The sequence below is a fragment of the Actinopolyspora lacussalsi genome (assembly GCA_030803735.1).
Lineage (GTDB): Bacteria > Actinomycetota > Actinomycetes > Mycobacteriales > Pseudonocardiaceae > Actinopolyspora > Actinopolyspora lacussalsi.
The window spans coordinates 613872-671262 of sequence record JAURUC010000001.1 but is presented as its reverse complement, the minus strand read 5'-3'; the positions used below and the strand labels follow the sequence as shown (position 1 = coordinate 671262).

Below are 57391 nucleotides of genomic sequence, written 5' to 3'. Positions count from 1 at the left end.
CGAGGAAGCCCCCATCGCGGAATGGGCGACTCGTCCACCGCCGCTGTTCGTACCCTGAGCCGCGTCCGGCGATCAAGTCGCAACCTGTCCGCAGCATACTCGTGGCACAACGAACTCGGCAGTCGTCGCATTCCGTTTTCCGGGAAACCCCGTTCCGTACGGCACGGGAGGAAGCGCGGTCGACGACGGAAACGAGAATCGACGTGACCGATTCGAATACCTCCCACGACAGTGAAAACCGCCACGACGGGCTCGGGCTACGTGGCGAGCACCCGCTCGGCGACGGTCGAGCGAGGTGGGCAGGGGTGGCGTACCTCCGGCGCGCCGACCGTGAGCACGGCATCACCACTGCGCATCCCACAACCAGCCCCACGGCAGCGGTTCCGCGTTCCGGCGGCACGTGTCCCGATCCGCACGTCGGATCCGTGAGCACGGCACGAACGGCTCGGCACGGTGCCGTCGTGCACCTCGAGCCCGCTCACGCGAGCGGATGCCGGCTCGGTGGCGGATACCCCGTTCCGTCCGTGCATTCGAAACAGCGGACGCCCATTCGGGACGACACCTGATCGGCGGCGCGATTTCCCACTACTCGACCGAAAAAAGAGATGTGATTTCCACCATATCGAATGGCGGGGCTTTTCCGCCGTCACCGGGCGGCAGCCACATCACCCGCGACCACGACGCTCGGGCGTCCCCACCGGTGCGGGGAAGCCGGTGTGTCCTCGCGCGGCACGGATCACGTGGTGGAGGCGAGACCCCGTGCTAGGTTCTCGCGATTCAATCTCGGCCGGATACCACCATGCCGTCGCGGAAGATACGGGTGTACTGCTCCGCGATCCCTTGAACGCTCATGCGGCCGCTGGGGTTGTACCAGCGCACGGCGGCGGAGACGGAGTCCCGGATGAACCGGTGCGCCAGCCGGGGACTGAGCTCGGCGCGAAACACCCCCGTCCGCTGGCCCTGCCGCAGCACACGTACCCAGATGCGCTCGAAGTCGCGGTTCGCGGTGTCGATGTAGCCGAACCTGTCGAACCCGGCGAGGTATCCGGCCTCGTTGTGCAGGACGGCCATCGCCCACCGATGGCGGTGCAACGCCGCGAACGCCTCGTGAATCAACTCGCCCACCGTGGTGTGCGGGTCGTGGCCGGCGTCGACCACTCGGCGGAATCGCTCCAGCTGCGCGTTCAGATACTCCCGCAGGATCTCGTCGACCATCGCCTCCTTCGAGTCGAAGTGGTGGTAGAGACTGCCGGACAGTATCCCCGCCTCGTCGGCGATCTCACGCATCGTAGTGGCCGCCACCCCGCGGGTCGCGAACATCCGGGCCGCCATGGACAGCAGCTCCGCCCTGCGCCCGGAACCACGCTCCTTGCCGCTCGTCCGATTTCCACCGGTCATCAACGACATTGTCCGGGCGCAGGCGGGAGTTCGCCCGAAAGCAGCGGTAGTGCCCGACGGGTGGAACTCCGCCGTGCTCGCGGTCCGGCCTTGTCCGGGAGCGACCGGACTCGGGCACTTGATCCCGCGCCGCCTGGGCGGGACCTAGGCTGATCGTGGTCGAGTTCGCTTGGAGGAGTTTCGGTGTCCGCGTCCCTGTCCACCGCCGAGCGGCGGAACCCGAACACGCGTGCGGCGATGGAGGCCACCTCGTTCGCACGCGTGCCGGTACTGCTGCTCGCGGGAACGATCACAGCCCTGTTGCTGGTGCTGAGCCCTCGTTACGGCTACCTCTCGGACGAGCTGTACTTCCTGGCCGCGGGCAAGTACTACCTGGACTGGGGATACATGGACCAGCAGCCGCTGGTCCCGTTGTTGGCGCGGTGGGCCGACGCGCTGGCTCCGGACTCACTGCTCGTGCTGCGGTTCGTCCCCGCCCTGGTGACCGCGGGCGGAATCGTGCTCACCGCCCTGATCGCCCGGGAGCTCGGTGGGGATCACCGGGCACAGACCCTGGCGGCCGCTGCCTACGCGATCTCACCGTGGCTGCTGCTCAGCGGCCACTGGCTGGCCGCCGCCACGCTCGCACCGCTGGAGTGGGGTCTGATCCTGTGGTTGCTGATCCGCTGGACCCGGTGGCACCGAGCCGGATTTCGCAGAGACAGGCTGCTGTGGGGCACGACGGCGGTCGCGATCGTGGGGGTGCAGACCAAGTTCCAGGTGGTCCTGTTGTGCGTGGCTGTCCTACTGGCGGTGCTCGCCGTCGGGCCGCGTCGGATGCTGCGCAGGCCGGCGGTGTGGTTCGGCGCCGGAGCGGTACTGGTCACGTCCGTGCCGACCCTGCTGTGGCAGCACCGGAACGGATGGCCCGCCCTGGACATGGGCGCGGTGGTGGCGGGTGAGACGCGGCGCCTGCTGTTCGTGCCGAACGCGCTGCTCTACTCCGGGGTCGTGGTGGGAGCGGTGCTGTGCTGCTACGGGCTGTGGCAACTGCTGCGAGCTCCCGAACTCGCCGAGTACCGTTTCCTGGGGTGGACGGTACTGGGACTGGTGCTGTTCTTCCTCGCGGCCAGTGGCAGACCGAACTATCCGGCGGGAACGTTCGGGCTGCTGTTCGCCGCGGGCGCGGTGGGACTGCGGCGCCGCCGCGAACTACGCGGACACAACAGGGCCCGTTGGGTCCCGTGGGTGGTCTATCCGCTGTCGGCGTTGCTGCCGATCGCGCTGCTGCCGATCTATCCCCTGCCGCTGTTGGCCGCCCACCCCGAGCTGCCCAGCTACAGCAGGATGTACGAGACGGGATGGCGAGCGCTGGCGCGAACCACCGCGAGGGCCTACCGCGAGCTGCCCGCGGAACTGCGCGAGGACACCGTGGTGGTCGCGGAGAGCTACCCGGCCGCGGCGGCACTGGACGTGCACGGGCGGGAACTCGGGATACCCCGGATCTACAGCCCGCACCGGGGGTACTGGTTCTTCGGAGCCCCGCCCGATTCGGCGCGCGCGATGCTCTACGTCGGCAGCGAGCACCCCTTGGCGCCCCACTTCGGGGACCGGCGGCAGCTGGACACCGTGCGAACCGAGCACAACGTGGTCAACATCGCGCGCGGTGTCGCCGTCACCCTCTACACCGAGCCCGAGCTGAGCTGGTCCGAGCTGTGGCCCCGGATCCGCGGGATGTGAGTGTCGCGGCCCGCCGACCGGAAGCCCAGCCCGGAATCTCAGCGACGCGCCACGGGCCTGCGGCAGACGTAGACGCGGGCGGGCGGCACGTTGCGCCAGACGGTGCGTGAGGTGATCACCTCGTCGAACGCCGCTCCCAGTCGATCCCGGAATCGCCGGGCACCCGACATCCCCAGCGCGTGCGCGTAGGCGATGGTGGTGAATCCGCCGCCGGGTGCCAGTACGGAACCGATCTCGCGCAGGATCCGCCGCTGCGACTCGGCGGCGAACAGCGACCAGGGCAGCCCGCTGACGACGGCGTCCGCCGACTCGATCCCGTGCTCGGCGAGCAGCTCGCCCAGCCGCATCGCGTCCCCCTGCAGGACCTCCAACCAGGGCGCGGCGGTGCGCAGGTGCTCGCACATGCCGGGGTCGACCTCGACGGCGACGTGGCGTCCCCCTTGGGGGACGCGTTCGGCGATGGCACCGCTGAGTGCGCCGGTTCCGGGGCCCAGCTCGACGACGACCGGCTGTTCGACGCTCGGCACGACGGCTGCCATCTCCCTGGCCAGCACGGGAGAGCTGGGCAGGACGGCACCGATGGTGGAGGGTTCGCGCACCGCCCGGTTCACGAAAGTGCGGTACTCGGACAGCAGCGAACCGCTGCGGGATGCCGGTCCGGCGGGGTCACCGGATCCGGTCTGCTGGGATCGTGTCAACGAATGGCCTTCTCGTTCGGTCCTGTCCACGCCGGGGTCACCGATCGTGGCGGTATTTCGACCGGAAACCCGGCACGATGTCTGACTCCGGGCGTCACGGGGTTCGGGACGGCCACGCCGGAGCGAACCACCCCTACTGGCAACCAGCCTAGCGCCCGGTGAAGCGGGAGCGCGGCTGTGGCCGCTGCTACGCCCGTCCGGGCATCACACGGCGGGCGTCGCGGCGCGCAACGCCTCGACCAGCGCCCGAGCCCCTTCGGTCGTCTCCTCCTCGGTGACGCTCAACGGCGGGGCGATGCGCAGCACGTTTCCCTCCAGTCCCCCTTTGCCGATCAGCACTCCGCGTTCCCGCGCCCGCTCGGTGACGGCGGCCGCCGTCTCGGGAGCGGGGGTTCCGTCCGCTCGCACCAGCTCGACACCGAGCATCAGCCCCTTGCCGCGGATCTCGGCAACCGGGTTCAGGGACTCGGCGGGCCGCAGTTCGTCGCGCAGCACCGCACCGACCCGGCGCGCGTTCTCCCGCAGGTCGTGGCGCTGGTGGTAGTCGAGGTTCGCCAGCGCGCCGGCGGCTGTCAGCGGACTGCCGCCGAAGGTGGAGATCGAGTTCGCGGCGACGCTGTCCATGACCTCACCCCGGGCGACCACACCGGCTATCGGAAGGCCGTTGCCGATCCCCTTGGCGAAGGTGACCACGTCCGGCGCGCCGTTGTCGGCGTGCGCCTGCCAGCCCCAGAAGTGCTCGCCGGTGCGCCCCCAACCGGTCTGCACCTCGTCGCTGATCCACAGGATGCCGTGCCGGTCCAGCACTTCCCTGAACCGCGCGAGCAGGCCGTCCGGGGGCGCGGCGAACCCACCGACGCCCTGGATCGGCTCGGCGATCAAGCACGCCACGTTGCCGTACAGCTGATCGAGGGTGTCCTCCAGATCGCGCACGCACGCCTCGGTGAACTCCTCGTCGCTCAGCCCCTCCAGCATGGTGCCGCGCCTTCGGGTGCCGTGGACGTAGCTGGTCTGCACCGGTGAGAGACTGCTCGGCGACCAGCTCCGGTTGCCGGTCACCGCCAGCGAGGCGAACGAACGGCCGTGGTAGCTGTTGCGCAGCGCCAGGATCTGGTTGGAGGCCCGGTAACCGGTGGCCAGCAGCAGAGCGGTGTCGTTGGCCTCGGTGCCGCTGGTGGTGAAGAAGACCCTGGGGTCGTCCAGGCCCGACAACTCGGCGATCCGTTCCGCCAGGTCCACCATCGGCCGGTTCAGGTACAACGTCGAGGAGTGCAGGATCCTGCCCGCCTGCTCGGCCACGGCCTCGGTCACCTCGGGCACGGCGTGGCCGGTCATGGTCGTGAGGATGCCGCCGAAGAAGTCGAGGTAGCGGTTTCCCTCGCCGTCCCACACGTGTCTGCCGGATCCGCTCTCGATGTCGATCGGCTCGGAGTACATGGTCGACAGCCAGGACGGCATCACCGCGGCACGCCGCCGCGCCAAGCGTGCGTGCTCTCCGTCCTGGTCGAAGCCCGCTTCGGCGTTCATCGTCACTCCTGTCAGCCACGCCGTTGATACCGCCGGACCGCTTTTCGGGCCAGCGTGGTCTCGAACCTATGGGCGAATCGTGGGCGGGGCAATACCGAAGCGCGCGAACGGAGCGGCTTCGGATGGGCTCTCCGGCCGGGGGTATCCGACCGGTCTGGTGGCCGGGTTCGTCCGGGTGGACTCATTCGGGTCGTCCGCGCCTGCGCGCGTCGTCCCGGGTCGCCCTGCGGACCTCGCGGTACATCGCGCGGGTCTCACGCCCGATCCCCGGTGGGTAGCCGTGTTTGATCACGCGGTGTTCACAGCTCTCGCCCATGGCGCTGATCGAGTAGAACAATCCCACCAGCAGGCCCAGGACGACCGAGGACAACCGGATGTAGAGCGGGCCCGGCAACAGCAGCACCACCACGCAGAACGGGGCGAGCTGCGTCAGGGCGCGGAGGAGATGGCGGAGCACCCAGGTACGGCAGGTCACGTCGTGCAGTACCCATTCGGCGAGGTGAGCGGGCAGCTTGCCGCCGAACGTGTACCAGACCCACTGCGGAGGGTTGGGCCGGTGCTTCCCCATCGTCTCGACGATAGCTCGCCTGCCGCGGCTCGCTCGCCACCGGCGGGTGAACATGACCGCCACCCCCGTGCTCCGGGCCGTGGGAGGTGGTGTAAGCTGATCACAGTTCAACAGAAGAGCGGGACGTGGCGCAGCTTGGTAGCGCACCTGACTGGGGGTCAGGGGGTCGTGGGTTCGAATCCCGCCGTCCCGACCAGAACTCAGCCCCGCTGATCCGGTACGATGTGCCGAGTCAGCGGGGCTCCTCATTGTCCCTTCCCTGTGTTGGTCTCGATTCGGTACGACGATACGAGCACGTCGCACGGCCGGGGTATCGTCGTGGTTTTCACCGAACCTAGAAAATCCTGGTCGCACCACTCATCGTGCCCGAACAATTCACCGCGATTTCGAACGCGACAGGATCGGAGTACCCGAAACGGAACGGCACAACCTCCGAATTACCGGGATTCACCGGTTTCGTCGGAAGGCGGTGCGGTCGTCTCCTGGATGTGCTGCACCTCCGCCCAGTAGCCCTGGGCCTGCTCAGAGGCTTGATTCAGCACCTGCCGCAGATTGCTGAGATGCTCGACCGCCCGATCGAGCGCCTCGTGCGGGTGATCCTGCAGTGCATGGCGGTAGAGCCGTTCGCGATCGTCCTCGTCGATCTGGGAAACCAACTCACCCGCGAACGCGGCCATCGCACCCAGCGTTCCCACCAGAGCCGAACCGTAAGCGGTCCAATCCATCTCGTCGAGACGGGTATGGCGCTGGCTCTGTGCGGCGTTTTCGAGTTCGGTCCGCGCGTTGTAGATCGATTCCAACGGGTGGTCCGGCGTACTCACGAATTCATTCTACCTCGGCACCCGAGGACATGCTCGCTGCTTGACGACCGAGGAAACGAGAGCGCGACGAGTACCCGCGGGGAGACGAGCGGTGAATCCGGCCCCCGGCGGTTAGCGTGGATGCCGTGGAGGCCAGAGCGTGGCGAGCGAGGGAACACGTGCTGTGGGAAGCCCTGTGGAATCAGGCAGCGGGCCCGATCGCGCTCGTCGACCTGTCGGGGCGCCATCTGGATGTCAACCCCGCCCTGTGCGATCTCCTCGGCTACGGCCGGGAGACGCTGCTGCGGCTGTCACCCGCGGAAGTCACATATCCGGGTGACTACGCGTTGGAACGAGAGACGATCGACAGCCTCGTACGGGAGGAGATCGACTGCTTCACCTCGGAGAAGCGGCTACTGCGTTCCGACGGCCGTGCCGTCCTCGTCCTCGTCAACAGCTCGCTGATCAGGACGTCGGACGGCTCCCCCGAGATGTTCGTATCCCAGTTTCACGACATCACCGCGCGCCGGGAGTCGGAGCGACTGTGGCAGCAGACGCTGCTCAACGCACCGGTCGGGGTGACATCGATGGATCTGGAGGGACGTCTCACCGAGGCCAACGGCAAGTTCTGCGAACTGGTCGGTCTGGGCAGGCAGGAACTAATCGGTCAACTGTGCACCGGTCTGATCTACGACGGGGACCAGGCACAGGTCGATGCCCTGAACGCCGAGTTCCGTAACGGAAGCACCGACTCGGGGACAGTCGAGATTCGCCTGCGACACCGGGACGGCCATGCCCGGTGGGTCCTGGGCAGGCTGGGTCTCGTTCGAGGACTCGACGACCAGCCGGTCTATGTCATCGGCCAGTACGAGCCGATCGGCGACGATACGCAGGTCAACGAGGAACGTCTGGCCGAGCTGACCCGCATGGCGCTGCACGATCCGCTGACGGACGTAGCCAACCGTTCCCTGCTCGGCGACCGATTCCAGCAGGAGCTCTGCGCGTTGTCGAAATCCGACGGCGTACTGGTCGTACTGCTGGTCGACCTCAACGGGTTCAAGGAGGTCAACGATCAGTACGGCCACGACGCGGGCGACGAGATCCTGCGAGCCGTGGCGCACGAGCTTTCGAACGCCGTACGCTCCGGCGATACCGTGGCCCGCATCGGAGGGGACGAGTTCGTCGTCCTCGCCTATCTGGACAACCAGGCGAAGGCTGTCGAGCTGCGTAACAGGGTCGAGCACCGACTCAATACCGCGACCGCCACAACGAGTGGACACATCCGAGTCACGGCCAGCGTCGGAATGTCCACCACCCGCGATCCGTCGACCTCCTACCGGGGTCTGAAGAACGAGGCCGATCAGGACATGTACGTTCGCAAGCACAATTACAGCTTGTAGCTCGACAACCCCGCGGTGACTCCGAATCTGAGCGCAAGAGATCACTTTCACAATTCTGCCGGGCGAGACACCGGGAATCGAGTCCGGTGAAGATTCGTATGACCGTGAACCAGCCCCACAGCGACTTCTCCGATGCGGTTGTACGGGGCGAGTGAGGCTTCGGAGAAGCACGACCGGTCGCCGTCAGTCCGGTTCACGAAGCCGTCACGGCGTCCGGAACCCGCGAAAGGTAACCGCTTTGCGGACCACGAAACCGAGCCGTTCGTAGAGCGCGCGAGCGCCGGTGTTGGCAGCGACCACGTGCAGGAACGGACGCTCACCCCGGAACTCGATACGTTCAATCGCTGACTCAGGTGGCGCGGCGTTGCAACATTAAATTTCGCCTACCGCGCCCACCTGTTAACAGGATAGGAGCGAACAGGTTCAGACAGGCATAAAAGTTATCCGAATCCGGCTAATGCAACCATGTCTTATTGCTGTAATCAGTATCTTCCAGATCCTCAACACTGGAGCAAGTCCCCCTCGAAGAATCCACTCCCAAATCCGCTAATTGCTGCTCGCCTGAAAGCGCGAGCTCTTCACGTTCTTCGTCACTCATTTCCGCCATTTCCGTTGAAGCTTTTTCTACTTGATAATCCAACACTCTGGAAAACGAGGCGGATTGACTCGCCTCCCGAAGACCCCGCTTTCCCGCGATTACATCATCTGCCAGTTTTCTGAATTCTTCGTCGTCAGTTTTATCGCGAATAATCCTTAATGAATTCCTCAGGTGTCGGGATAACCCGACATCACCGCGAGATACATCCATCATTGGCTCTCGATCTTGATCTGACATTCACACTCCAGGATGATCATAGCTGCTTTCAGGAAGGATGTGATGCTCGATACCCTCAAGAGAGGAGGCATAACCAGCGATAACGCCAACAGTGGCTTGAACGGAGTTCCATGCAACAGTATGTGCCTGGATCGCCTGGCCAGCTACTCCCATCGCCTTCGTTAAAGTCGCGGCAAATGCCGCTCCAGCAGCTACTGATCCGATCACATTCCAGCTGTTCAAAGCTGCGGCCGCGAGTTCAATCCCCATTGCTATCGCATAATCGAGAAGCATGTCCAGGAATCCTTTAATGGCCTTTGCTGTCTCGTACATCCCCGTAGCCATCTGATCGAACTGCTGACTTAGCCCATCAAGTGTTTCTTGCTGTTCACGTACTGCTCTGGATAAGCCAGCGAAATATGCACTGGCCTGATCCGCCGCGACTCCTTCCCAATCCTCAGATAAATTCTTCGTCGATTCGTCGATATACTGCGCAAACTGTGCATTGAATTTTTTCAAATTCCCAAGCGCTATTCCGGCTTGCTGCACGACTTGCCATTCACCTGAGAATTGCTCGGAAACCCACTCTCCAGGATTAAACCCGAGCGCCATGTCGAGAGCTCTGCCAGTCCAGTATGCGACACTGATATATTGACTGGCACCTATAACGTTTTCCGCAAGATCAGGAATTGGATCGGAAGACTCTGGTTCAGTTAATTCATCTGCCGGTTTCTGCGACATAATTTTCCTTAGTTAGATTCCTTGTAGGAGTTGTCCAGGCGCGCTGCCGCATCACGGTCCATCTGTTCGTACAAGTGAGCTGCCTTGTCAACTTCTGAAGACGAAGAACGCTGGACTTCGGCCAGCCGTTGATAGTTGGCGACTAAGGCATTCCTGGCGTTTTCTGCGGCCTCTACCGCAGTGAAGAACATACGGCCTTCAGAGTACCCGAATGAGAGCCACTTTTTAGCATAAGATTCAGCCGCTTGAGAATCACTTACCAGACCGTTCATTCTCTCGCCGAATTCCTGAATACTTTCGCGGTTTGCTCTAAAACCCATGATCCTCCATACATTGCTCATCAATCAAGATGTTACATTTTTGGCAACTTACCGCCCACCTGATACTATCCTAGAAAATATCACACCAAATTCGTACTGTCGGTTCGACATCCGTTGGAGAGCAGATGAATCAACGACAAGAAGTGGTCTTGCCTGCGAAGATGACGGGGACACCGGGTAACTTACCACCGCACTGCGTGCGACACGGACGACCTGCGACGCGCAGTCGGGATTTCGCGCTCCAGTCGCGTGCCCAGCCTCAGGGAAACCGCTTCATGAGTGCCAATCCCCTCGGTGTGGCTGGCCGTCTTGGCGAGAAGACACGCAAAGTCCAGATTGTGAGCGTCCGGGACTGGCCCCTCTGCGATCGATGCGCACGGACGCGGACAGCTTTGTTCGTACTTACGCAGCTCATGTTCTGGTCTGCTCTCTTGCTGGTATCCGGGGCGCTTGTCGCACGTCTGATTATCGGTCATCCGAGCAGCGTGCTCGGAGGTGCTCTGGGGCTCGGGTTCCTTCTACTGTTCGGTTCCCCGTTCGTCTTCTACGCGGCTTCGTTGACTCGGTTGGTTCAAGCTCGCGCATCCGAGGACGGCGAGTCAGTGATCGTGAACCAGCCCCACAGCAACTTCTCCGATGCGGTTGTACGGGGCGAGTGAGGCTTCGGAGAAGCACGACCGGTCGCCGTCAGTCCGGTTCACGAAGCCGTCACGGCGTCCGGAACCCGCGAAAGGTAACCGCTTTGCGGACCACGAAACCGAGCCGTTCGTAGAGCGCGCGAGCGCCGGTGTTGGCAGCCACCACGTGCAGGAACGGACGCTCGCCCCGGGACTCGATACGCTCGATCATCGCGAGCACCAGCCGAGCGGCGTGGCCTCGTCCGCGCGCTTCGGGAGCGGTGCAGACGGCACTGATCTCGGACCAGCCCGTGGGGCGGAGCCGCTCGCCCGCCATAGCGACCAGCGTGCCGCTCTCGCGGATGCCCAGGTAGGTGCCGAGTTCGTGCGTGCGGGGCCGGAACGGCCCCGGGGCGGTCCGCGCGGTGAGGTCGAGCATCTCCGGAACGTCGTCGGCTCCCAGCTCGACCACGGCCGGACCGTGCTCGCAGGTGTCGTGCTCGAGTGGGTCGTGACCGGGGTGACTGCCGGCGGGACGGATCAGCTGGAGACCTTCCAGGGAGAAGACCGGCTCCCAGTCCGACGGCGGGCTCGCCGGGCAGCTGAACATGTCGGCCAGCTCGCCACGACCAAGCAGCTCCGCCAGCTCCGACCACGAGTCCTGGTCCGGCTCGCCGGGCAACGCGCAGAAGGTGGCGACCTCCGGCGTGTAGGTGGCCGCCCGGCCGACCAGGCGAGCCAGGTGCGCGTGGTTCCCGCGCAACGACTCGCCGACGGGGTCGTCGAGTACCTCGGCGTCGCGATCGACCATCGTGGTGCCCCTCCTCCGCCTGGCAGGTGTTCGCGGTGAGCTCCGCCGTCCGGAGCATCCCACCGCCCGCTCCCCTCGCTACCGGGCGCCCGGGGCTCGGCCGCAGGACCAACCACACTGGACGAGTCGACCGTCCCGAGTCCAACAGGGCCGAGTTATGAGGATGGAGTCCCTCCGACTCACGCGGGCGCCCCCGGGAGAGTCTCTCCGGTGAGGCGCTGTGGGTCGGCACCGATGCCGGGAAAGCTCGGCTGCCGGTCTCGCGTTAACGGCGCGGTTCCCACTGGAAGAGGCGAGAGGCCAGCACAACGGCGACGGCGACCCACGCCAGGGTGGGGGCGAGCAGTAGCAGGGAGTCCGTCACAGCGGCGCCGCCGTTCCAGGCATTGACGACCAGCTCGGTGGCCGACCCGCCGGGTAGCAATCGCTTGAGCAGGGTGAACCGCTCGGTGCCGGTGATACCCACCCAGCTGGCCACGCCGATGACGCCGAGAGTGACGGGCAGCGTGGTCACTTGGGCGTGTTCGGGGGAATTGGTCAGTCCTGCCGTGGCCAGTCCCAGGCCGAGCATCATGATCACCGTCGTGAGGACGGCCGTAACCAGGAGAGCGATGTTGTCCGGCAGACCGGCGACCACGGCCAGCACGGTCAGGATGACCACCACCTGAGCCAGCGCGATGACGGAGAGCGGCAGCAGCAAGCCGACGAGGATTCCGGCGTCACCTGCTGCGGTGGAGCGCAGCCGCTTGAGGAACAGGTTCTGGCGGCGAGAGGCCAGGGTGGTCACAGCCGTGGTGTAGAACCCGAACGCCCCCACGGTGAACAGCACGATGGCAGCGATGTAGCCGAGGCTGGCCACGGACGCGAAGAGCTCGTGCTGCCGGATGAAGAACGCACTGACCGCCGCGGGCATCACGAAACCGGATACCAGCACCAGCCTGTTCCGAAAAATCTGGATCAGCTCACTGTGGGCGATGGAAAGCATGGCAGGTCCTTTTCCGAGAGGTTACGAACGTGGTTCAGTCGTCGCCGATGGCGCGGAAGACGTCGTCGAGCCTGGTCGGGCCGGCTTCGAGATCACACAACTCCACCGCGTGGTCCTGCGCCCACCCGAGCAGGGTGTACATGTCCCGCTGCAGGTGATGCGTCTCGATGAGGCAACTGCCGTCGTTCTCACGTGTTGCCCGCAGTGGCAGGGCCGGTGCGGTGTTCGTGAGGGTGAAGCGGATAACGGCGGGGAGGGTCCGCGTCAGTTCGGAAACGGTCCCTTCCCTGTGCAGGGTTCCCCGGTGCATGAGCCCGATGCGATCGGCGCGCTGCTGGGCCTCCTCCAGGTAGTGCGTGGTGAGCACGATGGTCGACCCCGCGGCACGCAGCTTGTCCACGGAACTCCACAGGGCGTCACGGGACTGGATGTCCAAGCCGGTGGTGGGTTCGTCCAGGAAGATCAGCTCCGGTGCCCCGTACACAGCGGTGGCGAAATCCAGTCGCCTTTTCTCGCCGCCGGAGAGCTGGGAGACCTTGGTACCCGCCTTGCTCGTGAGGTCGACAATGCCCAGGACGTGTTCGACCGTGTCCGTACGTCCGGTGAGCTTCCCGATCAGCCGGACCGATTCCCGCACTGTCAGATCCGGGGAGAACCCGCTCTCCTGCAGCATGATGCCCGTCCTGGGACGCACCGCACGCCGATCGCGCGGGTCCTGGCCGAAGACCCGTACGGTGCCCGAGGTGGCGGCGCGGTGGCCTTCGACGATCTCCAGGGTCGATGTCTTGCCGGCCCCGTTCGTACCGAGCAGGGCGTAGAGCTCTCCACTTCGTACCTGGAGGGACAAGTCCTTCACGGCGGGATGGTCACCGTAGGTGAGGTTCAACCGTGCCACGTCGATGACCGGAGTCGAGTTCATGGCTTCGATCCCAGCAACCACCGCACTCACCGACCAGTGGAATCACGTCACCTGTTCACCATGACATTTTTCGAGTGAACGTATGACACCGTGTCACTACCCGGCGCAGCGAGCCGGGAGGACACTCGGACGAACTCAGCCGTTCGATCCCGGAACATCGGAACGGCAACCGGAAGGCCGCGTGTTCCACCGGTACCGACACTATCGGCTTCCTTCCGGTCCGCGTGGCGTACCTTTTCGACCTGTTCGACGACGAGGAGCACATGACGAACGAGCGCATCGAGACCACTCGGGGACGGATGCGCAGACTGAACGTCGCGACGATGGTCGTGGCCATCGCTCCGGTCGGCGCACTGCTGGTGGTGCTCGACTCCCGCACGTGGTGGGAGGCCATCGTCCTGAGCATGGGGGTCGCCGCGGCACTGGTGGCCGTCGCGCGGTGGACGCCGACCGGCATCTCGCGGGTAGTGCTGCCCTGTCTGCTCGTCACCTCGGCGGTGTGGCTCGCCGGAGTCCTGGTGATGAACGGCGATACGGCGTTCTACGGTGTCACGATCGTAGGAGCCGTCTACGCTCCGAAGCTGCCCCGGTATCGTGGCGTGAGCGCCGTGGCGTTGACCGCCTTCGTCGCCTCGGCGGGTACGGCGCGGCTACTGGTGTCACAACAGAGCGTGCCCGACGTGCTGTTCGCCAACGTCCTCATCCCGGTGGGAACCACGGTGGTGGTGACCGCGGGCATGTTCGCGGGTCAGTGGTACTACGACGTTCTCGAGGAGTTGGCGGAGTCCCGCGAGCGGGAAGCGGAACTGGCCGTCGCCAGGGAACGCGTGCGGTTCGCCGGTGACCTGCACGACATTCAGGGGCACACCCTGCACGTGGTCAAGTTGAAGATCGCGCTGGCCCAGAAGCTGGTGCGCGCCGACGCCGACCGCGCCGAGGGGGAGCTCCGGGAAATCAGCGCCCTGATCACCGACACCATCACCAGGACCAGGGAGCTCGTGTACGCGCAGCGGCGACTCAACCTCGCCGCGGAGCTGGAGAACGCGAAGAACCTTCTGGAAGCCGCGGGCATCGGCGTGCTCGTCGACCGGGACGCCGAGCTCGAGGAACGGGACAACGAACTGCTCGGTCAGGTCCTCCGGGAGACGACGACCAACATCCTGCGGCACGCACAGGCGAAACAGGTTCGGATCACGCTCTCGGATTCCGGCATCACCATCGTCAACGACGGTGTCCAGGACACCTCGCTGCCCGAGCTCGGCGGGCTCGCCATCCTCCGGAAGCGAGTGGTCGACAACGGGGGCGAGCTGAGGGTGGAGCAACAGGACGGGCGTTTCGTCACGGCCGCGACATTCCCGAACTCACACACCGACACCGCACGAGGACGAGGAAAGGAAGAGCAATGACTACGGTGGTGCTCGCCGATGACGAGGCCCTGCTCCGCAAGGCACTGGCGTCGTTGCTTCCGCTCGAGGGCGAGATCACTGTGCTCGCCGAAGCGGAGGAGGGCGAGACGGCCGTCCGTACCACGCTGTATCACCGGCCCGATGTGCTCGTCATCGACCTGGAGATGCCGGGTGTGGACGGTCTCGGCGCCGTCTCGTCGATCCGTCACGAGCGACCGGACCAGGTGATTCTCATGCTGACCCGTCACGCCAGGCCCGGAGTGCTCCGCAAAGCGCTGAAGCTCGGGGTGCAGGGCTTCGTCAGCAAGTCCGCGGAACCGGCGCATATCGCCTCGGTCATCGCGACGCTGCACGAGGGCAAGCGCTGGATCGACCCGGAAGTGTCCGCGCTCGCCGTCGTCGACGACTGCCCGCTCAGCGACCGCGAACTGGACGTGTTGCGGGTGACCGGCGAGGGCTACTCCGTCGCCGACATCGCTACCCGGCTCCACCTGGCGGAGGGCACAGTACGTAACTACCTCTCCAGCGCGATGCAGAAGACCCAAAGCCGCACCAGACACGAGGCAGCGAGATACGCAAGGGAACACGACTGGTTGTAGACGCGCGGTCGATGTAGGCGCGTAACCCCGGTCGGCGTCGGCCGAACGGCGCCGGGAAATCCGATCGCTTCGAGCGTCGGCGCCTGGCAGGCTGCGTGGTCATGCGGGACACGGATGGGGAACCCGGGCTCGGTGACGCGTTCGGTGCTGCGCTTCGGCAGCACCACCAGGGCCGGAGGTCCTTCGAGATCGTCGAGCGCGACGACGGTCTGATCGGCGTGAACGACCTCGCTCCCTACTTCGCCGACCGGGCCGCCTGGCCCGCGATCGATCAGCGTGCCGCACCGGGGATCACCGGCAGGGTGCTCGACCTCGGCTGCGGGACGGGCAGGCACTCCGTTCCGCTGACCCGCGACGGCTTCGACGTGCTGGGGATCGACTCCTCGCCCGGCGCCGTGGCCGTGGCACGCGAGCGAGGTGGACCGCGAGGAGGCGGGTCACGGCTACCTCGCCACCATGGTCTCCGCCGCTGACCGAGTCGTCCGAGCGGGAGACGAGCACGCTTTCCGAGATTGACTTCCAGTTCGATCGAAGTCCTATTCTCGGTTCGATTCCGTTCGAAGGAGCAGCGCATGACCACGAAGGTACGGCCGAGGTTGAACGACCCGGCTTCCCAGGATGCCGCGAAGGAAGCGGTGGAGCGCTTCACCGCCCAGCTGCAGCGGGGCCTGGACACCTATGACGCCGAGCTCTACGACCACGACTTCGCGGCGGACGTGGTGTGGGGAAGTCCCTACGGGGAGACGCTGGACGACGTCGAGGAGCTGCTCGACACGCATCGCGTGCTCATGGCGGCGGAGGCGGCGCCACCCTCGCGGTTCGAGGTCGTGCGGGTCACCGCTCCGGCTCCCGGCGTGGCGATCGCGCACATTCGCCGCCGGGCGCTCGACGAGACCGGGTTCTCCGAGATGGCGCTGTACACCCTGGTCGAACGGGACGGGCGGTGGTGGCTGGCCGCCGCGCAGAACACGCCGATCGTCGAGCCGCACGACTGAGTACCAACCGCGCTCCGACCGAGGGAACGGACAACCGCGCGGCCAGGGCCACTGTGGACCGATCCGCGAGTTTCCCGAAGTGTTCCCGCCGACTGCCCCGTCCCAGGCGAATGCCGGTGAACGCGTCGTCGAGCACGAATCCGCGGCGACGACGCGTTCCTCCGGAAACGCCGCATCGACTCACGTTTCCGGCAACCAGACCAGCCGGAGCTCGCGAGCCATCCCCAACACCTCGCACGCGCTCTCGGCGGAGCCGAAACTTCCCCGCATCCGCCCCGCCGCACCGAACACTTCGGCATGTTCTGCCAAGGCGAGGCCCCACGCGAAGATCTCGGCGTCGGCCCGCTCGCCGACCTCCTCGACCAGCGCGAACACCCGTGGCGCCTGCTCGCGAACGAAGCTCTCCACCAGCGCCGCGAACTCGGCTTCGTCTCCCAGCGGCTCCGCCGGTGCGTGCTCCGCCGCGAGAATCTCGTTGTCACTCATAGCTACCTCCTGACCTGAAAGCTTCCGACGTGCACCAAAGCAGACAGCGATCACCACTTCGGTTATTGTTAACTATAATTTTTGAGTTAACATCACGCGATCACTCGATCGAGTACTACCGAGATCAGGCAAACTACGAAGCGGTGAAGCACATCGGAGGAGTCAGCGAGTGACGGAAACATCGAGTCCGACCGTGTGGCGACGGTGGCTGGCCTTCGAGCTGGTCCGACTCCGCAGAGAGAACGGCCTCGAACAGAAGGACGTGGCCAAGGCACTACGCTGCACCAAAGCGAAGGTTTCCTACATCGAGACCGCCGAACGCCCCGTCGTGCTCCGGGACCTGGAAGAGGTCCTGCTTCCGTTCTACGGAGTTCCGGAGGAACGCTGGCCGACCTACCTCGAAGCTGCCCGCAACTCCCGCCGGAAAGGTTGGTGGGAAAGCTATGGCTCGGAGACGTTGCCCGACTGGTTCTCCTTGTTCGTCGGGCTCGAACAGGGCGCTTCCCGGATACGAACCTACGAGGCCCAGCTCGTGCCCGGACTGATGCAAACCAGCGATTACGCGAATGCACTGCTACGCCGCAGTACGATGGAGCGCAGTGAACACGAGCTGGAAACCTCGGCCCGGTTTCGGATGTCTCGCCAGTCGATCTTCGACCGCAAGAGCCCGCCACGTCTGTGGGCAGTACTGGACGAAGCCGTCCTGCGACGCCTCGTAGGCAGCCGGGAGACCATGCGATTCCAGCTCGAACGCCTCGCGAACGCCACCCATGACCCCAAGATCACCATCCAGGTGGTTCCTTTCTCCACTGGAGCGCATCCAGGCATGACAGGCCCCTTCACCATGTTGGACTTCCCCTGGGAGCACGACCCCGGCATGGTTTTCCTGGAATACCGTTCGGGTGCGCTCTACCTCGAGGAAGCTCATGCGATCGAAAGTCACACCGTGGCTTTCGAACACCTCTGTGCCCTCGCTCTACCGCCGGACGAATCGGTCAGCATGATCCGAACCATCGCGAAGGAGTTCTCGGATGACGAGCACTGAATTATTCGACGTGGATTCATTGTATTGGCGTAAGTCGAGCCGCAGCTCGGACCAAGGCGGCAACTGCGTGGAAGTGGCAGCAGTGCCGGGAGAGCCAAGCTGGCTCAGGAGCAGCCACAGTGGGGATCAAGGGTCCTGCGTCGAGGTCGCCTACCCGGCCGGCGGGGTCGCCGCGCGGGACTCGAAGAACCCGCACGAGGGCGTGCTGGTCTTCGAACGCTCGCACTGGAACAGCTTCCTGACCGCCGTACGGCAGGGTGCATTGGAGCGCGCGTGAGAGCGGGAACCGGTTCTGGTTGGATCGGGGCGTGACGGCCGAGAACGAACCGGTGCTCGAATTCGCCTCCGGCGAGGACTGGCGGGAGTGGTTGGCGAACAATCACGACGACTCGTCGGGGGTGTGGCTGCGCATCGCGAAGAAGAACGCGGCGACGACCTCCGTCTCCTACGCGCAAGCCCTGGACGAGGCGCTGTGCTTCGGCTGGATCGACGCCGTGAAGCGCTCCTACGACGACAGCTCCTGGTTGCAGCGCTTCACCCCGCGCAAGGCCAGGAGCAAGTGGTCGCGGATCAACCGGGACAACGCGGAACGCCTCATCGAAGCGGGGCGGATGCGCGAGCCCGGACACCGCGAGATCGAGAAGGCCAAGCAGGACGGCAGGTGGCAGACCGCCTACGAGCCGCAGCGCACGGCCACGGTGCCCGACGACCTGCGGCGTGAGCTGGAGGCCAACCCGGCGGCCAAGGAGTTCTTCGACAACCTCGACAGCCAGAACCGGTACGCGATCCTGCACCGGGTGGCCGACGCCAAGCGCGCCGAGACCCGCGCTCGCCGGATCTCGCGGTTCGTCGCCATGCTGGCCGAGCACCGCAAGTTGCACTGAAGAACCGGCCGTCCCCACCGCCTTCCGCACGCAGCCGGAGAAACCGCCGATCAGGCCAGCGAGTCGTCGTAGGAGGCCGTCAGCGAACTGTCCGTCGCGTCACCGGTGTTGACCACTCCTCGCGGCTCCATGAGCACCGCGTGCACCTCCCCCTCGGCCACGGGACAGTGCTCCACCCCGCGAGGAACGACGTACAACTGCCCGGGGCGCAGCCGAACGTCGCCGTCCCGCAGCTGAATGGTCAGTTCGCCGTCGACGACCAGGAACAGTTCGTCGGTGTCCTCATGGGTGTGCCAGACGAACTCGCCCTGGACCTTGACCACCTTGATCTCGTAGTCGTTGAGCCGGGCCACCACTTTCGGCGCCCAGTGCTCGGAAACCCTGGAGAGCTTGTCGGCGATATCAACCGGACGATCAGTCATGGCCCGAGTCTAGTGCGAGTTCGTCGACTCGGCCTCCCCCGTTCCGACCGGCGGAATCCATCACGAATTCTCGTTCAGCACGCCCCGACGTCGAGCGGCTGGATCCGCACTGCCCTGGCACTACGGCTTACCGGCACTACGTCCTGTCCTGGCGCCGCGAGCCGTCGAACACCCCGAACCGCACGAACCGGTAAACTCCCGCTTCCGGGAAATCGCCGTACGCGTATTCATGCAATTGCAGATGCATATTCGTCCTACCCGCGCGAAAACCGCACGCAGCACAAAATATCTCCATTTTTCACGTGTCACTAATAAATGGCACAACGTGCTCACCCAAACGGGCTATTAAGCATCCCGGGAAACTGTCACTAGAGTGATTACTCATCAGTAGCACGAACTGCGGAGCAAGAACCGGAGTAGCGAACCGGTTCTCCTCGCCTCCGTTGCACGAGGGAGGGTTATGCCGAAACTGGCCAACAGTACCGAGTCCACCAGACTGTGGGCAGCGCTCCCCGACAACCTCGCGACCCTGTTGCGGCCCGAGATACCCAGTCTGGCGACCCAGATCCTCACCGAGATCCAACGGCAGATCCCCGAGTACGCCCGCCCGCTGGACCAGCACTACGTACACGCGATACGTCGCGGCATCGAGGAAGCCCTGACCAGGTTCGTCGACCGGATCGCCGACCCGACCACACCGCTGCGACGCTGCGCCGAGGTGCATCGCGCACTGGGCAAGGCCGAGATGCGGGAGGGCCGCAGCCTGGACAGCCTGCAGGCCGCCTACCGGATCGGCGCAAGGCTGGCCTGGCGACGGGTGGCGGGGATCGGCGAGCGGATACGGCTGGCGCCCCGCACCACGCTGTTGCTCGGCGAGGCGATCTTCGCCCACATCGACGAGCTGACCGCCCTGTCGGTGGAAGGCTACGCGGCCGCCCAGGCGCGTGCCGCGGGTACGCTGGCTCGCAGGCGCAGGAGGTTGCTGGAGCTGCTGGTGTCGGAACCACAACCGGCGCAGCGCACCATCGAGGAGTCGGCCGTTACCGCGCAGTGGCGGGTGCCGCACCAGGTGACCGTGGCGGCACTCGAGCAGTACGACGACACCCGCTCCCGAACCGGCACGCCGTTGTCCCGCTGGAACGCCCTGGTCGACCTGGAGTGCGTCGAACCGCACGTGCTGCTCCCCAGTGACCACGGCGAACCGGACGAGATCGACTGGGAGACCGAACTGGCCGGATGGCGGGTGGTGGTGGGTTCCCCGGTCGCGCTCGACCAGGCGGGCAAGTCGCTGCGCTGGTGCCGGAGGATGATGGGACTGATCCGCTCCGGCGTGTGGCCGGACCAGCACATCAACCGGTGCCATGAAGACCTGTCGAGCATCCTGTTACTGCAGGACGAACATCTGATCAGGGAACTCGCCAGGCAACGGCTGGCACCGCTGAACGGGCTGCGTCCGAAACAGCGGACGCGATTGGCCGCCACACTGCTGAGCTGGCTGCAGACCCGTGGCGGTGCCCCCGAGATCGCCCAGCGGTTGCGGGTACACCCGCAGACCGTCCGCTACCGGTTACGGCAGCTGGAGGAGTTGTTCGGGGAGGCACTGCACGATCCGGAGTCCCGTTTCGACATGGAGATAGTGTTGCGGGCCTCGAACATGCTCTCCGGTGACACAGCGGACTGGCTGGCGGACTGAGGGCCCCGCTCGGGATGACAGAATCCCCGATCGACGAAACCTTCCGTCCTCCCTCACTTCGGAAGACCCGACGGCGAATGGACGCCCACGCCGTCGGGTTTTCCCCGCGAGAGCACGGCCCCATCCGGAAGACGGTCCGACCCGGGCGTCGATTTCTCGCGAAATCGCCGGGACGGTGGGGCCTGTCGACAGGGATCACAGTGGCATAGTGCTGTGCTTCTTCGGTGGGGATTCCTCCCGCTTCGCCTCGAGCATCAGCAACGCGTCGGACACTCGGGCGCGTGTCATGGCGGGCCGGATCACCGAATCGACGTAGCCGCGTTCGGCCGCCACGTACGGGGTCGTCATGGTGGCCCGGTACTCGGCGATCAGCTTCGCGCGGACCGAGGCGCGGACGCCGTTGGCCTCGGCTTCGGCCAGCTCGGCGCGGTAGAGCAGTTCGACCGCGCCTTCTGCCCCCATGACCGCGATCTCCGCGGTGGGCCAGGCCAAATTGACGTCGGCACCGAGATGTTTGGACCCCATCACTGCGTAACCGCCGCCGTAGGCCTTCCTGGTCACCACGGTCACCTTGGGAACGGTGGCCTCCGAGTAGGCGTAGAGCAGCTTGGCACCGCGTCGGATTATCCCCCGCTGCTCCTGTTCCCTGCCGGGAAGATAACCGGGCACGTCGGCGAACGTGAGCAGGGCGATGTTGAACGCGTCGCAGAACCGCACGAAGCGTGCGGCCTTCTCGGATGCGTCGATGTCCATTATCCCCGACTGCCGCAGTGGCTGGCTGGCGACCACTCCGACGGTTCGTCCCTCCACTCGGCCGAAACCGCACAGCACGTTCGGGGCGAACGAGGCGTGCACCTCCAGCAGCTCGCCGTCGTCGAGCACCGCCGCCAGTACCCGCCGCATGTCGTAGGACCGGTTGGGCGAGTCGGGCACCACGGTGTCGAGCTCGGACGCGGCAGCGGCGGGCTCCAACACCGGATACTCCGGCGGCACGGCCATGTTGTTGGCCGGCAGGAACGCCAGCAGCGTCCGCACCCAGTCGAGCGCGTCGACCTCGTCCGAGGCGACGTAGTGGGCGTTGCCGGTCACGCTGCCGTTGACCTCGGCTCCCCCGAGTTCCTCGGCCGAGATGTTCTCCCCGGTCACCGAACGCACGACGTCGGGGCCGGTTACGAACATGCGCGAGGTCCGGTCGACCATCACGGTGAAGTCGGTCAGCGCGGGCGTGTAGACGGCGCCACCCGCACACGGCCCCATGACCACCGATATCTGGGGAACCACTCCCGATGCCTTCGAGTTGCGCCTGCTCAGCTCCGCGTAGTAGGCGAGCGAGACCACCCCTTCCTGGATTCGCGCCCCGCCGGAATCGTTGATGCCGACGACGGGGCACCCCGCCTTGGTGGCCATGTCCATGATCTTGAGAACCTTCTCGCCGAATGCCTCACCCATGCTTCCGCCGTAGGTGGTGAAGTCGTGCGAGAAGAGGCAGATCCGCCTGCCGTCCACCGTCGCGTAACCGGTCACCACCCCGTCGCCGTAACAGCGGTCGTCGCCCGTGTCCAACGAGGTGGGGCGCCGCAGCGTGAACTCACCGACCTCGACGAAGGAGTCCTCGTCGACCAGTAGCTCGATGCGTTCCCGTGCGGTGTACTTGCCCTTGGGGTGCTGTTTGGCCGCCGCTACCTCGTCTGCCCGGGAAACCGCTTCGACACGCCGTTGTTCGAGATCGTCGATGCGTTCGGACGTACCACTGGGTTCGTTGTCCGCCATGAGTCACTCCCTGACTTCACTGCTGTCACCGATGCCGAGTAGTCGCCGGAGGTGGTCGGTCATGACGTCGACGTGCGGGGGGTCGATCATCGAGAGGTGGTCACCGGGCACCCGCACGACTTCCAGGTCCGCGGCGTAGTCGTCCCAACCGAGCGAGTCGTCCGAACGCAGGTAGCGGGGATCGAGGGTGGTCGTGGTGCTTTCGGCCGCGGCGGCGCGGTACAGCACCACCGGCCCCTCGTAACGACCCGGTTCGTAGCGCTCCGCGATCCTGGCGTCCACATAGGATGTGTACTGGTGCCGCAGCACACCGGCGCCGATACCGAGTTCGTCGCCCGCGAGCGCCGACATGACCCGTTCCATCTGTTCCTGCTCGTCGAACTCGTCCAACTCGTCCACCGGAACCGGCAGCGAGACCCCGTAGGTGTGCTCGATGTGTTCGACGAATCGCCGGAAGCGGCGGGTTATCAGTTCCTCGTCCGAGAACTCCGGAGCGGGCAGCGGCAGGATGGAGTCGATGAGCAGCACCGTTTCCACCTCCTCGCCACGATCGGCCAGTTGACGCGCCGTCTCGAAGGCCAGACATCCGCCGAAGGACCAACCACCCAGGCGGTAGGGCCCCTCGGGTTGGATCTCGCGGAGCAGCTCGATGTAGCGGGTGGCTTTCTCGGGAACGGTCTCGTACTGGTCCAACCGTTCCATGCCGTAGCAGGGCTGCTCCCCGCCGAGCCGTTCGACCAGTGGCTGGTACACGCTGGTGGGACCACCGGCGGGATGGAACAGGAACAGTGGCGTGGCCCTTCCCTCGGCGCGGAGCGTCCGTACCGGTCCGTCCGCCAACTCGAAGGAGTCCCGGACGAGATCGGCCATCCGTTCGATCGTGGGCTGTCCGAACAGCTCCGGGACCTCGGTCCCCAACCGCTCCCGCACCGCCGCGGTGACCTTCTCCGCCAGGAGCTCGTCACCGCCGATCCGGTAGAAGTCCTGGTCGACTCCCACGCTGTCCAGCCCCAGGACTTCGCGCCACAGGTGCGCCAGCCAGCGTTCCGTGGCATCGCGCGCACCGATCGCACGAGAGGCTGCCGGTTCGGCGTTCACCCGCTGGGCACCGGGGGACTCGACGCCGAGGTCGACGAGCAACTGGTTCGCCAGTTCGGCGGTGCTGCACCCCCGCAGCAGCATGGCGGGGGCTATACCGACCCCGAACTCGCGTTCGACCGCGTTGCGAGCTCGCATGGCCATCAGCGAGTCGAGTCCGAGCCCGGTCAACGGTCGGTCGGGGTCCACATCGGCCGCGGCCGTGCCGATGATCTCGCCCAGCAGCCGCGTCAGCGTCGAAGTCACCGTGCGCAGCGCCTCTTCCGGGGCGACTGAGCGGAGCTGTTCGGGGTCGGTTCCGACAGCGGCACCCGGTTCCTCGCCGACCACGTGCCGGAAGAACGGGCGCGCGGACAGTTCCGGGAACATCCGGCCGGCCCGGCCCCCGTCGAGCCACGCCACTCCCGTGACCGGCTGTTCGGTCCCCAGCAGAATCTCGAACGCCTCGGTGCCGGCGGCAGTGGACAACGGCCGCAGCACACCGGTGAACGACTCGCTCGCGGCCCCTACCTCGCCCCACACTCCCCATTGCACGCTGGTGCCGACGAGCCCTTGTGCACGGCGCCACCGCACGAGGTCGTCGAGGGCCGCGTTGGCGGTGGCGTAAGCGGCCTGACCCGGTGAGCCGAGCAGTGCCGCCGCCGAGGAGAAGGTGACCCACCAGTCCGGTTCGGAATGGAGGGTGGCCTCGTGCAGTCGTAGGCCGCCCTCCACCTTGGCGTGCCAGACGCGTTCCAGCCCCTGCTCGGTCGACTCGGTGAACGGACCGTCGTCCAGGGCTCCGGCGGCGTGCAGCACCCCGCACAGCGCGAGCCCGCCATCGGTGGCGGCCTCGACCAACCGCTCGGCCGTGCCCGCTTCCCCGATGTCACCGGTGACCACGACGACCTCGGTTCCACCCGCACGGAGTCGTTCTATGTCGCGCTCGACGTCCGGAGCGGGATCGCGGCGGCCGTTGAGCACCACTCGAGCGGCACCCCGCTCGGCCAGCCACCGAGCGAAGGTGTGGCCGAGACCGCCCAGCCCACCGGTGATCAGATAGGACTGCGGCCGCACCGCTGGTGCGGCGACCGAGGACTCCGGCCGGACACCGTGCAGCCTGGCGACGTGCCGACGTCCCTGCTCGTGACGTACGTCGTCCTCGGCGGAGTCCGCGCACAGCTCGTCGGCCAACGACTCCGCGTCCGCCCCGGCCGCCTTGACGAGTGAAACGCGCACCCGGGGGTGTTCGAAGGTGAGCACCCGAACCAACGCCCGAAGCTCCGCGTTGGCCGAGCCGGTGCTGACCAGCCACAGCCGCGTGGGAGCACCGTCGTGGGTCTCCAGGACCCGCACCAGCCTCGCCAACCGGAGCAACCGCTCCCGCGCCGCCGAGAAGTGGGCTTCGAGGGTGTCCTCCTCCCCGATGAGAACGACCATTCCGGCGGGAGCGACAGCCTCGACCAGGAAACGCTCGGCCTCGTCGAAGCGCCGCGGCAGCCCCTCGTCCGGCCCCGGCGTAGCGCTGGTGACGCGTCGACCACGGTCCCGCAACCGCTGGGCCAGTTCCGGAGCCGCACCGAACAGCAGCCAGTCACCGCCGTCGGGGACTGGCTCCGGCAGGTAGGACTCCTCCCAGCACAGCCGCAATCCGGCTTCGGCTGGATCACGCGGTACGGGAGTGGCCCCCATGCGGCGCGCGCGAACCAGGCCGATCCGCAGCACCGCGCGCTCGTGCTCGTCGGTGACGAACACGGATCCGGTCACCTCCGGTTCTCCGGGACTCGTGACCAGCCTGGCGTGACAACGAACCCGGGAGGGCACGCGACGGAACAGCCGCACGTCGCGCAACTCGACCGGAACGAACAGCTCGACTTCCGCGGAGTCGTCGGTACCAATCGCGGCCGCGACGAGAGTCTGCAGACAGCCGTCGGTGATCACCGGATGCGCGAGGAACTCCTGGCGGCTTCCCGCCTCGTCGGGCAACGCCAGCTCGGCCACCGCGCTCGCGTCACCGGCGTGCGCCCGCTGCACGGGCCGGAAGGCCGGTCCGTACTCCTGGCCCGCCGCGCGCAGCGCGGGGTACAGCCGCACCTGTTCGCCGCCGTCCGCGGCCACGTTGGGATCCCAGTCGGTGGAGTCCCAGCCTGCGGAGTCACCACCGGCCGAGTCACGCTCGGCTCGCTCCTCGGGCGTAGTGCGTATCACCTCGGCGACGGCGTGTCGGTGCCAACCGCCGTTCGCGGAACGGCTGTGCACCTCGACGGTCACACCAGCGGTGCCGTACGGCTCGGGCTCGTGCGGGGTGACCACCGTGGTGACCGTCAGCTCCGGAGCGAGCACGAGCATGTCGTGCAGTTCGAGCCCGTCGAGCAACAGACGGTCCGGTGGGAGGTCCAGCACTCGGCCGGCAGCGGCCAGCGCCATCTCCAGATACCCGGTACCGGCCAGGACTTCGGTGTCGTGCACCCGGTGGTCGCCCAACCAGGGAAGGGAGCCGGTCCCGATCTCGCCCTGCCAGGCGTGTCGCCCGTCCGGCAGCTCCACGTGATGTCCGAGCAGCCGGTGCTCTCCTCCGACGGAACTCGCTCCGGCGACGGAGATCCAGTACCGCTCGTGCTCCCAGACGGGCAACGGCAGCTCGGCGATGTTGCCCGTGGGAAGGCCGGGCGGTTCGGGCAGTCGTCCGTTGACGTGCAGTCGGGCGAGGTTCTCGCGGAACGTCGCCGTCTCGTCGGTGTCCCGTCGTGAGGCGAACACCAGCAGCGGATCCCGCACGCCCGCGTCGACCGCCGTCTCCTCGACACCGGAGGTGACTATCGGATGCGGGGCGATCTCGACGAAGGTGTCGAACCCGCCGGTCACCGCCTCCCGCACGGCGCGATCCAGCAACACCGGGCGACGCAGGTTCCGAGCCCAGTAATCGGCGTCGAACGTCGGTGTGACCCCGGATTCGTGCTCGACGGTGCTGTAGACGGGAATCGCCGGGGTGGCCGGGGCGAGGTCGGCCAGTTCTTCCCGCAATCTGCCCAGCAGCGGATCGACGGCGGAGGTGTGTCCGGCTCCGGCCACGTCGAGCACCCGCACCACGCGGTCACGACGCCGGAAGTGCGCGGCCAGCAGCTCGATCTCGTCGGCAGGGCCCGCGACGGTGCAACGGCGGGAGGAGGTGTGCACCGCCACTACCGCCCCCGGAAACCAGTCAGCCAGCTCGGCGACCTCATCGGGCGATCCCTCCAGAACCGCCATGGCCCCACCGCCAGCGGCTTCCATCTCGGCCAGCAGTCGGGTGCGGGTGTCCATGACCCGCAGTCCCGTGCCGTAGTCCAGCGCACCGGCCGCCACGGCGGCGGCCACCTCCCCCATGGAGTGCCCGATGATCGCGCCCGGTCGTGCGCCGTGGGACTTCCACAGTTCCGCCAGCGCGAGCTGGGTACCGAACAGTCCGAGCTGGGTTCGGTACAACCCGTCGAGTTCGGATCCCGCCGCGAGCGCCTCGTACAGCGAGAACCCGGTCACGGCGCTGAACTCGGTGTCGTTCCGCCGCAACGACTCCGCGAGGGCCGGCTCGTCCCGCAGCAGTTCACGGCACATGCCGGGCCACTGTGAACCGTATCCGGAGAACACCCACACCGGTTCGCCCGCCGATCCGGCGCGCCCGCGCACCACTCCGGCCGCGGTGTCCTCGGTGGCGAGGGCATCCAACCCCTCCGCGAGCCGAGCGCGGTCCTGACCGACGACCGCGCCGCGCCGCACGTGCTGCCTGCGGTGCCGCAGCAGGGTGTGGGCGATGTCGGTGACCGGAGTGTCGGTGTGTTCGGGGTCTCGCAGCCGTTCGGCCAACCGCGCCGCCGTCCGCCGCAGGTGGGAACCGGTGCTTCCGGACAGGAACAGCGTGTGCGGTCCGGCGACTTCCCGCTCGCTCTCGGGCGGGCCCGGCCAGGACTCCAGCAGCACGTGCGCGTTGGTGCCACCGAATCCGAAACCGGAGACACCGGCCCGTGCGACGCCGGAGTACTCCGGCCAGGGGCGGTGTTGCCCCACGACTTCCAGGCGTGCGCGTTCGAAGGGAATGTGGGGGTTGGGAGTCCGGTAGTGCGGTGTGGCAGGTAACCGGCCGTGCCGCATGGCCAGCACCACCTTGATGATCCCGGCGATGCCCGCGGCCGCCTCCAGATGCCCGAGGTTCGCCTTGACCGAACCGAGCAGTAGCGGCCGATCCCCCGTGCGATCGGCACCGAAGACCGCCCCCAGCGCCGTCGCCTCGATCGGATCTCCCAGCAGAGTTCCCGTGCCGTGGGCCTCCACGTAGTCCAGCACGCCGGGATCGAGATCGGCGGTGGCACAGGCCGAACGCAGTAGTCTTTCCTGGGCAGAGGGGTTGGGGGCCATGAGTCCGTTGGAACGGCCGTCGGAGTTCACCGCGGAGCCGCGGATCACGGCGTGCACCCGGTCACCGTCCCGATTGGCCTCGGACAGCAGTTTGAGCACGACGACACCGCAACCCTCGCCACGGACGATGCCGTCGGCGGCGGCGTCGAAGGGTTTGCACCGCCCGTCGGCGGCCAGCGCACCGGCACTGTGGAAATTGGCGGTTATCGCCGGGGACAACAGCAGGTTCACCCCGCCGGTCAGGGCGGTGCGGCTCTCCCCCGTGCGCAGGCTGGCGCACGCCTGGTGCAGTGCCACCAACGAGGACGAGCAAGCGGTGTCGACGGCGAGGCTGGGGCCGCGCAGATCCAGCAGGTAGGACAGGCGGTTGGCGATCACGCTCATAGCGCCGCCGGTGCCGGTCCACGCGTCGATCGCCCCGAGATCCCGGGTGGTCAGCTGGCCGTACTCAGTGGCAGCGGCCCCCACGAACACGCCGGTGTTCGACCCCCGCAGGCGTTCGGGAACCACACCCGCGTTCTCCAGCGCCTCCCAGCTCACTTCGAGCAATAACCGCTGCTGCGGATCCATGACCTCGGCTTCACGCGGGGAAACCTCGAAAAACCCCGCGTCGAACGCGGCGACGTCGTCCAGATATCCGCCGGCGGTGGGAAGATCGTCCAGCACGCTCCGCTGCCCGGGGGCGAAGTCCTGCCAACGTCGGTCGGGAACGGTTCCGACGGCATCGGTTCCCGAACGCAGCAGCTCCCAGAACCGTTCCGGGCCGTCGGCTCCCGGGAAACGGCACCCGAGACCGATCACCGCGACCGGTTCGGCCGGTTCGGTTCCGGCAACGGTCGAACCGGCCGAACCGGAACCGGCCAGCGCTTCGGCCAGCCGTTCGATCGTGGGGAACTCCCAGAGCAGCGTGGCGGGTAGTGACCTGCCCAGCAGGGTTTCCAGATCACCCGACAGCGCCACGACGTCCCGGGAAGAGAGTCCGAACTCGTCGAAGGGCCGGTCGGTTTCGATCCGTGCGGGGCGTATCCCGGTGCGCTCGGCGATACGGTGCACGAGCCACTCGCCGAGTTCCGAGCGATCAGTCATGGGCTTTCTCCGAGCTCAGTTCGCCATCGAGGTAACGCCGCCTGCACTCGCGGCGCGCAACCTTGCCGCTGGACGTGTGGGGGACGGTGTCCGGTTCGAGCAGCAGCAGCTCGTGCACGCTCACGCCGTGCGCGTTGGCGATGTCCTTGCGCAGGGCCGTTTCGATCTCCGAGGGGAACCGTCCTTCGGGCGGAAGCGAGCGGGAGTACTCGGCGGCTATCACCACTCGTTCGGTGTCGTCGACGCTGACGGAGAACGCCGCGGTGTGGTGCTTGCGCACCTCGGAGCGCTGTTCCACGGTCTGCTCCAGATCCTGCGGATAGTGGTTCCGACCGTCCAGAATGATCAGATCCTTGATCCTGCCCGTCACGAACAGCTCACCGTCGTAACGAACCCCGAGATCACCGGTGCGCAGCCAGCCGGTTTCCGGTAGCTCACCGGCTTCGTGCAATCGAGCTCGGAAAACCTCGTCGGAGGCGGCACCGTCCCACTTCCAGTAGCCCTGTCCGATGTTGGGGCCGTTCACCCAGATCTCCCCCACTGCCGCTTCCGGGAGCGGGCGGTGGGACTCGGGACCGACGATGGCCACCCGCTGCCCGAGCGGGCTGCCGCAGGAGACCAGCGTGCTCGACGGGGCATCGTCGTTCGCCGTTACCGCTGCTCCCCTACCGAGGGAATCGCGGTCGAACCGAACACTTCGGGGAGCGGTCCCGGCCGGGCTGGTGGCGACGAACACGGTCGCCTCCGCCAGTCCGAACGAGCAACGGTGGGTCTCCGGGCGCAGACCGCAGAACTCGAACGCTCGGTTGAACCGCTCCACGGTCGACGGCAGCACGGGCTCGCTGCCGTTGATCATCGCGACCACCCGGTCCAGTCTCGTCCACGCCTTCTCCCGGTCGGTCACCCTGGCCGCGGTGTAGTCGAAGGCGAAGTTGGGAGCGGCGGTGATGCAGCGCGGGTTCGCCGCGAGCTGGCGTAACCAGCGTCCCGGCTGCCGCAGGAACGCCGCGGGGTCCAGCAACACGGACTTTATGCCACCCACCACGGGGGCAGCCACGGACAGCACCAGCCCCATGTCGTGGAACAGCGGTAGCCAGCTGACGGTGGCCCCGCCCTCGATACGCTCGCCGAAGTAGGCCGACAGGGCCTGTCGCGCGTTGGCGACCACATTGGCGTGCGTGATCCGCACGCCTGCGGGCACCCGCGTCGAACCGGAGGTGTACTGCAGGTAGGCGACATCATCCGGTGCGGCGGTCGGCGGAAGCGACTCGGACGACCAATCCTCCTGGAGGGTGTCTACGGCCAGGCACTCACGCGGCGCACGGGCACCGCGCTGCCGGATCACCTCTCGAACCCGGTCGAACGTGTCCTTCGTGGTCAGCACGCACGCCGGTTCGCAGTCGTCGAGTACGGCATCGAGCCTGCCCTCCTGGCCGGGCATGTCCGGCTGGAACAGCGGAACCGCGATGGCACCGGCCCGGATGGCTCCCAGGAAGCCGATGACGTACTCGATTCCCTGCGGAGCGAGGATCGCCACCCGTTCTCCCTGCTCACAGCGGTGTGCCGTCCAGGCCGCCACCGCGTGAACACGACGATGCAACTCGGAGATCGTCAACGAAGTGGTGAGACCGTCCCTGCTCGCCTCGTAGTCGACGAAGGTGATCGCGGTGGCATCCGGTCGCTCCACCGCGGAGCGGTCCAGGTACCCGGTCAGAGTCGTCGTCCCGTCGTGCGGCGCGAACTCCGCGGCCGTAGATTCCATAACACCTTCCCACGCTGAGGACAAAACACGAATACCGACAACGAACGAAACGAAAAGCACGAAGCATCGGATCCCGCAACGGAGCGAATTTTTCACGCGGGAGAGGCGGTGTCAAGACGAACGAACGCTCGAAACACCGGGAAAGAAACAACACGCATTCCGGTGCGCATGACGGACGATCTTCTTGTCACGTGCCTGATAATTAAGAGCGAACGCCAAAACGGCGACTGAATCGCCGTGCTTTCGTCGCCGAACCGGCGGAACCGGACCGGCGTCGCACTCGCCCAACAGCAGCCTGTCGTGGCGAGCACTGGGTTAGGGAACCCCGGTCTTACGGTGGGAACCGCGGCACCCGTGCCGGAAGCGGCCGTGCAGCGGCACCACGCGACACCGAATCTCCCGATGTCGTCGCGAGCCGAAAAACGAAAACCCGATTCGAGAGCGAAAGACTGAGCGGCGAACGATTCCACCGGTGGAGGGCAACATCCGCGCCGGAAGACAAAACATTTCCGCTCCGGAACGTACTACAACCGAATTTCCACTTTCGAGCGGAAGCCAGACCGAATTCTCCACCACTACCGAGAACAGCCCGGCGGGAGCGGACGAAAACACGTGAATCGGCCGTGGGAGCACCGAACGCGGCCGTTGTCACTACCGCGGGGGGACCGGGCCGTTGAAGTCGGCCCGCCGGACGCGAAACACCTGCAACAGCAGGCCGTAGTACTTGGTGGTCTCACCGACCCACTCCATGCCGAGCTTTCGCGCGGTGGCGACCGCACGTGCGTTGGAGGAACGCGCGACCGCGAAGACCTCGTCGACGTCCTGGGTGAACGCCCACCCGAGCAGCGCCCGCGCACCTTCCGTGGCATAGCCCTTCCCCCACTCGTGCTGACTGACCTGCCACCGGATCTCGATGTCCTCCTCGTAGGGCGGGAGCAGGCGCAGCGCGAGCCCACCGATCAGCACGTTGTCCGAGCGGCGCACCATCGCCCAGCGCCCGGTCGGCGGTGCCAGATTGGGGGCGGACTCCACCCACGCCTCCAGCACCGAGCGCATAGCACTCGGATCGGTGACGCGCTGCATCATGGGGGCCAGCCACATCGCGACTTCGGGATTGCCGTAGATGCGGAAAGCCGCATCGGCGTCCTCGACCCTCCAGCCGCGTATCAACAACCGCTCGGTGGTCAGCGAGAGTGACGCCATACGGCCACGCTACCCGTTTCCGCCTTACTCGGCCGATCGACGACGTGGGGATGCGAACCACCAGCCCGCGCGGGGCCGAGGTGGGGAGGTGGGAAAGGGTCTGGCCGGGGAGTTCCATCACCGGCTGTCCTGCCGCCCCGGCACACGAGAGCGCACGGAGGTCCCGCCGAGCGGGAACAGCGGAACTCCGCCGGGACGGCCTACTAGAATCACGTTCGACAGCCAGTCCGCAGTCCAGCGACACGAGAAGGAACCAGGGTGGCCGCAGCCTCGCCGACAGACGCCACAGCCGACGCACCGCGGCACCGAATGCCACCGCGGTTGCTCGAAGCAGCCCGTTCCGCGACCGGATTCATGCCGGATTCCGAGGGCACGGCGTTGTTCGAAACAGCGATGGCGTACCTCGCCGACGGGGTCGCCGTGGAGATCGGTACCTACTGCGGCAAATCGGCGATCTACCTGGGAGCCGCTGCCGCCGCGACCGGTGGCCTGGTGGTGACGGTCGACCACCACCGGGGTTCCGAGGAGCACCAACCGGGCTGGGAGTACCACGACCCCGAACTGGTGGATCCCGCGGACGAACGGCTGGACACGCTGGGACGGTTCCGCCGGACCATCTCCGATGCCGGACTCGAGGACCGGGTCATGGCGGTCGTGGGCGGCTCGACCGCACTCGCCGCGATCTGGCGCACCCCGATCTCGATGCTGTTCGTCGACGGCGGGCACACCGACGAGGCGGCGAGCGCCGACTTCGAGGGCTGGTCCCCCTGGATACGCCGTGGGGGAGCACTGGTGCTGCACGACGTGTTCCCCGATCCCGCCGACGGCGGCCGAGCACCGTACCGGATCTACCGAAGAGCCCTGAACAGCGGTGAGTTCCGCGAGGTCTCGGTCACCGGCTCGCTACGGGTGCTGCAGCGCGTCGGTGGCGGGGTCTGCCTCGGTTAGGCAACCGCACTCGGACTCGTTCTCGCCGAGCAGCCCGTCCGGCAGTCCTCTCGCACGGAAAACACCGTTCCCCGGTGTGGTCCGGGAAAGCGCGTCAGCAGCCAGGACCACGGCGGCCGCAGTCCAGGTGGTGTGCTCCACGGGCCAGTTCTTGGCGTCGCTGTAGACGAAGCCGGTCCAGTAGGAACCGTCGGTCTCACGCAGGTGCTGCATATCGCGGAACAGTCGAACGGCGTCGGAGTGCCAGCCGAGCGCGTCCAGGCTCAACACGAGTTCGCAGGTCTCAGCACCGGTTACCCAGGGGTGGTCGGACACGCAACGGGCACCGAGACCGGCGACCACGAAGTCGGACCAGCGGCCACGCAACCGCTCGCGACCCTGCTCACCGCGGACCGCACCGCCGAGGACGGGGTAGTACCAGTCCATCGAGTAGCGGTCCTTGCTCGTGAACGCCTCCGGGTGGGCACGCAGCACGTGGCCCAACCGCCCCAACGCGATCTCCCAGCTCGGCTGGGGGCTGCCCATCGACTCGGCCAGCGCCAACGCGCAGCGCAGGCTGTGGTGAATACTGGAACACCCGGTGAGCAGCGACTCCGGTAGCGTGCTCCCGTCGACGCCGACCGCCCAGCGAATCTCGCCGCGGGGCAGTTGGGCCGAGAGCACGAGATCGATCCCGGCTCGTACGGTGGGCCACAACCGCGCCGCGAACTCACGATCACCGGTGATAAGGAAGTGGTGCCAGACGCCGACCGCGAGATAGGCGCAGAAGTTGGTGTCCGCGCCGTGGTCCTCGATCCCGCCGTTCCGGAACCGCATGGGCCAGGACCCGTCGGCACGCTGGTTGCGGGCCGACCACTCGTAGGCCCGCTCGGCGGCGGCGAAGTGCCCACCCGCGGACAGCGCCATGGCCGATTCGACGTGATCCCACGGATCGAGGTGTCCACCCGGGTACCAGGGGATCGCCCCGGAGGGTTCCTGGACGGCTCGGACGGATTCGACGGTGGTGGCCACCTCGGTCGCCGACAGCACTCCGTCGACCGCCGGAACCTCAGGCAATTGTCACCCCGGGCTTGTAGAGGTAGGTGACGATGCTCTTGCCCAGCACCGGGTTGAGGGCGCGCTCCAGGCTCCTGGTCAACCACGGTGCCCGGAGCATGTCCCACACCAGCAGTCGGTGGTACAACCGCGTGAACGGGTGATCACGATCGACCCCCACCGCGCACTTCAGCCACCAGTACGGCGAGTGCAGCGCGTGGGCGTAGTGGTGGTGAACCGGCCGCAGTCCGGCCGAGCGCAGCCTGCCGAACAACTGCTGTCGCTGGTAGATACGAACGTGGCCACCCTCGACGCGGTGGTACTCCTCGGACAGTGCCCAGCAGACCCGTTCCGGGAACCGGTTGGGAACGGTGACGGACACGCGCCCACCCGGTTTGAGGACCCGTACCAGCTCGTGCATCGCCTTGTCGTCCTCGGGAATGTGCTCGAGGATCTCCGAGGCGATGACGTGATCGAAGGACTCGTCCGGAAACGGCAGGTCGAGCGCGTCGCCCTGCACGGTGGTGGCAGCCCCCGTGGCGGGAACCTCGCCCGCCTGCTCCATGGCGCCGAACATCGCGGCCACGTCGGCCAGATCGGATTCGTCGTGGTCGAAGGCAACCACGTCCAGCCCGCGCCGATAGAGTTCGAACGCGTGCCGACCGGCACCACACCCCAGATCCAGCACTCGCTGGCCCGGTCGTACTCCGAGCGTGTCGAAATCCACCGTCAGCAACGCTTCACCGCCCTTTTCTGCTTGCTTCGATCGCCTCGGCGTAGCAGTCGACCGTGGCGGCTGCCACCGACGACCAGCTGTAGCGGGTGAGAACCCGCTGTCTGCCCGCTTCGCCCAGCGCGGCCCTGCGGCTGGGATCGGCCAGCAGCGTGCCCAACCTCGCGGCGAGTGCTTCCGCGTCGCCGGGCGGCACGAGTTCGGCGGTGGTTCCGTCGGGCCCCACCACTTCGGGAATCGCACCAGCCCGGCTCGCGACCAGCGGGGTACCGCAGGCCATGGCCTCCACCGTCGGCAGCGAGAAGCCCTCGTACAGCGACGGAACACAGGCGATCTCGGCGGAGCCGAACAGCTCGGCGAGCCGCTCGTCGGTGAGTCCGCTGACCGTTCGGACCACGTCACCGATGGCCAGTTCCTCGATCAACCGCTCGGTGGGCCCACCCTTGGTGGGTTTGGCGACCAGCACCAGTTCCACGGCGCGCTCGGTGCGCAGTTTCGCCACTGACTCCAGTAGCGTACCGATGCCCTTCATCGGGGTGTCCGCGCTGGCCATGGCCACGATTCGCCCCGGAACCCTGGGGCGATGGGGTGGGCGGAAAACCTCGGGGTCCACCCCGAGCGGCACGACCCGCAGGTTCGCCCGGTCCACGGCGAAGTCGCGCACGATGTCCTCGGCCGAGGACTCCGAGACGGTCAGCACTCGGGGGACGCGGCGGGCCACTCGGCGCTGCATCCGCAGGAAGCCGTACCAGCGTCGAACCCCGAGCTTGCGCCACCCCTGGGCGGCCGCCAGTTCGACACGCCGGTCGTGGGTGATGGGATGGTGCACGGTGGCCACCAGCGGAATCCCGGAGCGGCGCAGGTTGAGCAGGCCGTAACCGAGGGACTGGTTGTCGTGCACGACGTCGAACTCGCCCGCCCTGGAGCGCAGTATCCGTGCGGCACGCAGGCTGAACGTCAACGGTTCGGGAAAGCCCGCCGACCACATGATCCCCAGTTCGGCCAGGTCGAGCGGGCCGCGCAGCTCACGGGGGTGCGGGGTTCGGAACGGGTCGGACTCCCGGTAAAGATCGAGGCTGGGAACCCGGGTCAGCCGCACTCCCTCGTCCAGTTCCGGATACGGCTGTCCCGACAGGACCTCGACCTCGTGTCCGAGTTCGGCGAGTCCGCTGCTGAGGTGACGAACATAGATACCCTGCCCGCCGCTGTGCGGCTTGCTTCGATAGGAAAGCAGCGCAATTCGCACGATTCACCTCACGCATCCGGAACATCGCGGAACGAGCAGGCTGAAACATGTTTCGGTTCCGGCTCCGCGTAAGCTTACCCGGTAGTAACTCGAGCCGGGCACCCTCCTGGCCGCAGTAGGCGAAGTACATCGGAACAGCTGCGCACGGCGGAGCGCACCACCGGACTACGGGAGACCGAGTGGTGCCGACCGGTCTCGCCCCAACCGAACACGAAACAGGGGCGCCCACCCGGGTGGACGCCCCTGCTGTCGCTACCGCGCTGTTGACACGATCGTTCTGTTTTCGACCGCACCGTGTCGCTCAGCGGACGGTCGTACTCACCGGGCGAGTTCGAGCAGGTCGGAACCGCTGCCCTGGAACAAGTTCCTGTCCACCGGGCCGGTGATACCGGGGACGCTGCCCTTGTTGGTGTACTGCCAGAACGAGTAGGCGTCCCAACCACCGAACAGGCTCGGCTGCGGGACCCCGTAGGAGGCCAACCACAGCGGGTTTTCCGAGAATTCCTGCGAGCCCGCCATGCAGCTGCTCCAGAACGACGGGCTGGCGTAGACGATGGCGTCCTCGCCGGTCTTGGACTTCACCCTGTCGAGGAAGCTCTGGGTCCAGGAGTGCAGCTGGCCGGACGTCTTGCCGTAGCAGCCGCCTCCGTTGGGCGAGACCTCCAGGTCCAGCACCGGCGGAAGGGTCTTTCCGTCGTCGGTCGATCCCATCGTGTTCAGCAACCGGTCGGCCTGTCCGACAGCGGAGCCGGTGGGCCTGCCGAAGTGGTAGGCACCGGCGAGCATTCCGGCGTTCTTGGCGCCGTTGAACTGCTGGTCGAACATCGGATTGGTGAAGTTTCCGCCATCGGTCGCCAGCACGAAGGCGTAGTGCTCACCGGAGGCGGCCACCTCGTTCCACTGGATGGGGCCGTTGTGGTTGGAAACGTCGATGCCGTGCGCGTTCGGCGGAATGTCGACGGCGGGCTTCGCGGGGGAGCTCTTGGCCACGGGGGCGCTGTCCGAGTCGGGATTCTCGGCCCGCTCCTGGTCCGAAGCGGAGTCCTGCTCCGAGGAGGAGTCCTGTTGGGTTCCACCCTGGTCGGACTGCGCCTGGTCGGGGGAACGCAGCTCGACCGTGTGGGCCGCCGCGGTGGTCCGCTCGCCGGTGTCGGGTCCCGCGGTGCCGACGAGGATCGCCAGCACGCCGAAGGCCGCCGCAGCCGCGGTCAGCTGCACCGAACGGCTGCGCAACTGCGCCCGGTGGCGACCGGAGCTCTCCGGCAACCTCGCGCGCAGCTTGGCGACGCGGGGACGCAGCTCGTCGCGTATCCGGTGTGCGGTGGGGGCCAGCCGCTGCCGGACCGGTTCGATCACCGGCGAAAGCCGCTGCCGCACGCGCCGCGCGACTGGATCGATTCGGCGTTGCACCCCCTCGATGGCGGGGATCAGCCATGCGTGCGCGCGACGCGCGTAAGGAGCGGCCCAGCGCACCACACGTTGGGTCAGCGTCGCCAGTGCGGCCAGCACTTGCCGCAACCACCGGATGATCCGATCCGTGGTTCGACGCGCGACGGGGCGCAGCCGGTAGGCGGTGTCACGCGCGAACTGCTCGGCGCCGCGCGCGCTACGCTGCCAACCGTTGGAAGCACCCGGTGCGTTCGAGGGTCGCTCCGGGTTCGCTCGACGCTCGCTGGCGTCTGCCGACTCGGAAGAGCCGACCGGTTCACGGGGTTCTTCTTCGGGGTTGTGTTGGCCGGGGGTATTCACGAGTCCCCAGACTCCCAGCACTGAGCGTGCACGTAACCACCGGAAAACACGTACACGACTACCTAGATTGCTCTCGTAGGTAGTACTCAGAGGGCCAATAAGTGACTCAGCGTGTCGATATCGTCCCGAAACGTCGGAATCGACCCCCGCGAAGTACGGCAACAGAGGTCCGAACCAAACCACATCGACCCTATACCTTCCACCGCGGCCGTCGAAGCGGGCGGTGATCCGTGTCGCAGTGGCTGCCATGCTGGGGGTATGAGCAACGAGCGCAATGTCCTCGGCGAGCCTCTCGAAGAGTGCGGCACCGATCCGCTTACCGGTTTCCACCGCGACGGCTGCTGCGCGTCCGGCCCGGAGGACACCGGAAACCACTCGGTGTGCGCGGTGGTCACCAACGAATTCCTGGAGCAGCAGCGCGAGTCGGGCAACGATCTCACGGCCGCGCTGCCCCAGTTCGGTTTTCCCGGTCTGCAGGCCGGGGACCGCTGGTGCGTCTGCGCCTCTCGCTGGCTCGAGGCCTACCACGCGGGAGTGGCCCCTCCCGTGGTGCTGGCAGCCACGCACGAGCGTGCCGTCGAGGTCGTCTCCCTGGACGTACTACGCGAACACGGGGTGGATGTCCCGGCCGACCCGAGCGCGTTGAGCTGAGGCCCACCGGTATACGTCTCCCGAGGGCCTTGGCCGGTCGAGCACTCGAGCGGGTTCTGCCACGGGCCTTTCGACCGCGGAAGGAGTACGGCGATGCGGGACCGACAACGCCGACTCGTCACAGTCCGGCACGCCAAGTCGGACCGCACCGCCGAGGTGGCCGACCACGATCGGCCACTCGCCGCTCGGGGCCGACGCGAAGCCCCGTCGGCGGGCCGATGGCTGCGCGAGCACGAAGGTCCTGTCGACCTCGTCCGCTGTTCCACCGCCGTCCGGGCTCGAGAGACCGGGGAGCTACTGCTTCCCGAACTCGCCACGGCCGCGCGGGTCGAGCACGAGCCGAGACTGTACGGGGCGGACACCGGCGAGCTGCTCGCCCTGGTCCGCGAGCTCTCCGACGAGGACCGCACCGTGCTGCTGATCGCGCACAATCCGGGACTGGAGGAGCTGGTCACACTGTTGACCGGCACGAGCGTGGAGCTGAAGACCTCGGGAATCGCGGTGCTGAGCGCCTCCGGAGGGTGGAGCGATGCCGACGCCGGGTGGGCCTCGCTGGAGTCGCACGTCACACCGCGCCCGTCGGAAACGTCCTGAACGACCGATACGACTAGGAGGGCTCGTGCCGCTCGTGGAGCGCGGTGGCCTCGAATCCCCGCGCTCGGTTCCCGAACGAGGCGCTACGAGAAGTAGCGGCGCGGATTGTCCACCAGCATGGTGTCGAGCTGTTCCCGCGTAACGCCTCTCTCCCGCAGCGCGGGCAGCACCTCCTGATCGATGTGCCGGTAGTGCCAGTTGGGCGCGGCACGGGCCAGCTCGTCTTCGTCGAACCAGTCGATGAAGCAGGAGGCGTCGTGCGAGAGCACGACGCTTTCCGCGTAACCGCGCCGCACCAGCTCCGCCACCGTGGCGACACGGCTCCCAGAGTCCAGCAGGGCGTCCAGCCCGAAGCGGTCCATCCCGAGCAGGCAGCCCGCGTCGGCGATCTCGGTCAGGTAGTCCAGGTCCGTGGTGTCGCCGCTGTGCCCGATCACGACCTTGCCCAGGTCGACCCGCTCCTCGGACAGCACCCGCAGGGCGGTCCGGCCCGAACCGTTGTGCGGGTTGGTGTGCACGGTTATCGGTGCCCCGGTACGACGGTGTGCCGCCCCCACCGCGCGCATCACGCGTTCCACTCCCGGTGTGAGGCCCGGACTGTCGATGGCGCACTTGAGAAACGCCGCCCTGACTCCCGTGTCTGCTATTCCCTCGGTCAGCTCGCGAACGAAGAGCTCGGTCATCGGGTCGGGCCCGTCGAACATGAGCCCGGGGCCGCGGAACCAGAACTGCGGAGGCACCTCGTTGTAGGTGTAGACACCCGTCGCGGGAACGATGTTGATGTCGACGTGCTCGTTGACGCGGAGCAGGCGGGGCAGGTCCCGGCCGAGGCCGAGAACGGTCGGATCAACGATGGTGTCGATCCCGGCGGAGCGCAGTCCGCGCAACTTGTTGACGGCGTCCTCGACTCGTGCGCCTTCGTCCCAGTAGTGCGGCACGTTCGCGAGGAACTCGGTACCGAGTACGAACACGTGTTCGTGCATCAGGACCGTGCCCAGCTCGGCGGGTGAAACGGCGCCGCGGAGCGTCGACACCATCGTCTCCTCCGGAGAACGGATCCTCGTAGTACGTAGTACTTGGCCGGTTCGGATGTTTCCACCGGGCGTGTTGCCACGCCGGCATTTTTCGGCGCTACCCGCGCCGAAACGACCGCTCCCGCGGGTCGGTGGCCCGCCGGAGCTCCCACGTGTCCTCTCGGAGGCGTGGCGCGGCACCCGCCCGATGTCGAGCCCGGCCGCGGCGAGGACCCGCGCGAGATTCCGCCGAGCGGACCGCCGGGGAAACGAGCCGACAAGCCCTGCTCGGAGAGACTCTCCGGCCCCCTGCCGCTGAGTCGGGTGAGGGGACGGGACGGGCTCAGCCGCTTCTCGCGAGCCGAGTCGGACGCACGGCGGGGCGGCGGGACACGTGGCGCAGGACGCTGCCGGATGTTTCCCGCAACACTGCCGAGACGCCGACCCGACCACCGGTTCGGTGGCACTCGACCGGACTTCCGGAGGGACTCCCGGGACCAGCGGAAGCGCCGCGCGGATACCTCGGCGGGTTACGCGTGCCCGGTGCCCGTTCCCGGCGAACACCGAAAGCGGACACCGCGCACCGTGCGCTCCGAGCCACCACGGTACGGCTCTCGCGAACGCTGCTCCACGCCCGGAGGCCTCTTCGCCCGTGGCGAGCGGAACGCTCAGCTCTTCTCGGCCTGCCCGCCGGAGGCACCCGACAACACGGTCGTGTCCTCGTCCTCGGACGCGTCTGCCTGCTCGACCGCCCGTTGCCTGGGCAGTTCGACCGGTTCGTCCCGCATCTCGTCCGAGTCCTCACCACGGGTCGTTTCCCGCACGTAGTCATCGGCCTGCTCGGACTCGGTCCCGGTCACCGAGGCGGCCAGGAACGGCTCCGCCTCGCTGAGCAGATGCTGACCCGCCCTGACCTGCTCGGCCATGTTGCGACGCAGTGCCCGCATCGCCTCGACCTGCTCGTTGGCGCGCTTGGTGCGCCGTTCCGCCTCGGCCGCCGCCTCGCTGATCCGCCGCTCGGCCTCCTGCCTGCTGGCGAGGTCACGTTCGGCCAGTTCGCGCATGGCCTCCTGACGGCGTGCCGCCATCGATATCTCGAAGTCGCGCTCGATCTCGTTGCGTCGCTGCTCGGCGTCGCGGTCCAGCCTGCGGCGGTGCTGCTCGGCCTCCTCGGCCATTCGCTCGATCTCACGACTGGTCTGCTCCAGCGCCTGCTGCCGCTGGTCCTGCGCCTGCTGCCGCCATTCGTCCGCCTCGGCGACCAACCGCTCGTACCTGGCACGGAGTTCGGAGGCGGCCTGCTCCGAACGCGACCACTCGTGCTCGGCCGTCGCCCGGGCCGAGGAAATGATCTCGGCAGCCTCGTCGTTGGCCAGCTGGACCATACGACGCAACCGATCCGACAGCGCCTTCTCCTCGACAGGAGTGCGGCAGACATCGTCCAGCTGCCTGCGTAACGAATCGATCTCGGCACGTGCCTGTTCGAGCTGGGTGTTGAGGTCGGATACCTGGCTTAGAGCGGAATCGCGATCCTCGGTCAGCATCCGAACCTCGGCCTCGGTCTGCTGAATGTAGAACTGCACCTGCGAACGCCGGAATCCGCGCCACACGACGTCGAAATCCGACTCGAGCGGCACTAGCTCACGGCTGTCATTGTGCCCCACGGTCTCACCCCATCCCTGATCACTCAGTGGTTGCATGTGGTTGGAGCGAGCCACGCCCCCGACGCGGCAATTTCCGTTTTACACCCGAAATGCGTCCGGCGATGTCCGCCACTCGACTGAACTACGTACGGTTCACATCGCACTGTGCACACGGGCTGGAAACGGATCGCTGCCACACATTGTCCACACCAACCGGTGCGGCGATCAACGGCAGGGACGAAAAAGCGGGTAACCGTCCGGTGTCGGACCGGACAATACGAGAAAACCGGCTCAGCCGTGGGCGGTATCGCCGACCGCACGCCGAAAGATCGTCTCGATCTCGTCGCGATCGGGCAACGGTTCACGAACGATCCCCTGCCACAGCAGGCCGCAGAACACCGCCGCGAGCATTTTGCCCGAGACCTCGTCGGTGTAAGCGGTGAAAAGGTCCCGCAACGCCCCGTCCCACTCGGTGCTGGCAGCCCGCAGGGCGGGACGGTGCAGCGCGGCCACGTAGAGTTCGTGTTCCACAACGGTACGTTCCCGCTCGGGGCCGAGGTAGCGCAGCACCAGATCGGTCAACACGGCGGGCAGATCGACGCCGGAGTCCATTCCGTCCGCCCACTCCCGCAGTTCGGCGACGTTGTCCTGGGCCGCCTGTCGCAGCGCGACGGCGAGCAGGTCGTCCAGCGTGGCGAAGTGATAGGTCGTGGAACCGAGCGGAACACCGGCCGCCGCGGCCACCGCACGGTGGGTGATCTTCTCGATGCCACGCTCGGCGACGACGCTGATCGCGGCCCGGGCGATTCGTTCCCGCCGCCCGGGATCCTTGCGCGAACCGCCGTTCCGACCTCGTCGCTCATCGACCGTCGCGTGCAGCGACTCGGAGTCCGTCGTGGTCATCGTCTGTCGTGCGCCCTCCGCCGATTCACCTACACCTCGTACTCGCCGGAACACCTTCGGTGATTCCGACCCGCAGAACGAACAACACCCTGCCACGAAACCACCGGACGGCGATGCGACCCACCTCACGACAACCGCTTCTTGGCCGGTCAAAGACTCGACAATGATCGAACAGGATCCCTTATGAGCAACTATGTGTACATCTGTACATAAAAACTGCTAGAGTTCGCCCCCGGCAGCCGCTGGTACGTGCCGTACGGGCTCGCCCCAGGTACACACCGTCCCGGTACACGACGACGGAACCAGTGGCCGCGCCGGACAACCACCCGGTGACGGGACCTCGCCGCCCGGACCGGACGCCCCCGGGGAGCGCTCACCCGCGCCGCGGTGATCCACCGAGTGTTGCCGGGCACGGCCGAACGGCCGGGTGGCGTGCCACTCGGAAAGCAAGCAAGCAGCCTCGACGGGAAACTCACTATGTCGCAGACCCACGCCCCGCCGAACGAGTCGATCGCCACGCGAACCGGGGATCCGACCGCTTCCGGCACCCTGTTCATCGATGGTGTGTGGCAGGCGGCCTCGGCCGGGAAAACCCGGGAGATCCGCTGCCCCGCCGACGGTTCTCCGGTGATCACGGTCTCCGAGGGCGACCGCACGGACGCCGAAAACGCCATAGCGGCGGCCCGGGCCGCGTTCGACGAGGGAACGTGGCCGGCCACCTCGCCCTGGGAACGCGGCGACCTGCTGCTACGGGTGAGTGAGATCCTGGTCCGCGACCGTGCGGAATTCGCACGCGCGGAGTCGCTGGACACCGGTAAGCGGCTGGTCGAGAGCGGCTACGACATGGACGACATCGCCGCGTGCTTCCGCTACTACGGCAAGATCGCCGGAACCGACGCGGGCCACGTCGTCAACACCGGTTCCACCGATGCCATCAGCAGGGTCGACTACGAACCGGTCGGCGTGTGCGGCCTGATCACACCGTGGAACTTCCCGCTGCTGCAGGTGGCCTGGAAGGTCGCTCCCGCTCTCGCCGCGGGCAACACCTTCGTGCTCAAGCCGAGTGAGCTGACTCCGAGTACCGCGATGCTGCTGATGCGCGCACTCCGTGAGGCGGGCATGCCCGCGGGCGTGGGAAACCTGGTTCTCGGCAACGGCGCCGAGACCGGAGCCCCGCTCGCGGAACACCCCGACGTCGACCTGGTCTCGTTCACGGGTGGACTGCACACCGGTCGGAACATCGCCGCCTCGGCCGCCGCGACCGTGAAACGGGTCGCCCTCGAGCTGGGCGGGAAGAACCCGAACGTCGTGTTCGCCGACGCGGACTTCGAAACCGCCGTGGACTACGCGTTGACCGCGATCTTCCTGCACTCCGGCCAGGTCTGCTCGGCGGGCGCCCGACTGATCGTGCAGGACGAGATCCACGACGCACTGGTCGACGAGATCGTGCGGCGTGCCGAGCGCATCGGACTAGGCGGCCCCTTCGACGAGACCGCCGAGTCCGGGCCGCTGATCTCGGCAGAACACCGTGCCAAGGTCGAGGACTACGTGGCTCGCTCGATCGAGGAGGGAGCGGTGCTGCGTACCGGCGGGAGCCGCCCGGAGGACGCCGAGCTGCGGGCTGGCTACTTCTACCTGCCCACCGTGCTCGACGAGGTACGGCAGGGCTCTGTCGCCGTGTCCGAGGAATCCTTCGGACCGGTGTTGACCGTGGAACGCTTCCACGACGAGGACGAGGCCGTGCGCATCGCCAACGACACGCACTACGGCCTGGCCGGTGCGGTGTTCACCTCCGATGTGAGCAAGGCGCAGCGGGTGGCCGGGCGGCTGCGGCACGGCACCGTGTGGATCAACGACTTCCACCCCTACCTGCCCCAGGCCGAGTGGGGCGGCTTCAAGCAGTCCGGTATCGGACGTGAGCTGGGCGGCGGCGGCCTCCGGGAATACCAGGAGGTCAAGCACGTCTACCAGAACCTCCGTCCAGGACCGCAGTACTGGTTCGCGGGACAGCGGCCGAACGCGTGAGCTTCCCCGACCTCGGGGCGTCGGTGGTCGACGCGACCACCGAGGTGATCGATCCGTTCCGTCGAGTGGACTCCGAATCCCCCCGAACCACCGACGTCCCGGAACCAACCACGCCGGACTCCGCCCGCGGCGATCCGTTCGACGGCCGCGGGGCGAACCGGTGAGCTCCCGATCGTCCCCGGCTTCGACGGGCCCAGGACGTATCGCGGTGTCGCGCACAGAACAGGAGAGCAACGATGAGTGATGAGGCGACCGCTTTCGACTACGTCGTCGTGGGAGGCGGCAGCGGAGGAGCCGCGCTCGCCGCACGACTGTCGGAGGACCCGGACATCACGGTGTGCCTGCTGGAGGCCGGCCCCACCGACCAGGACAAACGCGAGGTCCTGGAACTGAAGCAGTGGATGTCGCTGTTGGAGTCGGGCTTCGACTGGGACTACCCGATCGAGCCGCAGGAAAGCGGAAACTCCTTCATGCGGCACGCGCGTGCGAAGGTGCTCGGCGGCTGCTCCTCGCACAATTCCTGCATCGCCTTCTGGGCTCCGGCGGAGGACCTCGACGAGTGGGAGTCGATGGGGGCCACGGGCTGGGGCGCCTCGGACGTCTTCCCGCTCTACCGCAGGCTGGAGAACAACGAGTCGCCCTCGGAACACCACGGTCACCAGGGCCCGGTCCGCTTGCGCAACGTTCCACCGAACGACCCCTGCGGCAGTGCGCTGCTGCGTGCCTGTGAAGAGACCGGTATCCCGATCACGGAGTTCAATTCCGGCCGGACGGTCACCCACGGTGCCAACTGGTTCCAGATCAACGCCCACGAGGACGGCACCAGGGCTTCCTCCTCGGTGTCGTACCTGCACCCGATCATGGGCAACCGTCCGAACCTGCACGTACGCACCGACGCCAGGGTCAAGCGGGTGGTCTTCGACGGGAACCGGGCCACGGGAGTGGAGTGCCTGGCGGCCGACGGCATCCGGACCGAACGGGTGACGGCGCGGCGGGAGGTGGTGCTCAGCTCAGGCGCCATCGACACCCCGAAGCTGCTGATGCTGTCCGGTATCGGTCCCGCCGAGCACCTCCGTTCGGTCGGGGTGGACGTGCTGGTCGATTCCCCCGGCGTGGGGTCGAACCTGCAGGACCACCCGGAAGGGGTGATCGGCTGGGACGCGGCCAAACCGATGGTGCAGGACTCCACCCAGTGGTGGGAGATCGGCATCTTCACGACCACCGAGGCCGGTCTCGACCGCCCCGATCTGATGTTCCACTTCGGTTCGGTGCCGTTCGACATGCACACCGTGCGGCAGGGATATCCGAGCACGGAGAACGGGTTCTGCCTGACCCCGAACGTCACGCGGAGCCGTTCGGTGGGGACGGTACGTCTGCGCAGCAGGGATTTCCGGGACAAACCCGCGGTGGATCCACGCTACTTCACCGACCCGCACGACATCAGGGTGATGACCCACGGCATCAAACTGGCACGTGAGATCGTGAGCCGGCCAGCGATGCGCGAGTGGGCCGGGGCCGAACTGCATCCCGGACCGGATGTGGTCTCCGACGACGAGATCGCCGATTATCTGCGTGCCACGCACAACACGGTGTACCACCCGGCTGCCTCGGTTCCGATGGGCAACGGCGAGAACGCGCCGCTGGACGCCAGGCTGCGTGTGAAGGGAGTGCACGGTTTACGGGTGGCCGACGCCTCGGCGATGCCGTTCCTCGTGGCAGTGAATCCGAATATCACCACGATGGCGATCGGTGAAAAATGTTCCGACATGCTGAAGGAGGACGCCGCCTGACATCGGCGTGAGACCGACGGAACAAAAACTGGAGGGCTTTCCGCGGAAAGCCCTCCAGTTTTTTGGTTCAGCTGACGCTGGTGGTGGTCAGCACGGGATTGGGCGAGGGATAGCAACTCGTCGGAACATCGATACTTCCGAGAATTGAGGAAACCTGCGCGTTGAACGTCAGACCCGGATCGTCGTAGGCGGTGCCGTAGAGGTGGGTCTCGATCGGACCGGAGCTACCCGCCTGCAGCGTGGCGGTCACGGTGGGCAGCTCGAACTCGGCCCCGCCGGCGATCGGACCGGACACGTGCAGCGTGGCGATTCCGTTGCTCACGTCGATCGTGGGCGCCGGAGTGCCGAGGTTGGAGCCACCGGTCTGCGAGGTCGAGACGTGGGTGGTGTTCTCGGGCACCGGCAGCTTGAGATCCAAGCCGTCGATCTGCTCCACGCCGAAACCGTTCACCTCGGAGGGCACGGTGTTGACGGACGGGTCGATGACGATGTCGAACTGCTCACCGGGTGCGACGCTCGCCGGGGCGGTCACCTCCGAGTCCTGCTGGTAGCTGAACTGCTGCTCCCCGAGCGGAGAATCCCCCGAGCACTCGAAGTTGTGCGAGAAACTCTCCGCGGCTGCGGGCTGGGCAAGAGCGATCACGGGGGCGACGGCGAAAGCGGCCGCCGCCAATAAGCGCGTCCCGCCCGAACGAATGGAAGATGCCATTGGTCTCACCTCTGAAACGATTGTCCGAAACGTGGATTCCACATGGAATGCCGCGCGGCAACCAAAATATCTACCGACCAGTAGGGCTTTTCGTCAATAACGGCGAACAACCCCCGGGAAAACGAGACGAAAAAATAGATACGAGTCGTAATTCAATTGACTGGAGAATTTCACTGGAACACAGCAGTAACCGGCCGAGCGGAGTCACACCTTTGGCGCAGTATCGCTACGCGCGGTTCACGTGATCCGCCAAACGAGGGATCTTCGTTTTTCGCCCGTTCGCGTGTGATCCAGATTACTGAAAAGACTGATAATGTAACGCTCCGCGGTCAGCGCCGGACCACCGCGCGAAACGAGCGGAACTCGGACCCTGGTCAGCATACCGGCTAGTCGGTATGCTCCGCACCATGCGGACCGAACCCGCCATAACCACCGTGGTGTTCGACTACGGGGGCGTACTCACCACACCGGGCCGAACGGCCGTCGAGTCCTGGGCACGTGCCGAGGGTATCCGATCCGAGAGTTTCTCCGCAGTCCTTCGGGAATGGGTCGGCCGCGACGCACCGGACGACACCCCGATCCACCTCCTCGAGACCGGCGAGCTCTCCCTCGCGGAGTTCGACGGGATGCTCGCCGAACGACTGCTTCGCGTGGACGGGCGACGGGTCGTGGCCGAAGGACTGCTCGCCAGGCTGTTCTCGTTCATGGAACCGGACGAGGAGATGATGCGACTGGTCACGGCACTTCGTGATTCGGGAACCCGGACGGGGTTGCTGTCCAACAGCTGGGGCAACAGCTATCCGTGGCAACGGTTGGGACCGCTGTTCGACCAAGCGATCGTCTCCGGCGAGGTCGGCCTGCGCAAACCGGACCCCCGGATCTATCACCTGGCGCTACGGCGACTGGACACGCCACCGGAACGCACGCTGTTCGTCGACGACGTGCGAGCCAACATCGCCGCCGCCGAGGAAATCGGCATGCACACGATCCTGCACCAGGACGCGAAGCGCACCCGGACCCGTCTCACCGAACTCATCCCAGACCTCGACGCACCCGACCCGCAGGAGTAACCATGTCCGACGAGACCGCGACGTCCCAGCCTCCGGGACTGGACCTCGGCGCGCTCCGTTCCTACCTGGAGCGCGATCATCCCGGCTTGATCGACGGCGAGCTGCACGGCGAGTTGATCCAGGGTGGAAGATCCAACCTCACCTACGCGATCGGTGACGGGAAGAACAGTTGGGTACTACGGCGTCCCCCGCTCGGTCACGTACTGGCCACCGCGCACGACATGAGCCGCGAATACCGGGTAATGAGCGCACTGGCCGGAACCGACGTGCCGGTCCCGGGCACGTATCTGCTCTGCGAGGACGAACAGGTCATCGGTGCGCCGTTCTTCATCATGGACCTGGTGTCGGGCCAGGCGTGTCGCAGCGAGGAGCAGACCCGGGCACTGAGTTCCGAGCAGCGCCGTGACCTGGCGATGCACCTGGTCGAGGTACTGGCACGGCTGCACGCCGTGGACCCGGAGTCGGTCGGACTCGGCGACTTCGGCAAACCCGAGGGGTTCCTGCGGCGTCAGGTTCGCCGCTGGAGCAAACAGCTGGATGCCTCGCAACAGCGGGAGCTGCGCGGGGTCACCGAGCTCCGGGACCGGCTGGCCGCACGCGTACCCACGGGTGGGCCAACGGCGATCGTGCACGGTGACTACCGGCTGGACAACGTGCTGATCGACGAGGACTGCGCCATTCGGGCGGTGCTCGACTGGGAGATGGCCACGCTCGGTGATCCACTCACCGACCTCGGGCTGCTGGTCGTGTACTGGGAGGGCTTCAACGGCATCGCGGACAACCCCATCGCCAAGGGCGTGGGTCCGGAGTTCGGTTTTCCCTCCGCGCGCGAGATGCTGCGGCACTACGCCGAACTCAGCAGCGTCGATACTTCCGAGCTGGACTGGTACGTGGCTTTCGGCTTTTTCAAGATCGCGGTGATCCTGGAGGGAATCCACTACCGCTTCACACAGCGTCAGACCGTCGGTGAGGGATTCGAGCACGTCGGCGCGCTGGTCGAACCGTTGATCGAGCAAGGATTGACCAACATTCCGGAGAAATGAATGGATTTCACTTTTGACGAGCGCACCGAGAACCTGCGCTCGGAGATCAATTCCTTCATGGAAACCCACGTCCATCCCGCCGAGGAGGAATTCGAGCGGCAGGTGAGCGACGCGGCCGATCCCTGGTCGGTCCCCCAGGTGGTCGAGGATCTCAAGCAGGAGGCACGTCGGCGTGGACTGTGGAACCTGTTCCTGCCCGGCGATCACGGCGCGGGACTGACGAATCTGCAGTACGCGCCGCTCGCCGAGATCACCGGACGCAGTCCGCACCTGGCACCGCCCGCGATGAACTGCGCGGCCCCCGACACGGGCAACATGGAAGTACTTGACATGTTCGGTGACCAGCGACAGCAAGAGCGGTGGTTGGGGCCGCTGCTGCGTGGCGAGATCCGCTCGGCGTTCTGCATGACCGAGCCGGACGTCGCCTCCTCGGACGCGAACAACATCGCCACCCGGATTCGCCGGGAAGGCGACGAGTACGTCATCACGGGACGCAAGTGGTGGTCCTCCGGAGCGATGAACCCGAACTGTCGGGTGCTGATCGTCATGGGCAAGACCGACCCGACCGCCGAGCGACACCGGCAGCAGAGCATGATCCTGGTTCCGGTGGACACACCCGGTGTCACGATCCGGCGGGGTATGCACGTGTTCGGTTACACCGACGGTGATCACGGGGGACACGCCGAGATCGACTTCGACGAGGTCCGGGTTCCCGCCACGAACATCATCTCCGGCGAGGGCGAGGGATTCGCCATCGCGCAGGCCCGGTTGGGTCCCGGCCGTATCCACCACTGCATGCGTGCGATCGGTATGGCCGAACGCGCGCTGGAACTGATGTGCCGTCGGGTCACGCACCGGGAGGCGTTCGGACGCCCGCTGGGTGATCAGGGCGTGGTGCAGCACTGGATCGCCGAGGCACGGGTACGGATCGAATCGGTTCGCCTGCTGGTGCTGAAAACGGCCTGGCTGATGGACACGGTCGGCAACCGCGGCGCGCACACCGAGATCCAGGCGATCAAGGTGGCGGTACCGGAGATGGCCACCACCGTGATCGATCGTGCCATTCAGGCGCACGGCGGTGCGGGAGTCAGCCAGGACACCCCACTGGCCAATCTGTACGCGCACGCCAGAACGCTGCACCTGGTCGACGGCCCCGACGAGGTGCACCGCCGTTCGCTGGCGCGCCGGGAACTCAAGCAGTACCGGTGACGCCGTCCCCCCGTCCCACACCGGGTGAGGTTCAGCGCGACGAGGTTCGGCAGGAGGAGGGCTCGACCGCTGGATCACGAGAAGAAGCGCCGTACCGGACCCGACGAGAACGACAACGCAGAACGATCAGGAGGCAGCACCATGACCGTGTTCAGCAGCGCCGATGAACTGCACGCCGCCAGCGGCACCGATCTGGGCAGCAGCAGTTGGTGGACGGTCACCCAGGACATGATCGACCGGTTCGCGGAGGCCACCGGCGATCACCAGTGGATCCACGTCGATCCCGAGCGGGCCGCCGCCGGGCCGTTCGGCACCACGATCGCACACGGATTTCTCACGCTGAGCATGGTCAGCGCACTCAACGCCGAGATCTACGGCGTGCGAGGCGCGAGCATGGTCATCAACTACGGGTTGAACAAGGTCCGCTTCCCGAATCCGGTGACGGTGAACAGCCGCGTGCGCGCGAGCTCGCGACTCGCCGACGTGTCCGAGGCGGGCGAGGCATCGCAGCTGACACTGCACACCACGGTGGAGATCGACGGTACGGACAAGCCGGCCTGTGTCGCCGAGGTCCTCTCGCGGGTGATGTTCTGACGTCGATTCCGATACCGCCGCGGCCCGGCCACTCGACCGATGAGGACGAGTGATCGGGCCGCGGCGGACGGCTCACGACAGGCCGATCACGGCCGAAAGGTTCGGTACCGAACGACGGGGCTCGGGAGCACCGTTCCGAGCCTGATCAACCGGTGTCTTCCGGACGGTGCGGTTACGAGTTCACATAAACCACCCGTCCGACGGTGTGACCGTCGGCGACGCGTTGCGTGGCCTCGGCCAGCTCCGACAGCCCGACCCGCTGACTGACCAGTGGGGACAGCCTGCCCTCGTCGGCCATTCGGCAGAGGTCCTCGTGGGCCTCGCGGACGGCCGCCGGGTCGCGCTCGTTGTAGAGTCCCCAGTGCAATCCGACGATCGAATAGTTCTTGATCAACGCGTGGTTCAGCCCGGGACTCGGGATCTTCCCACTCGCGAAACCGATGATCAGAATCCGTCCTTCGAAGGCGACGCACTTGGTGGACCGCTCGTAGGTTTCCCCGCCGACCGGGTCGTAGATCACGTCGGCCCCCCGACCGCCGGTCTTCTCCTTGACCACCCCCACGAAGTCCTCGCTGTGCCGGTCGATCACCACATCGGCACCGAGTTCGCGGGCCACCTCGGCCTTTTCCGGTCCGCCCACGACACCGATCACGGTGGCCCCGGCCGCCTTGCCGAGCTGCACCGCCGCACTGCCCACTCCACCGGAGGCCGCGTGGACGAGTAGCGTCTCGCCCTCCCGCAGAGCGCCCCGCCGGTACAGCCCGAACCAGCCGGTCTGATACCCGATGAACAGCGAAGCGGCCTCGGCATCGGACAACGCGGCCGGAGCGGGGAAGGTACGGGAGGCGTCCATGAGGGCGTACTCCGCGAATCCCCCGACGGGTACGGCACCGCCCCCGATGACCCGTTCGCCGGTGGTGAAACCGCCGACTCCGGATCCGAGCTCGACGATCTCACCGCAGAGCTCCACTCCGGGAGTGAAGGGCGTTTCCGGTTTGACCTGGTACTGCCCCCGACACATCAACGCGTCGGGGAAATTGACCGGAGAGGCCGTCACTCGAACCAGAACCTGATCAGGGCCGGGTCGCGGTAACGGGGACTCGACGAGTTCGAGCACATCCCTCGGCTCGCCCAGTTCCGAAACTCTGAGTGTCTGCACTGGTCACCTCCAACATTCTTCCCACGACCGCCGCGGCCGCGGGAGTGATCCGAACTCCGGGAGTTCATGACAGAACCTGCTCGCCGGCTCGGGACTCGTTCGGTGGCTCGGGTTCCGTCCCGGCTGCGTCTCCCGTGCCGAATCACCGCTGTCCCCACCCGCTCGGTAACCGAACAACGGATCGGTGGACGACGGTGCCGAACCGACAAGCATCGCACCGACCGGTCGGTACGCCACCGACCCAGCACCTCCCGCCGCGGAGCGACCGACACGGCACTCCTCGCGGTTCTCAGGCACGCAACGCGTCCAGCAGCAAGTCCGCGAACTGATCACCCACCTGCTCCCCGCTCATCGGCCCGTCCCTGCGGTACCAGCTGCCGAGGTGATGCACGGCGCCGAAGAAGAAGTCGACCACGAGCTCGGGAGAACGGTCCGCGCGGAACACCCCGGCTCGTTGTCCCTCCTCGATCAACTGCTTCACTCGTTCGTGATAGCGCCGACGCTGGGCACGTACCTCGGCCTGTTTGTCGGAATGCAGCAGGTGCATGGAGCGGAAGAAGATCACGGTGTCCTCCAGATAGGCGACCGTGGTCACCACGACGTCCGCGGCCACCGCCCGGAGTCGCCGCTCGACGGACTCCGAACTGTCCGCGGCCTGTTCCATCCGGGACATCTGCACGCGCAGCACTCGCGCGTAGATCTCGTAGAGCAGGTCGTCCTTGGAGCCGAAGTAGTGGTACATGGCTCCCTTGGTCACTCCGGCCGCGTCCACGATCTGTTGTACCGAGGTCGTCTCGAATCCCTGCTCGGCGAACAGTCGTGTGGCCGCGCTCAGCAGCCGCTGCGGCACCGGCTCCTGCCCGCTGTGTCGCGTCCGCTCGACGGTCTCTCCGCCTCCCTCGGTGAACGAGCTCGGTGCCATCGCTTCCTCCCTGACCGCTGCCACTGGGTACACAACAGGGTACCGACCGGTCGGTCCCCGTACGCGTCCGTCGACGGGCCCGTCGCCGAGGGCGCGCGCCGAACCGACTCCCGTAACTCGACCCTGGTCGTCGGCCGACCGTGCACCACCACCAGGTCGGCGGTCCCGTTACCGAAACCTGCCGCCAGTTACCGAAACGGAGCGGCCGATCTCAGTCGGGCCGTTCGATCTGCCTGCGCAGCGAGCGCATCCCGGACAACCAACGATCCGGGTCCGTCGCGCGCTGGACGTAATGTCCGGCCACCTCGGGATGCGGCAGGATCAGGAACTCGCCACCCAGCGAATCCGCGACGACCTCGGCGACCTTCGTGGGCTCCACGGCATCGGCGTCGAGCAGCCGCCGCCCCGTCTCACCGCTCTCGGCGAGCATTCCGGTCCGCACGCCCTGCGGGCACAGTGCCTGCACCGTGATACCTCGATCGGCGTAGGTCACCGACAACCATTCGGCGAATCCGAGTGAAGCGTGCTTGGTCACCGAGTACGGTGCGGCTCCGAGCATGGTGAGCAGCCCGGCGGCCGAGACCGTCGCCAGGAAGTGACCGCTGCCCGCCTCCAGCCAGTGCGGCAGCACCGCCCGCGCCGCGCGCACGTGCGACATGACATTGATCTGCCACGCCCTGTCCCAGTCCTCCTCGGGGGTTTCCGGACCCCCCGCGGTGGCGACACCGGCGTTGGCGCAGAACAGATCGATGCCGCCGTGACGCTCCAACGCGGTTTCGACGAGTTCGCGCGCCCCGGACTCACTGGCCGCGTCACCGACCACGGCCGTACCGCCGACCTCCTCGGCTACCTCCCGTGCCGCCGCACCGTCGATGTCGTTGACGACCACACTCGCACCCCGCGAAGCGAACTCACGACTCATCGAGGCACCTATACCGTTGCCCGCGCCGGTGATCACGGCCACGGAACCGGCCAACCGCATGCCGACCTCCTGTCCCCGTCGTTGCGAAACTGACTGTCGATCCGACGAACCCGCTCCGGGCGAGGCTCGCGACGCGGTGACGAACCGCTCCGCGCAGGTACCGCGAGCCCCACCCGCTCCTACCGGCCGCAGGTGCTCACATCCCTCCGGTGAGCGATACCCCGCCGTCCAGGGTCAGGATCTGGCCCGTCACCCAGGACGCCTCGTCGGAAAGCAGGTAGGCGGCGGCCCCGGAGATATCGGAGGGCACCCCCAGCCTGCGCATCGGGTACTGCTCGGCGACCTCTGCCTCGTTGTCCTGATACAGCGCGGTGGCGAACTGCGTCTTGACCACGGCAGGGGCGACCGCGTTGACACGCACGTCCGGACCGAGCTCCACGGCCAGCTCACGAGTGATGTGGCTCAGCATCGCCTTGGTCGCGCCGTAGTAGCCGATGCCGGGAGCCGGATTCGATCCGGCCAGCGAGGTGACGTTGAGTACCGCACCGCCGTTGGCGGACATCCACTCCCGGTGGACCAACTGGGTCCAGGCCAACGAAGCCAGTACGTTGACCTCGAAGGTCTTGCGTGCGACTTCGTGATCGAGCCCGATCAGCGGGCCGTAAGCGGGGTTGATACCGGTGTTGTTGACCAGCATGTCGACACGGCCGAAAGTGCGCAGGGTGCGGGCGACCGCCTCGGACTGGTGCTCGCTGTCGTCGGCCTTGCCCGCCACCGCGATCGCGTGTTCCGCACCGCCGAGTTCCTCGACGGCCTCCTGCAGAGCATCGGGTTTACGCGCCGTGATGCACACCCGGGCGCCCTCGGACACCAGGCGCTGTGCGATGCCGAAACCGATTCCCCTGCTCGCACCGGTGACGATCGCCACCCGACCGTCGAACCGCTTGCTCATACGTTTCCTCTCCTAGTAGTTGTCGATCAACCGCGCGCTTCGTCCCGAAGCCGCCGTCGAAGGATCTTGCCGGTGGTCGTCTTCGGCAACTCCTCGACCAGCTCCACCTCTCGTGGATACTTGTACGCCGCCAACCGCTGTCGGCAGTGATCGGCTAGCTCCTCCCCGGTAGTGCTCGTACCGGGCACCAGGCTGACGTAGGCCTTGACCGTCTCGCCCCGGTACTCGTCCGGAACTCCCACCACCGCCGCTTCCCGAACGGCGGAGTGCGAGTAGAGGACGTCCTCCACCTCGCGGGGCCAGACCTTGAAACCGGAGGCGTTGATCATGTCCTTCTTCCGGTCGACAACGTAGAACCAGCCCTGTTCGTCCATGAAGCCGACGTCACCGGTGTGCAGCCTGCCCTCCGGGATCGACTCCTCGGTCTGTTCCGGCTGGTTCCAGTAGGAGGGCACGACCATCGGCCCCTCCACGACGATCTCGCCGACCGACCTCACGGGCAGGTCCATCCCCTCGTCGTCCACCACGCGCAGCACGCAGTTGAACGTGGGGATACCGACGCTGATCGTGCCGGTCTCCTCGTCGACCGGAGCCTCCAGGTGCGGCGGCACGGAGGTCGCCGTGGCCGTGGTCTCGGTGAGCCCGTAGCCGTTGCGGATGTAGAGCCCGAAATCGGACCGGAACCGTTCGACCATCGCGGCCGGCAGCGGCGCCCCACCCGCGTACACCTGTTCGAACGAGCGAAAATCGTCGGCGGTGGCTTCGGGATGATTCATCAAAGCGATGTAGGCCGTGGCAGGACCGATCATGTACCGCGGTCGCCACCGGCGCAGCGCCGCCAGTACCGCCGACGGTTCGAACCGGTACACGAGGTCGAGCCGTCCTCCCAGGGCCAGCGTGGCGCCGAACTGGCACACGAGACCGGTGATGTGGAACAGCGGAGCCAACGCGATCATGCCGCTGCCGTCGTGGCTACCCGTGCGCTGCGTGAACGCCTGGGCGTTGAAACTGAGGTTGCGATGCGTGTTGGTCGCACCTTTGGGAGCACCACTCGTTCCTGACGTGTAAGTCAGCAGTGCGATGTCGTCCGGATAGAGTCGAACGCTCGGAGGCGTGGCCGTCCGGCGTGCGGTCGCCGTTGCCACGAGATCCGCGGTATCCGCGGGCCGACGACGCTCCAACCCCCGCAACGGAGTCCCCTCGTGCTCGGCGGCCAGATCCAGCTCGCTGGTGGTCAGTGTCACCGTCGCTCCGGTGGAGGCGGCCACTTCGCACAGCACGTCGTGCCAACCGTTCTCGGAGGAGATCACGGCGGCGGGTTGGGCGTCCGCCAGGACGGTCGTCAGTTCGTGGGAGCGGTACATGGGGTTGAGCGGGACGACGATGCCGCCCAACTTCCACCCGGCGAGCACGGCGATCGCGAACTGCGGAACGTTCTGCAGGTACACCGCGACGCGGTCACCCCCGCCGACCCCCTGCTCGGCGAGGTACTCGGCCACCCCGTTGGCGAGCTCGTCCAGCTCACGGTAAGTGATCTCGGTACCGAAGTAAGTAAGGGCGACGCGGTCGGGAAACCGCGAACGGGTGTCCGTCAGCACGGACAGCATGTCCTCGTACGGTGGGGCGATGTCCGCGGGCTCGTCCGCGGCATAGCGCTCCAGCCAGGGACGTTGATCGTAGACACTGGACATGAACACCTCCGCAAGACCGACCAGTCGGTACGTCCAGTAGACTGATTACGACGGTCCACGTCAACCCACCTCCGGAACACGGCGAAAAACCGACCACGTCTTGACGAGATCCATTGGTCTAGTCCAGCTTCGGTGATTCAACCCGTGATCCCGGAGGTTCCGATGCACGTTCGCCGCATCACCGCCGCCATCGCCGCCGCGGCCATCCCGTTGACGATGACAGCGGCCCCGGCCGTGGCAGCGCCCGACAACGGAGGAAAGGCCAACCAGCCGAGCGCCGCGGCCGAGAGCGCCGCGTTGCCCGAACACCAGCTCACCGGCTATTGGCAGAATTTCGTCAACGACGCCGAACCATTACGCGTAAGCGACATTCCGGACAACTACGATCTGGTGGCACTCGCATTCGCCCAGTCGGACGCCGCCAGCCCCGGCGCCGTGAAATTCAGCGTCGATTCACAACTCTCGGACGCGCTGGGTGGCTACTCCGACGCGCAGCTCAAGGCGGACATCGCCGAAAAGCAGAGCCAGGGCACGGATTTCGTGATGTCCATCGGCGGCGCCAAGGGGTCGGTGGATCTGAGCACAGAACAGCGCGTGACCAACTTCGTCGACTCGATGACCACGATTATCGAGAACTACGACCTGGACGGTCT

The 57391-nt window shown here is 66.7% G+C and carries 50 protein-coding genes, 1 tRNA gene and 1 pseudogene (1 of these 52 running past the window's edge); 21 read left to right on the top strand and 31 right to left on the bottom strand.

Annotated elements, in window-relative coordinates:
- Window positions 1-777 precede the first annotated feature (777 nt).
- On the bottom strand, window positions 778-1398 hold the full coding sequence (locus tag J2S53_RS02980) for a TetR/AcrR family transcriptional regulator (protein WP_130467026.1): 621 nt from the start codon (window positions 1396-1398) through the stop codon (window positions 778-780).
- Window positions 1399-1581: 183 nt separating this feature from the next.
- Here J2S53_RS02980 and J2S53_RS02975 point away from each other — a divergent pair, with 183 nt between their 5' ends.
- Window positions 1582-3117, top strand: coding sequence for a glycosyltransferase family 39 protein (locus J2S53_RS02975; RefSeq protein WP_456239652.1), 1536 nt, complete (start codon window positions 1582-1584; stop codon window positions 3115-3117).
- Window positions 3118-3155: 38 nt separating this feature from the next.
- On the opposite strand, the gene J2S53_RS02970 is transcribed toward J2S53_RS02975, so the two are convergent.
- From J2S53_RS02970 to J2S53_RS02960, 3 genes are all read right to left on the bottom strand, one after another.
- Entirely contained in the window at window positions 3156-3815 is a 660-nt protein-coding gene (locus tag J2S53_RS02970) for a class I SAM-dependent methyltransferase (protein ID WP_456239651.1), read from the bottom strand.
- A gap of 204 nt (window positions 3816-4019) precedes the next feature.
- On the bottom strand, window positions 4020-5342 hold the full coding sequence (locus tag J2S53_RS02965; RefSeq protein WP_456239650.1) for an aspartate aminotransferase family protein: 1323 nt from the start codon (window positions 5340-5342) through the stop codon (window positions 4020-4022).
- Between the two features lie 181 nt (window positions 5343-5523).
- On the bottom strand, window positions 5524-5910 hold the full coding sequence (locus J2S53_RS02960; RefSeq protein ID WP_456239649.1) for a DUF5313 family protein: 387 nt from the start codon (window positions 5908-5910) through the stop codon (window positions 5524-5526).
- A 119-nt stretch (window positions 5911-6029) separates the two neighbouring features.
- Here J2S53_RS02960 and J2S53_RS02955 point away from each other — a divergent pair.
- Window positions 6030-6106: transfer RNA gene (locus tag J2S53_RS02955), tRNA-Pro, on the top strand.
- A gap of 241 nt (window positions 6107-6347) precedes the next feature.
- Here J2S53_RS02955 and J2S53_RS02950 read toward each other — a convergent pair.
- A complete protein-coding gene (locus tag J2S53_RS02950) occupies window positions 6348-6731 on the bottom strand; it encodes a hypothetical protein (protein ID WP_456239648.1) in 384 nt (127 codons plus the stop codon).
- A 125-nt stretch (window positions 6732-6856) separates the two neighbouring features.
- Between J2S53_RS02950 and J2S53_RS02945 the strand changes: the two genes are divergently transcribed.
- Window positions 6857-8110: a sensor domain-containing diguanylate cyclase gene (locus J2S53_RS02945; RefSeq protein ID WP_456239647.1), complete on the top strand. Its 1254-nt coding sequence runs from the start codon at window positions 6857-6859 to the stop codon at window positions 8108-8110.
- 204 nt (window positions 8111-8314) lie between these two features.
- On the opposite strand, the pseudogene J2S53_RS02940 reads toward J2S53_RS02945, so the two are convergent.
- From J2S53_RS02940 to J2S53_RS02910, 7 genes and pseudogenes are all read right to left on the bottom strand, one after another.
- Window positions 8315-8446: pseudogene (locus tag J2S53_RS02940) on the bottom strand (GNAT family N-acetyltransferase); the annotation flags it as partial.
- A 118-nt stretch (window positions 8447-8564) separates the two neighbouring features.
- The gene (locus tag J2S53_RS02935) at window positions 8565-8945 is read right to left on the bottom strand and encodes a hypothetical protein (protein ID WP_456239646.1); all 381 of its coding nucleotides are present in this window, start codon (window positions 8943-8945) and stop codon (window positions 8565-8567) included.
- A complete protein-coding gene (locus J2S53_RS02930) occupies window positions 8946-9665 on the bottom strand; it encodes a hypothetical protein (RefSeq protein ID WP_456239645.1) in 720 nt (239 codons plus the stop codon). It abuts the gene before it with no gap.
- Window positions 9666-9673: 8 nt separating this feature from the next.
- The gene (locus J2S53_RS02925) at window positions 9674-10006 is read right to left on the bottom strand and encodes a type VII secretion target (RefSeq protein WP_456239644.1); all 333 of its coding nucleotides are present in this window, start codon (window positions 10004-10006) and stop codon (window positions 9674-9676) included.
- A 687-nt stretch (window positions 10007-10693) separates the two neighbouring features.
- Window positions 10694-11413, bottom strand: a complete 720-nt coding sequence (locus J2S53_RS02920) for a GNAT family N-acetyltransferase (protein ID WP_456239643.1) — start codon at window positions 11411-11413, stop codon at window positions 10694-10696.
- A 265-nt stretch (window positions 11414-11678) separates the two neighbouring features.
- Window positions 11679-12398, bottom strand: a complete 720-nt coding sequence (locus J2S53_RS02915) for an ABC transporter permease (RefSeq protein WP_456239642.1) — start codon at window positions 12396-12398, stop codon at window positions 11679-11681.
- Between the two features lie 34 nt (window positions 12399-12432).
- Complete coding sequence (locus tag J2S53_RS02910; protein ID WP_456239641.1) at window positions 12433-13317, bottom strand: ABC transporter ATP-binding protein; 885 nt, start codon at window positions 13315-13317, stop codon at window positions 12433-12435.
- 224 nt (window positions 13318-13541) lie between these two features.
- On the opposite strand from J2S53_RS02910, the gene J2S53_RS02905 reads away from it, so the two are divergent.
- From J2S53_RS02905 to J2S53_RS02890, 4 genes are all read left to right on the top strand, one after another.
- Window positions 13542-14723 (top strand): sensor histidine kinase, encoded by a 1182-nt coding sequence (locus J2S53_RS02905; RefSeq protein ID WP_456239640.1) that lies wholly within the window; start codon window positions 13542-13544, stop codon window positions 14721-14723.
- Complete coding sequence (locus J2S53_RS02900; RefSeq protein ID WP_456239639.1) at window positions 14720-15322, top strand: response regulator transcription factor; 603 nt, start codon at window positions 14720-14722, stop codon at window positions 15320-15322. Before J2S53_RS02905 ends, J2S53_RS02900 begins: the two co-directional genes overlap by 4 nt.
- Window positions 15323-15423: 101 nt before the next feature.
- Complete coding sequence (locus tag J2S53_RS02895) at window positions 15424-15795, top strand: class I SAM-dependent methyltransferase (protein WP_456239638.1); 372 nt, start codon at window positions 15424-15426, stop codon at window positions 15793-15795.
- A 99-nt stretch (window positions 15796-15894) separates the two neighbouring features.
- Entirely contained in the window at window positions 15895-16317 is a 423-nt protein-coding gene (locus J2S53_RS02890) for a DUF4440 domain-containing protein (protein WP_456239637.1), read from the top strand.
- A gap of 180 nt (window positions 16318-16497) precedes the next feature.
- On the opposite strand, the gene J2S53_RS02885 is transcribed toward J2S53_RS02890, so the two are convergent.
- Window positions 16498-16803: a hypothetical protein gene (locus J2S53_RS02885; protein WP_456239636.1), complete on the bottom strand. Its 306-nt coding sequence runs from the start codon at window positions 16801-16803 to the stop codon at window positions 16498-16500.
- Window positions 16804-16972: 169 nt separating this feature from the next.
- Between J2S53_RS02885 and J2S53_RS02880 the strand changes: the two genes are divergently transcribed.
- The 3 genes from J2S53_RS02880 to J2S53_RS02870 are packed head-to-tail and all read left to right on the top strand — an operon-like array spanning window position 16973 to window position 18732.
- Window positions 16973-17848 (top strand): helix-turn-helix domain-containing protein, encoded by an 876-nt coding sequence (locus tag J2S53_RS02880; protein WP_456239635.1) that lies wholly within the window; start codon window positions 16973-16975, stop codon window positions 17846-17848.
- A gap of 10 nt (window positions 17849-17858) precedes the next feature.
- Window positions 17859-18125: a DUF397 domain-containing protein gene (locus J2S53_RS02875; RefSeq protein ID WP_456239634.1), complete on the top strand. Its 267-nt coding sequence runs from the start codon at window positions 17859-17861 to the stop codon at window positions 18123-18125.
- Window positions 18126-18156: 31 nt separating this feature from the next.
- On the top strand, window positions 18157-18732 hold the full coding sequence (locus J2S53_RS02870) for a YdeI/OmpD-associated family protein (RefSeq protein ID WP_456239633.1): 576 nt from the start codon (window positions 18157-18159) through the stop codon (window positions 18730-18732).
- A 50-nt stretch (window positions 18733-18782) separates the two neighbouring features.
- On the opposite strand, the gene J2S53_RS02865 is transcribed toward J2S53_RS02870, so the two are convergent.
- Window positions 18783-19154: a cupin domain-containing protein gene (locus tag J2S53_RS02865; protein ID WP_456239632.1), complete on the bottom strand. Its 372-nt coding sequence runs from the start codon at window positions 19152-19154 to the stop codon at window positions 18783-18785.
- 460 nt (window positions 19155-19614) lie between these two features.
- Here J2S53_RS02865 and J2S53_RS02860 point away from each other — a divergent pair, with 460 nt between their 5' ends.
- Complete coding sequence (locus tag J2S53_RS02860) at window positions 19615-20847, top strand: PucR family transcriptional regulator (RefSeq protein WP_456239631.1); 1233 nt, start codon at window positions 19615-19617, stop codon at window positions 20845-20847.
- 195 nt (window positions 20848-21042) lie between these two features.
- On the opposite strand, the gene J2S53_RS02855 is transcribed toward J2S53_RS02860, so the two are convergent.
- From J2S53_RS02855 to J2S53_RS02840, 4 genes are all read right to left on the bottom strand, one after another.
- On the bottom strand, window positions 21043-22617 hold the full coding sequence (locus J2S53_RS02855; protein ID WP_456239630.1) for an acyl-CoA carboxylase subunit beta: 1575 nt from the start codon (window positions 22615-22617) through the stop codon (window positions 21043-21045).
- A 3-nt stretch (window positions 22618-22620) separates the two neighbouring features.
- Window positions 22621-29172, bottom strand: a complete 6552-nt coding sequence (locus J2S53_RS02850) for an SDR family NAD(P)-dependent oxidoreductase (protein WP_456239629.1) — start codon at window positions 29170-29172, stop codon at window positions 22621-22623.
- Window positions 29165-30934 (bottom strand): fatty acyl-AMP ligase, encoded by a 1770-nt coding sequence (locus J2S53_RS02845; protein ID WP_456239628.1) that lies wholly within the window; start codon window positions 30932-30934, stop codon window positions 29165-29167. The genes J2S53_RS02850 and J2S53_RS02845 overlap by 8 nt, the downstream gene beginning before the upstream one ends.
- A gap of 651 nt (window positions 30935-31585) precedes the next feature.
- Complete coding sequence (locus J2S53_RS02840; RefSeq protein ID WP_456239627.1) at window positions 31586-32137, bottom strand: GNAT family N-acetyltransferase; 552 nt, start codon at window positions 32135-32137, stop codon at window positions 31586-31588.
- Between the two features lie 309 nt (window positions 32138-32446).
- On the opposite strand from J2S53_RS02840, the gene J2S53_RS02835 reads away from it, so the two are divergent.
- Window positions 32447-33085 (top strand): class I SAM-dependent methyltransferase, encoded by a 639-nt coding sequence (locus tag J2S53_RS02835; RefSeq protein ID WP_456242682.1) that lies wholly within the window; start codon window positions 32447-32449, stop codon window positions 33083-33085.
- Here the strand turns inward: J2S53_RS02835 and J2S53_RS02830 are convergent.
- From J2S53_RS02830 to J2S53_RS02815, 4 genes are all read right to left on the bottom strand, one after another.
- Complete coding sequence (locus J2S53_RS02830) at window positions 33041-34141, bottom strand: prenyltransferase (RefSeq protein ID WP_456239626.1); 1101 nt, start codon at window positions 34139-34141, stop codon at window positions 33041-33043. The two genes, J2S53_RS02835 and J2S53_RS02830, sit on opposite strands and share 45 nt — an antisense overlap.
- Window positions 34134-34856: a class I SAM-dependent methyltransferase gene (locus tag J2S53_RS02825; RefSeq protein WP_456239625.1), complete on the bottom strand. Its 723-nt coding sequence runs from the start codon at window positions 34854-34856 to the stop codon at window positions 34134-34136. Before J2S53_RS02825 ends, J2S53_RS02830 begins: the two co-directional genes overlap by 8 nt.
- 4 nt (window positions 34857-34860) lie before the next feature.
- A complete protein-coding gene (locus J2S53_RS02820; RefSeq protein WP_456239624.1) occupies window positions 34861-36099 on the bottom strand; it encodes a glycosyltransferase family 4 protein in 1239 nt (412 codons plus the stop codon).
- A gap of 318 nt (window positions 36100-36417) precedes the next feature.
- Entirely contained in the window at window positions 36418-37848 is a 1431-nt protein-coding gene (locus J2S53_RS02815) for a GH25 family lysozyme (RefSeq protein ID WP_456239623.1), read from the bottom strand.
- Window positions 37849-38106: 258 nt separating this feature from the next.
- Here J2S53_RS02815 and J2S53_RS02810 point away from each other — a divergent pair, with 258 nt between their 5' ends.
- Window positions 38107-38499: a DUF2237 family protein gene (locus J2S53_RS02810; RefSeq protein WP_092924897.1), complete on the top strand. Its 393-nt coding sequence runs from the start codon at window positions 38107-38109 to the stop codon at window positions 38497-38499.
- Window positions 38500-38592: 93 nt separating this feature from the next.
- Window positions 38593-39093, top strand: coding sequence for a SixA phosphatase family protein (locus tag J2S53_RS02805; protein WP_456239622.1), 501 nt, complete (start codon window positions 38593-38595; stop codon window positions 39091-39093).
- Window positions 39094-39176: 83 nt separating this feature from the next.
- Here the strand turns inward: J2S53_RS02805 and J2S53_RS02800 are convergent, their stop codons facing one another.
- From J2S53_RS02800 to J2S53_RS02790, 3 genes are all read right to left on the bottom strand, one after another.
- Window positions 39177-40130: a phosphotriesterase family protein gene (locus J2S53_RS02800; protein ID WP_456239621.1), complete on the bottom strand. Its 954-nt coding sequence runs from the start codon at window positions 40128-40130 to the stop codon at window positions 39177-39179.
- A 644-nt stretch (window positions 40131-40774) separates the two neighbouring features.
- Window positions 40775-41806 carry a cellulose-binding protein gene (locus J2S53_RS02795; protein ID WP_456239620.1) on the bottom strand — a complete coding sequence of 344 codons (1032 nt, stop codon included), beginning with the start codon at window positions 41804-41806 and terminating at the stop codon, window positions 40775-40777.
- 234 nt (window positions 41807-42040) lie between these two features.
- Complete coding sequence (locus J2S53_RS02790; RefSeq protein WP_092977342.1) at window positions 42041-42652, bottom strand: TetR/AcrR family transcriptional regulator; 612 nt, start codon at window positions 42650-42652, stop codon at window positions 42041-42043.
- A gap of 477 nt (window positions 42653-43129) precedes the next feature.
- Here J2S53_RS02790 and J2S53_RS02785 point away from each other — a divergent pair, with 477 nt between their 5' ends.
- A complete protein-coding gene (locus J2S53_RS02785) occupies window positions 43130-44677 on the top strand; it encodes an aldehyde dehydrogenase family protein (protein WP_456239619.1) in 1548 nt (515 codons plus the stop codon).
- A 236-nt stretch (window positions 44678-44913) separates the two neighbouring features.
- A complete protein-coding gene (locus J2S53_RS02780; protein ID WP_092977346.1) occupies window positions 44914-46467 on the top strand; it encodes a GMC family oxidoreductase in 1554 nt (517 codons plus the stop codon).
- A gap of 67 nt (window positions 46468-46534) precedes the next feature.
- Here the strand turns inward: J2S53_RS02780 and J2S53_RS02775 are convergent, their stop codons facing one another.
- The gene (locus tag J2S53_RS02775) at window positions 46535-47176 is read right to left on the bottom strand and encodes a cyclase (RefSeq protein WP_456239618.1); all 642 of its coding nucleotides are present in this window, start codon (window positions 47174-47176) and stop codon (window positions 46535-46537) included.
- A 407-nt stretch (window positions 47177-47583) separates the two neighbouring features.
- On the opposite strand from J2S53_RS02775, the gene J2S53_RS02770 reads away from it, so the two are divergent.
- The 4 genes from J2S53_RS02770 (at window position 47584) to J2S53_RS02755 (ending at window position 51092) form a co-directional block, all read left to right on the top strand.
- Window positions 47584-48246: an HAD family hydrolase gene (locus tag J2S53_RS02770; protein WP_456239617.1), complete on the top strand. Its 663-nt coding sequence runs from the start codon at window positions 47584-47586 to the stop codon at window positions 48244-48246.
- A 2-nt stretch (window positions 48247-48248) separates the two neighbouring features.
- A complete protein-coding gene (locus tag J2S53_RS02765) occupies window positions 48249-49289 on the top strand; it encodes a phosphotransferase family protein (RefSeq protein ID WP_456239616.1) in 1041 nt (346 codons plus the stop codon).
- Window positions 49290-50498 carry an acyl-CoA dehydrogenase family protein gene (locus J2S53_RS02760; protein ID WP_092977352.1) on the top strand — a complete coding sequence of 403 codons (1209 nt, stop codon included), beginning with the start codon at window positions 49290-49292 and terminating at the stop codon, window positions 50496-50498.
- A 141-nt stretch (window positions 50499-50639) separates the two neighbouring features.
- Window positions 50640-51092, top strand: a complete 453-nt coding sequence (locus J2S53_RS02755) for a MaoC family dehydratase (RefSeq protein WP_456239615.1) — start codon at window positions 50640-50642, stop codon at window positions 51090-51092.
- 172 nt (window positions 51093-51264) lie between these two features.
- Here the strand turns inward: J2S53_RS02755 and J2S53_RS02750 are convergent, their stop codons facing one another.
- The 5 genes from J2S53_RS02750 to J2S53_RS02730 form a co-directional block, all read right to left on the bottom strand.
- Entirely contained in the window at window positions 51265-52251 is a 987-nt protein-coding gene (locus tag J2S53_RS02750) for an NADPH:quinone oxidoreductase family protein (protein ID WP_456239614.1), read from the bottom strand.
- A 289-nt stretch (window positions 52252-52540) separates the two neighbouring features.
- The gene (locus J2S53_RS02745; protein ID WP_092924875.1) at window positions 52541-53173 is read right to left on the bottom strand and encodes a TetR/AcrR family transcriptional regulator; all 633 of its coding nucleotides are present in this window, start codon (window positions 53171-53173) and stop codon (window positions 52541-52543) included.
- 211 nt (window positions 53174-53384) lie between these two features.
- The gene (locus tag J2S53_RS02740; RefSeq protein ID WP_456239613.1) at window positions 53385-54155 is read right to left on the bottom strand and encodes an SDR family oxidoreductase; all 771 of its coding nucleotides are present in this window, start codon (window positions 54153-54155) and stop codon (window positions 53385-53387) included.
- A gap of 136 nt (window positions 54156-54291) precedes the next feature.
- Complete coding sequence (locus J2S53_RS02735) at window positions 54292-55047, bottom strand: SDR family oxidoreductase (RefSeq protein ID WP_456239612.1); 756 nt, start codon at window positions 55045-55047, stop codon at window positions 54292-54294.
- Window positions 55048-55073: 26 nt separating this feature from the next.
- Complete coding sequence (locus J2S53_RS02730; RefSeq protein WP_456239611.1) at window positions 55074-56738, bottom strand: class I adenylate-forming enzyme family protein; 1665 nt, start codon at window positions 56736-56738, stop codon at window positions 55074-55076.
- 162 nt (window positions 56739-56900) lie between these two features.
- Between J2S53_RS02730 and J2S53_RS02725 the strand changes: the two genes are divergently transcribed.
- A protein-coding gene (locus J2S53_RS02725; protein WP_456239610.1) for a chitinase crosses the window boundary here: on the top strand, window positions 56901-57391 show its start. The gene runs 535 nt beyond the window's last position; the window shows 491 of its 1026 coding nt (coding positions 1-491); its start codon is at window positions 56901-56903; its stop codon lies beyond the right edge, outside the window.

What these genes read in the sequence shown, in the direction of transcription:
- J2S53_RS02980 (WP_130467026.1), bottom strand. Translation starts at nt 1,398, where the DNA reads ATGACCGGTGGAAATCGGACGAGCGGCAAGGAGCGTGGTTCCGGGCGC.
- J2S53_RS02965 (WP_456239650.1), bottom strand. Translation starts at nt 5,342, where the DNA reads ATGAACGCCGAAGCGGGCTTCGACCAGGACGGAGAGCACGCACGCTTG.
- J2S53_RS02960 (WP_456239649.1), bottom strand. Translation starts at nt 5,910, where the DNA reads ATGGGGAAGCACCGGCCCAACCCTCCGCAGTGGGTCTGGTACACGTTC.
- J2S53_RS02935 (WP_456239646.1), bottom strand. Translation starts at nt 8,945, where the DNA reads ATGTCAGATCAAGATCGAGAGCCAATGATGGATGTATCTCGCGGTGAT.
- J2S53_RS02930 (WP_456239645.1), bottom strand. Translation starts at nt 9,665, where the DNA reads ATGTCGCAGAAACCGGCAGATGAATTAACTGAACCAGAGTCTTCCGAT.
- J2S53_RS02925 (WP_456239644.1), bottom strand. Translation starts at nt 10,006, where the DNA reads ATGAGCAATGTATGGAGGATCATGGGTTTTAGAGCAAACCGCGAAAGT.
- J2S53_RS02920 (WP_456239643.1), bottom strand. Translation starts at nt 11,413, where the DNA reads ATGGTCGATCGCGACGCCGAGGTACTCGACGACCCCGTCGGCGAGTCG.
- J2S53_RS02915 (WP_456239642.1), bottom strand. Translation starts at nt 12,398, where the DNA reads ATGCTTTCCATCGCCCACAGTGAGCTGATCCAGATTTTTCGGAACAGG.
- J2S53_RS02910 (WP_456239641.1), bottom strand. Translation starts at nt 13,317, where the DNA reads ATGAACTCGACTCCGGTCATCGACGTGGCACGGTTGAACCTCACCTAC.
- J2S53_RS02900 (WP_456239639.1), top strand. Translation starts at nt 14,720, where the DNA reads ATGACTACGGTGGTGCTCGCCGATGACGAGGCCCTGCTCCGCAAGGCA.
- J2S53_RS02895 (WP_456239638.1), top strand. Translation starts at nt 15,424, where the DNA reads ATGCGGGACACGGATGGGGAACCCGGGCTCGGTGACGCGTTCGGTGCT.
- J2S53_RS02890 (WP_456239637.1), top strand. Translation starts at nt 15,895, where the DNA reads ATGACCACGAAGGTACGGCCGAGGTTGAACGACCCGGCTTCCCAGGAT.
- J2S53_RS02885 (WP_456239636.1), bottom strand. Translation starts at nt 16,803, where the DNA reads ATGAGTGACAACGAGATTCTCGCGGCGGAGCACGCACCGGCGGAGCCG.
- J2S53_RS02865 (WP_456239632.1), bottom strand. Translation starts at nt 19,154, where the DNA reads ATGACTGATCGTCCGGTTGATATCGCCGACAAGCTCTCCAGGGTTTCC.
- J2S53_RS02860 (WP_456239631.1), top strand. Translation starts at nt 19,615, where the DNA reads ATGCCGAAACTGGCCAACAGTACCGAGTCCACCAGACTGTGGGCAGCG.
- J2S53_RS02855 (WP_456239630.1), bottom strand. Translation starts at nt 22,617, where the DNA reads ATGGCGGACAACGAACCCAGTGGTACGTCCGAACGCATCGACGATCTC.
- J2S53_RS02850 (WP_456239629.1), bottom strand. Translation starts at nt 29,172, where the DNA reads ATGACTGATCGCTCGGAACTCGGCGAGTGGCTCGTGCACCGTATCGCC.
- J2S53_RS02845 (WP_456239628.1), bottom strand. Translation starts at nt 30,934, where the DNA reads ATGGAATCTACGGCCGCGGAGTTCGCGCCGCACGACGGGACGACGACT.
- J2S53_RS02840 (WP_456239627.1), bottom strand. Translation starts at nt 32,137, where the DNA reads ATGGCGTCACTCTCGCTGACCACCGAGCGGTTGTTGATACGCGGCTGG.
- J2S53_RS02835 (WP_456242682.1), top strand. Translation starts at nt 32,447, where the DNA reads ATGCCACCGCGGTTGCTCGAAGCAGCCCGTTCCGCGACCGGATTCATG.
- J2S53_RS02810 (WP_092924897.1), top strand. Translation starts at nt 38,107, where the DNA reads ATGAGCAACGAGCGCAATGTCCTCGGCGAGCCTCTCGAAGAGTGCGGC.
- J2S53_RS02805 (WP_456239622.1), top strand. Translation starts at nt 38,593, where the DNA reads ATGCGGGACCGACAACGCCGACTCGTCACAGTCCGGCACGCCAAGTCG.
- J2S53_RS02800 (WP_456239621.1), bottom strand. Translation starts at nt 40,130, where the DNA reads ATGGTGTCGACGCTCCGCGGCGCCGTTTCACCCGCCGAGCTGGGCACG.
- J2S53_RS02795 (WP_456239620.1), bottom strand. Translation starts at nt 41,806, where the DNA reads ATGCAACCACTGAGTGATCAGGGATGGGGTGAGACCGTGGGGCACAAT.
- J2S53_RS02790 (WP_092977342.1), bottom strand. Translation starts at nt 42,652, where the DNA reads ATGACCACGACGGACTCCGAGTCGCTGCACGCGACGGTCGATGAGCGA.
- J2S53_RS02785 (WP_456239619.1), top strand. Translation starts at nt 43,130, where the DNA reads ATGTCGCAGACCCACGCCCCGCCGAACGAGTCGATCGCCACGCGAACC.
- J2S53_RS02780 (WP_092977346.1), top strand. Translation starts at nt 44,914, where the DNA reads ATGAGTGATGAGGCGACCGCTTTCGACTACGTCGTCGTGGGAGGCGGC.
- J2S53_RS02775 (WP_456239618.1), bottom strand. Translation starts at nt 47,176, where the DNA reads ATGGCATCTTCCATTCGTTCGGGCGGGACGCGCTTATTGGCGGCGGCC.
- J2S53_RS02770 (WP_456239617.1), top strand. Translation starts at nt 47,584, where the DNA reads ATGCGGACCGAACCCGCCATAACCACCGTGGTGTTCGACTACGGGGGC.
- J2S53_RS02765 (WP_456239616.1), top strand. Translation starts at nt 48,249, where the DNA reads ATGTCCGACGAGACCGCGACGTCCCAGCCTCCGGGACTGGACCTCGGC.
- J2S53_RS02760 (WP_092977352.1), top strand. Translation starts at nt 49,290, where the DNA reads ATGGATTTCACTTTTGACGAGCGCACCGAGAACCTGCGCTCGGAGATC.
- J2S53_RS02755 (WP_456239615.1), top strand. Translation starts at nt 50,640, where the DNA reads ATGACCGTGTTCAGCAGCGCCGATGAACTGCACGCCGCCAGCGGCACC.
- J2S53_RS02745 (WP_092924875.1), bottom strand. Translation starts at nt 53,173, where the DNA reads ATGGCACCGAGCTCGTTCACCGAGGGAGGCGGAGAGACCGTCGAGCGG.
- J2S53_RS02740 (WP_456239613.1), bottom strand. Translation starts at nt 54,155, where the DNA reads ATGCGGTTGGCCGGTTCCGTGGCCGTGATCACCGGCGCGGGCAACGGT.
- J2S53_RS02735 (WP_456239612.1), bottom strand. Translation starts at nt 55,047, where the DNA reads ATGAGCAAGCGGTTCGACGGTCGGGTGGCGATCGTCACCGGTGCGAGC.
- J2S53_RS02730 (WP_456239611.1), bottom strand. Translation starts at nt 56,738, where the DNA reads ATGTCCAGTGTCTACGATCAACGTCCCTGGCTGGAGCGCTATGCCGCG.